This window comes from Agrobacterium sp. 22-223-1 (genome assembly GCF_053522385.1).
In genome coordinates this window covers 343,410-401,080 of the sequence record NZ_JBNWCN010000003.1, presented here as the reverse complement: position 1 = coordinate 401,080, position 57,671 = coordinate 343,410, and the positions used below count along the sequence as shown (strand labels likewise).

General features: G+C 59.0%; 48 protein-coding genes and 1 tRNA gene (2 of these 49 cut by a window edge). 29 read left to right on the top strand and 20 right to left on the bottom strand.

Translation table 11 applies throughout. The annotated features are described in order from the left end of the window. The 6 genes from ACQZ60_RS17180 to ACQZ60_RS17155 all read left to right on the top strand — a co-directional run. Nucleotides 1-446 carry the 3' portion of a MobA/MobL family protein gene (locus tag ACQZ60_RS17180; protein WP_448735723.1) on the top strand. Its footprint begins 361 nt before the window's first position, so only the last 446 of its 807 coding nucleotides appear in the window; its start codon lies beyond the left edge, outside the window; its stop codon occupies nt 444-446. Continuing rightward, nucleotides 443-925, top strand: coding sequence for a MobC family plasmid mobilization relaxosome protein (locus ACQZ60_RS17175; protein WP_448735722.1), 483 nt, complete (start codon nt 443-445; stop codon nt 923-925). Before ACQZ60_RS17180 ends, ACQZ60_RS17175 begins: the two co-directional genes overlap by 4 nt. Further along, a complete protein-coding gene (locus tag ACQZ60_RS17170; protein ID WP_448735721.1) occupies nt 919-2,544 on the top strand; it encodes a relaxase/mobilization nuclease domain-containing protein in 1,626 nt (541 codons plus the stop codon). Before ACQZ60_RS17175 ends, ACQZ60_RS17170 begins: the two co-directional genes overlap by 7 nt. Before the next feature lie 28 nt (nt 2,545-2,572). After that, nucleotides 2,573-4,426, top strand: a complete 1,854-nt coding sequence (locus ACQZ60_RS17165) for a type IV secretory system conjugative DNA transfer family protein (protein WP_448735720.1) — start codon at nt 2,573-2,575, stop codon at nt 4,424-4,426. Nucleotides 4,427-4,511: 85 nt separating this feature from the next. Then, nucleotides 4,512-4,602 (top strand) — tRNA-OTHER (locus ACQZ60_RS17160). An 18-nt stretch (nt 4,603-4,620) separates the two neighbouring features. Next, complete coding sequence (locus ACQZ60_RS17155) at nt 4,621-5,544, top strand: hypothetical protein (protein ID WP_448735719.1); 924 nt, start codon at nt 4,621-4,623, stop codon at nt 5,542-5,544. A gap of 300 nt (nt 5,545-5,844) precedes the next feature. Here the strand turns inward: ACQZ60_RS17155 and ACQZ60_RS17150 are convergent, their stop codons facing one another. Next, nucleotides 5,845-10,284, bottom strand: a complete 4,440-nt coding sequence (locus ACQZ60_RS17150) for a CHAT domain-containing protein (RefSeq protein ID WP_448735718.1) — start codon at nt 10,282-10,284, stop codon at nt 5,845-5,847. Nucleotides 10,285-10,319: 35 nt separating this feature from the next. Then, the gene (locus ACQZ60_RS17145; protein ID WP_448735717.1) at nt 10,320-11,111 is read right to left on the bottom strand and encodes a CHAP domain-containing protein; all 792 of its coding nucleotides are present in this window, start codon (nt 11,109-11,111) and stop codon (nt 10,320-10,322) included. A gap of 695 nt (nt 11,112-11,806) precedes the next feature. Between ACQZ60_RS17145 and ACQZ60_RS17140 the strand changes: the two genes are divergently transcribed. Next, a complete protein-coding gene (locus tag ACQZ60_RS17140) occupies nt 11,807-12,580 on the top strand; it encodes a hypothetical protein (RefSeq protein WP_448735716.1) in 774 nt (257 codons plus the stop codon). Between the two features lie 956 nt (nt 12,581-13,536). After that, nucleotides 13,537-14,121 (top strand): RES family NAD+ phosphorylase, encoded by a 585-nt coding sequence (locus ACQZ60_RS17135; protein ID WP_448735715.1) that lies wholly within the window; start codon nt 13,537-13,539, stop codon nt 14,119-14,121. A gap of 120 nt (nt 14,122-14,241) precedes the next feature. Here the strand turns inward: ACQZ60_RS17135 and ACQZ60_RS17130 are convergent, their stop codons facing one another. Further along, the gene (locus ACQZ60_RS17130) at nt 14,242-14,985 is read right to left on the bottom strand and encodes a hypothetical protein (RefSeq protein ID WP_448735769.1); all 744 of its coding nucleotides are present in this window, start codon (nt 14,983-14,985) and stop codon (nt 14,242-14,244) included. 330 nt (nt 14,986-15,315) lie between these two features. On the opposite strand from ACQZ60_RS17130, the gene ACQZ60_RS17125 reads away from it, so the two are divergent. Beyond that, entirely contained in the window at nt 15,316-16,137 is an 822-nt protein-coding gene (locus tag ACQZ60_RS17125; RefSeq protein ID WP_448735714.1) for an LON peptidase substrate-binding domain-containing protein, read from the top strand. A 340-nt stretch (nt 16,138-16,477) separates the two neighbouring features. Here ACQZ60_RS17125 and ACQZ60_RS17120 read toward each other — a convergent pair whose 3' ends face one another. From ACQZ60_RS17120 to ACQZ60_RS17110, 3 genes are all read right to left on the bottom strand, one after another. After that, entirely contained in the window at nt 16,478-17,140 is a 663-nt protein-coding gene (locus ACQZ60_RS17120; RefSeq protein WP_448735768.1) for a hypothetical protein, read from the bottom strand. 446 nt (nt 17,141-17,586) lie between these two features. After that, nucleotides 17,587-18,510, bottom strand: coding sequence for an SRPBCC family protein (locus ACQZ60_RS17115; RefSeq protein WP_448735713.1), 924 nt, complete (start codon nt 18,508-18,510; stop codon nt 17,587-17,589). Beyond that, nucleotides 18,507-18,848 (bottom strand): ArsR/SmtB family transcription factor, encoded by a 342-nt coding sequence (locus tag ACQZ60_RS17110; protein ID WP_374997124.1) that lies wholly within the window; start codon nt 18,846-18,848, stop codon nt 18,507-18,509. The genes ACQZ60_RS17115 and ACQZ60_RS17110 overlap by 4 nt, the downstream gene beginning before the upstream one ends. Before the next feature lie 286 nt (nt 18,849-19,134). On the opposite strand from ACQZ60_RS17110, the gene ACQZ60_RS17105 reads away from it, so the two are divergent. The 5 genes from ACQZ60_RS17105 to ACQZ60_RS17085 all read left to right on the top strand — a co-directional run bounded on the left by ACQZ60_RS17105 (nt 19,135) and on the right by ACQZ60_RS17085 (nt 23,746). Continuing rightward, nucleotides 19,135-19,353, top strand: coding sequence for a hypothetical protein (locus ACQZ60_RS17105; protein WP_448735712.1), 219 nt, complete (start codon nt 19,135-19,137; stop codon nt 19,351-19,353). A gap of 46 nt (nt 19,354-19,399) precedes the next feature. Then, nucleotides 19,400-19,804 (top strand): hypothetical protein, encoded by a 405-nt coding sequence (locus ACQZ60_RS17100; RefSeq protein WP_448735711.1) that lies wholly within the window; start codon nt 19,400-19,402, stop codon nt 19,802-19,804. 256 nt (nt 19,805-20,060) lie between these two features. Continuing rightward, the gene (locus ACQZ60_RS17095) at nt 20,061-20,954 is read left to right on the top strand and encodes a DMT family transporter (protein ID WP_448735710.1); all 894 of its coding nucleotides are present in this window, start codon (nt 20,061-20,063) and stop codon (nt 20,952-20,954) included. A gap of 148 nt (nt 20,955-21,102) precedes the next feature. Beyond that, entirely contained in the window at nt 21,103-23,118 is a 2,016-nt protein-coding gene (locus ACQZ60_RS17090; protein ID WP_448735709.1) for a hypothetical protein, read from the top strand. A gap of 139 nt (nt 23,119-23,257) precedes the next feature. Beyond that, complete coding sequence (locus tag ACQZ60_RS17085; RefSeq protein WP_448735708.1) at nt 23,258-23,746, top strand: cupin; 489 nt, start codon at nt 23,258-23,260, stop codon at nt 23,744-23,746. Nucleotides 23,747-23,780: 34 nt separating this feature from the next. Here the strand turns inward: ACQZ60_RS17085 and ACQZ60_RS17080 are convergent, their stop codons facing one another. Then, a complete protein-coding gene (locus ACQZ60_RS17080; protein ID WP_448735707.1) occupies nt 23,781-24,593 on the bottom strand; it encodes a nickel-binding protein in 813 nt (270 codons plus the stop codon). A gap of 195 nt (nt 24,594-24,788) precedes the next feature. Further along, on the bottom strand, nt 24,789-26,732 hold the full coding sequence (locus ACQZ60_RS17075; RefSeq protein ID WP_448735706.1) for an ABC transporter ATP-binding protein/permease: 1,944 nt from the start codon (nt 26,730-26,732) through the stop codon (nt 24,789-24,791). Between the two features lie 222 nt (nt 26,733-26,954). On the opposite strand from ACQZ60_RS17075, the gene ACQZ60_RS17070 reads away from it, so the two are divergent. From ACQZ60_RS17070 to ACQZ60_RS17050, 5 genes are all read left to right on the top strand, one after another. Continuing rightward, a complete protein-coding gene (locus ACQZ60_RS17070; protein ID WP_448735705.1) occupies nt 26,955-28,163 on the top strand; it encodes an MFS transporter in 1,209 nt (402 codons plus the stop codon). A gap of 176 nt (nt 28,164-28,339) precedes the next feature. Next, the gene (locus ACQZ60_RS17065; RefSeq protein ID WP_121490309.1) at nt 28,340-29,149 is read left to right on the top strand and encodes a cyclase family protein; all 810 of its coding nucleotides are present in this window, start codon (nt 28,340-28,342) and stop codon (nt 29,147-29,149) included. A gap of 136 nt (nt 29,150-29,285) precedes the next feature. Beyond that, nucleotides 29,286-29,723 carry a curlin gene (locus tag ACQZ60_RS17060; RefSeq protein WP_080853372.1) on the top strand — a complete coding sequence of 146 codons (438 nt, stop codon included), beginning with the start codon at nt 29,286-29,288 and terminating at the stop codon, nt 29,721-29,723. 62 nt (nt 29,724-29,785) lie between these two features. Beyond that, nucleotides 29,786-30,184, top strand: coding sequence for a curli-like amyloid fiber formation chaperone CsgH (gene csgH / locus ACQZ60_RS17055; protein ID WP_448735704.1), 399 nt, complete (start codon nt 29,786-29,788; stop codon nt 30,182-30,184). A gap of 167 nt (nt 30,185-30,351) precedes the next feature. After that, complete coding sequence (locus tag ACQZ60_RS17050; RefSeq protein WP_448735703.1) at nt 30,352-30,765, top strand: curlin; 414 nt, start codon at nt 30,352-30,354, stop codon at nt 30,763-30,765. Nucleotides 30,766-30,813: 48 nt separating this feature from the next. Here the strand turns inward: ACQZ60_RS17050 and ACQZ60_RS17045 are convergent, their stop codons facing one another. The 8 genes from ACQZ60_RS17045 to ACQZ60_RS17010 form a co-directional block, all read right to left on the bottom strand. Next, on the bottom strand, nt 30,814-31,809 hold the full coding sequence (locus ACQZ60_RS17045; RefSeq protein WP_448735702.1) for a hypothetical protein: 996 nt from the start codon (nt 31,807-31,809) through the stop codon (nt 30,814-30,816). 183 nt (nt 31,810-31,992) lie between these two features. Then, on the bottom strand, nt 31,993-32,862 hold the full coding sequence (locus ACQZ60_RS17040) for a D-psicose 3-epimerase (RefSeq protein ID WP_448735701.1): 870 nt from the start codon (nt 32,860-32,862) through the stop codon (nt 31,993-31,995). A 66-nt stretch (nt 32,863-32,928) separates the two neighbouring features. Beyond that, a complete protein-coding gene (locus ACQZ60_RS17035) occupies nt 32,929-33,594 on the bottom strand; it encodes a nucleoside triphosphate hydrolase (protein WP_448735700.1) in 666 nt (221 codons plus the stop codon). Nucleotides 33,595-33,620: 26 nt separating this feature from the next. Then, on the bottom strand, nt 33,621-34,469 hold the full coding sequence (locus ACQZ60_RS17030; protein WP_448735699.1) for a sugar phosphate isomerase/epimerase family protein: 849 nt from the start codon (nt 34,467-34,469) through the stop codon (nt 33,621-33,623). A gap of 1 nt (nt 34,470) precedes the next feature. Continuing rightward, nucleotides 34,471-35,466 (bottom strand): ABC transporter permease, encoded by a 996-nt coding sequence (locus ACQZ60_RS17025; RefSeq protein ID WP_338808911.1) that lies wholly within the window; start codon nt 35,464-35,466, stop codon nt 34,471-34,473. After that, complete coding sequence (locus ACQZ60_RS17020) at nt 35,463-36,479, bottom strand: ABC transporter permease (protein ID WP_448735698.1); 1,017 nt, start codon at nt 36,477-36,479, stop codon at nt 35,463-35,465. The genes ACQZ60_RS17025 and ACQZ60_RS17020 overlap by 4 nt, the downstream gene beginning before the upstream one ends. Then, nucleotides 36,472-37,962, bottom strand: coding sequence for a sugar ABC transporter ATP-binding protein (locus ACQZ60_RS17015; protein ID WP_448735697.1), 1,491 nt, complete (start codon nt 37,960-37,962; stop codon nt 36,472-36,474). Before ACQZ60_RS17015 ends, ACQZ60_RS17020 begins: the two co-directional genes overlap by 8 nt. A 117-nt stretch (nt 37,963-38,079) precedes the next feature. Further along, entirely contained in the window at nt 38,080-39,057 is a 978-nt protein-coding gene (locus ACQZ60_RS17010) for a substrate-binding domain-containing protein (protein WP_174025129.1), read from the bottom strand. A 238-nt stretch (nt 39,058-39,295) separates the two neighbouring features. Between ACQZ60_RS17010 and ACQZ60_RS17005 the strand changes: the two genes are divergently transcribed. The 5 genes from ACQZ60_RS17005 to ACQZ60_RS16985 all read left to right on the top strand — a co-directional run bounded on the left by ACQZ60_RS17005 (nt 39,296) and on the right by ACQZ60_RS16985 (nt 45,971). Beyond that, nucleotides 39,296-40,375, top strand: a complete 1,080-nt coding sequence (locus ACQZ60_RS17005; RefSeq protein WP_065657731.1) for a LacI family DNA-binding transcriptional regulator — start codon at nt 39,296-39,298, stop codon at nt 40,373-40,375. A gap of 81 nt (nt 40,376-40,456) precedes the next feature. Continuing rightward, the gene (locus ACQZ60_RS17000; protein ID WP_448735696.1) at nt 40,457-40,783 is read left to right on the top strand and encodes a tetratricopeptide repeat protein; all 327 of its coding nucleotides are present in this window, start codon (nt 40,457-40,459) and stop codon (nt 40,781-40,783) included. Nucleotides 40,784-40,937: 154 nt separating this feature from the next. Beyond that, the gene (locus ACQZ60_RS16995) at nt 40,938-42,821 is read left to right on the top strand and encodes a sigma-54-dependent Fis family transcriptional regulator (RefSeq protein ID WP_448735695.1); all 1,884 of its coding nucleotides are present in this window, start codon (nt 40,938-40,940) and stop codon (nt 42,819-42,821) included. A 160-nt stretch (nt 42,822-42,981) separates the two neighbouring features. Next, complete coding sequence (locus ACQZ60_RS16990; protein ID WP_448735694.1) at nt 42,982-44,055, top strand: 2,3-butanediol dehydrogenase; 1,074 nt, start codon at nt 42,982-42,984, stop codon at nt 44,053-44,055. A gap of 113 nt (nt 44,056-44,168) precedes the next feature. Continuing rightward, a complete protein-coding gene (locus ACQZ60_RS16985; RefSeq protein ID WP_448735693.1) occupies nt 44,169-45,971 on the top strand; it encodes an NAD(P)/FAD-dependent oxidoreductase in 1,803 nt (600 codons plus the stop codon). Nucleotides 45,972-46,028: 57 nt separating this feature from the next. On the opposite strand, the gene ACQZ60_RS16980 is transcribed toward ACQZ60_RS16985, so the two are convergent. Beyond that, on the bottom strand, nt 46,029-46,448 hold the full coding sequence (locus ACQZ60_RS16980; RefSeq protein ID WP_142845758.1) for a MarR family winged helix-turn-helix transcriptional regulator: 420 nt from the start codon (nt 46,446-46,448) through the stop codon (nt 46,029-46,031). A gap of 161 nt (nt 46,449-46,609) precedes the next feature. Here ACQZ60_RS16980 and ACQZ60_RS16975 point away from each other — a divergent pair, with 161 nt between their 5' ends. Next, a complete protein-coding gene (locus ACQZ60_RS16975) occupies nt 46,610-48,436 on the top strand; it encodes a chloride channel protein (protein WP_448735692.1) in 1,827 nt (608 codons plus the stop codon). Nucleotides 48,437-48,513: 77 nt separating this feature from the next. Here ACQZ60_RS16975 and catB read toward each other — a convergent pair whose 3' ends face one another. After that, nucleotides 48,514-49,149, bottom strand: coding sequence for a type B chloramphenicol O-acetyltransferase (gene catB, locus ACQZ60_RS16970; RefSeq protein ID WP_448735691.1), 636 nt, complete (start codon nt 49,147-49,149; stop codon nt 48,514-48,516). A gap of 331 nt (nt 49,150-49,480) precedes the next feature. Beyond that, on the bottom strand, nt 49,481-52,270 hold the full coding sequence (locus tag ACQZ60_RS16965; protein WP_448735690.1) for a bifunctional aconitate hydratase 2/2-methylisocitrate dehydratase: 2,790 nt from the start codon (nt 52,268-52,270) through the stop codon (nt 49,481-49,483). A 358-nt stretch (nt 52,271-52,628) separates the two neighbouring features. Here ACQZ60_RS16965 and ACQZ60_RS16960 point away from each other — a divergent pair, with 358 nt between their 5' ends. From ACQZ60_RS16960 to ACQZ60_RS16945, 4 genes are read left to right on the top strand one after another with little or no spacing between them, the layout of a single operon-like run. Next, nucleotides 52,629-53,126, top strand: a complete 498-nt coding sequence (locus ACQZ60_RS16960; RefSeq protein ID WP_003521650.1) for a Csu type fimbrial protein — start codon at nt 52,629-52,631, stop codon at nt 53,124-53,126. A gap of 21 nt (nt 53,127-53,147) precedes the next feature. Further along, entirely contained in the window at nt 53,148-53,867 is a 720-nt protein-coding gene (locus tag ACQZ60_RS16955; RefSeq protein WP_026363542.1) for a fimbrial biogenesis chaperone, read from the top strand. Beyond that, nucleotides 53,839-56,277, top strand: a complete 2,439-nt coding sequence (locus tag ACQZ60_RS16950) for a fimbria/pilus outer membrane usher protein (protein ID WP_448735689.1) — start codon at nt 53,839-53,841, stop codon at nt 56,275-56,277. The genes ACQZ60_RS16955 and ACQZ60_RS16950 overlap by 29 nt, the downstream gene beginning before the upstream one ends. Next, on the top strand, nt 56,274-57,224 hold the full coding sequence (locus tag ACQZ60_RS16945; RefSeq protein ID WP_448735688.1) for a Csu type fimbrial protein: 951 nt from the start codon (nt 56,274-56,276) through the stop codon (nt 57,222-57,224). Before ACQZ60_RS16950 ends, ACQZ60_RS16945 begins: the two co-directional genes overlap by 4 nt. On the opposite strand, the gene ACQZ60_RS16940 is transcribed toward ACQZ60_RS16945, so the two are convergent. After that, nucleotides 57,218-57,671, bottom strand: partial view of an ABC-F family ATP-binding cassette domain-containing protein gene (locus ACQZ60_RS16940; protein ID WP_448735687.1) — the end only. 1,154 nt of this gene lie beyond the right edge of the window; only the last 454 of its 1,608 coding nucleotides appear in the window; the start codon falls outside the window, past its right edge; it ends in the stop codon at nt 57,218-57,220. The two genes, ACQZ60_RS16945 and ACQZ60_RS16940, sit on opposite strands and share 7 nt — an antisense overlap.

Below are 57,671 nucleotides of genomic sequence, written 5' to 3'. Positions count from 1 at the left end.
GCGAAAAGACGGACAAAGTTGTCACCCTTTACCCTGACAAAGGCGGTCAAATTCGTCCGGAAAGGCGGTCAGATGTGTCCGGCAAAGGGGGACAAATATGTCCACCAAACCCAGAGAAAGAAAAAATAAATAGACCTAACCCGCGCGAGGACGCCCCGCTGCGCGTCGAGACGCGGCGAGCCGTCCCGCTCGTTTTCGTGGCTGAGACCAAGGCGGATCAGGTCGAGCAGTGGTACGCCTGGCTACGCCGTCACGGGCTTCCATCTATCGAAACCCTGGGCTTGCGAACCGTGAAAACCGGCAAGCCAGGTTATGCCTTGCCGGGATATTGGCCACCGGACGAGACGAGCCCAGGTGCGCTGGACTGGATCGCTTTCTTCAACCGCCGCCGTGACCACATTGCCACCGAAACTCCCCGACAAACCGACCTTCGGAGGGCGTCATGACGGACGGCGATTTGAAGGGAGCAAGGCGACCCCTGTCATACGGCGAGCCTTCTGACAGGGAGCCTTGTGAGGGGAGGCAGGCCTCCCCTTCAAACCCCACCAAGAGCACGCGGCGATCGCCCAAAGGCGAACTCAATGCCGTCGTGGTTTTCCGCTGCACCGCATCGGAAAAGCAGGCGCTGACCGCACGCGCGGCGCGGGCCGGTCTGCCCTTCGCCACGCTGATGCGGGAAGCGCTTGGCCTCACCGAGGCCCGCCGCCGCCGTGCGGTTCCGAAGGTGGACCCGGAACTGGTGCGCGCCGTTGCCCGGATCGGTGGCAACCTCAACCAGGTCGCCCGATGGCTGAATACGGCCCAGGCGCAGGGCCAGGTATCCGCCATCGACGCAATCACGGTTGCCGCGCGCCTGGTCGCCATCGAGCGGGCGCTATCGGAAACCCTTGAGCAATTCACGGCCAAGGATGACGCGCCGTGCTGATCAAGTTTTTCCGAAACGGCCAGGGCGGCGGATCGGGGCCGGTTGACTATCTGGTCGAGCGCGACGTCGTCGCTTACGACCAGAACCGCAATGCGATCCGCGATGAGCGCGGCGACGTCATGCTGTTTGCCCGCGAGCCTCTGCCGGAGGTGCTGCGTGGCGATGCAGACCGCATGCGCGCGCTGATCGACGCCTGCCCGCACCAGTGGACCTATCGCGCCGGCGTCATCGCCTTCACGGCGGAAGACGCGCCGAGCCCTGTCCAGCAACGGCATGTGATGGACGCCTTCGAGAGCCTTGCCTTTGCCGGCCTCGATGCCGACCAGCACGATATGCTTTGGGTCCGCCATACCCACGAGGGCCGCGTCGAGCTGCATTTTGTGACGCCGCGCATGGAGCTGGTGAGCGGGCGCAGCCTGAACATTGCGCCACCCGGCTACCAGAAGCACTACGACGCCTTGCGCGATGTTCTGAACAAGGAACACGGCTGGAACGACCCGATGGCGCCGGAGCGCGCCCGCGAGACCGTCAGCCTTATCGAAAGCGTCAGGCGCGGCGATGCCCGCGAGCTGATCCATGACTGGATCGTCCAGCGCATCGAGACCGGCGGCATCTGTGACCGCCCGAACATGACCGAGGCTTTGACGGCGGCGGGGTTCGACCTGCCGCGCACCGGAAAAAACTACATCACCGTGCGCGATCCGGAGACGGACGAGCGCTGGCGTCTGAAAGGAGACTTGTTCCGTGAAGACTGGACCCGAGAGAATACCCTTGAGCGAGCGCTTGAAAGATCGTCTGGCGAGCCCAGCCGTTCCGGAAGCCGGCTCGACGCCATCGCTCCCGATGAGCTTCGAGGCCGACTGGAGCGAAGCCTTGAAGCGCGCGCAAGCTACAATCGAGACCGATATCCGCAGCTTCACGGACGCGAACCGACAGCACTTGAGCGAGGCACTGACGACGACCGAGGCGGACGTGAACCGGCTTCGGTCGATGGTGCAGCCGTTCTTCCTGACCATGGGCGCGGTGGCCTTTCTGATCATCCTGTTGAGCTTCACCGCGAGCTGGTTTTGGGCGGGTCTGATGATCGACCGCGCTCAGAGCGCCAGCCTTTGGCAATTGGGCTTGCAGATCAACCAGACCGGCAGCGGCAAAGTCCTCACCTGGGACGTCAACCGCCTTCAACTGATCACCTGCCAGGCAGGGACCGACAAAACCCCATGCCTGAAGATCGCCCAGGGAGAATGACCAATGACGACACTCGCCAGACCACCGATGCCCGAGACCCTGTCGCCGCTGGAGCGCGAATTGCTGGGTTACGTCGAGACTTTGATGAACGCCTTGCAGAACGGGACCGCGCAATTCGAGGCGCTGGAAAAACGCTCGACCGACATGATCGAAAACCGGCAAGCGGCTTTGGAAGGATCGCTGAAATCGCTCATCGCGTCACAGGCTACCTTCATGAACGCCTGGCTCGCCTCCGGCACTCATTCCAGCGCCACGACCTCGACCGAGCTGACAGAAGCGTTCGCTCTGCTGGAGCAAGCCGAAGCGATGCTGGAGACGGTCGCGCCGCCGACGTGACAGCCCGACCGCCCGCGCCCGGTCGCGGCCGCAACTGATTTTCATTTCCGTCTGGAGTTTCGATCCATGAATTTGATCATTCAGCCCTACCGCTATGCCCTTTCCATTGCCATCGTGGCCGCCGGTTTCCTGCTGATGCAAACCGCACCGTTGTTCTGGCCACCGATCTACCAAAACGCGCGCGCCGCCATCCTGGTCATGTTTCTTGGGTTTGCGCTGCTGACCTTGGCGGGAGACACCCAGGGCCGCGTCCGCAGCGCGTCGGGCTTGGCTGTGGGGGCTACCCTCCTTGCCGCGTCTGCTCTCGCCCTTACCGACCCGACCATTGCGGCCGGCGTCCTGCTCGACAGCTTCAAGGCTTGGCGAAATGCCGGCTACTCCGGAATCGAGAGCATCCGAGGCATGGTTTCGACATGGGATCGCTTCACCGAGGCGCAAAAGCTTGGCGTGCAAACCAGCCTCGCCATCGGTCTGCCCGTGCCGCTGTTCCTCATTCTGCGGGCGATCATGATCGCCGCGCCGGCATCGTCCAGCCGGGTTTCCAAACAAGGCCCGTGGCGTGCCCGGTGGATGAACCGGAACGAGTTGCGCCAACTTCGTCACAACGACACCGGCTTGCCGCTCGGTCTCTCCGGCGGCGCAATGCTGCGCTACCGCCCCAATCCGAAGACCGGATGGCGCGCTGGCCACCATGTCGCCATCGCCGGCACCCGCGCCGGGAAAGGCGTGTCCGTCGTTATTCCCGCCATCATCGACCATGACGGCCCGGTCGCCGTTCTCGACATCAAGGGAGAAAACTTCGCCGTCACCCGCCGCTATCGCCAATCGCTCGGGCGTCAGGTCGTGGTTCTCAATCCCTTCAGCGTCATCGAGCCGTCGAAGGACAGCTTCAATCCGCTCGACTATATCCGGCAAGCGCACCTCGTCCGCGACATCGAAGTCATTGCCGAGGGGCTTGTTCGACCGGAAGGCGGAAACGGCGCGCACTTTGCCGAAATGGCGAAATCCATGATTGCCGCCGTGATCGAGGTCGTCATGACAAGGCGCACAGAAGCCGATCGCAACCTGATCACCGTCATGGACCTGCTGTTTTCCGCAGGCTTTGAAAAGACCCTGACGGAATGGGCTGGGGCGCCGGAAACCTTCGGCGCCCGCCCGGCCGCCGCCGCTGCCACCTTCCTTGCAGCCGGCGAGAACGAGCGCGGCGCAATCAAAACGACGATCAAGAAGGCTTTCGATTGGGCGCGTTCCGACGAATTGCGCGCCTTTCTCAGCACCTCGACATGCTCGCTCGAAAACCTGTTCGAGGGCCGCGCCGACCTCTTCATGGTGGTGCCGCTCGATCAGGTGGATGCCCAGGCCGTCTTTCTCCGGCTGCTGACGAACGTCATTCTCGGCATGGCCGTTCGCCTTGAAGGCGCGAAGAAGCCGAAAAGGAACGTGCTGCTGGTCTTGGACGAGTTTGTTCGTCTCGGCAGAATGGAAAAGCTGATCAACATCGCCAACGTCGCCGCCGGCTGCGGCATCGAGGCACTGTTCATTACCCAGGACAAGGGCCAGATCGAAAGCGTCTATGGCAAGGGCGACACGGCCAGCATTCTTGGCTCGTGCGTCACCACCCGCATTTTTGGCCTCGGCCGCGCCGAATTCGAAACCGCCAATTGGGCCGCGAACGCTCTTGGCGATCAGACCGTGCTGACCCGCACGAAGCAATCAGCCGCGAAGTTCGGCGAGAGCCGCAAGACGTCGATTGCGGAGCAGCGACAGAAGCTCATGACTGCCGACCAGATTTTGGAAATGAAGACGGGCAAGATGCTGCTGCTGACAGGTTCGAAGCCGCCGGCACTGGTTGACGCGATTGTGTCGCACCGGCATCCGGTATATCGGGCGAAGCTGGATCGGAACCCGATGGTCGCGTGACTGCAGGCGCAACTCCAACTGCTTCGACAAAATCGTTCGCAGCGCCGTGGTTGACAGTACGTCCGGAATTGGGCAATTCAAAATTGTGCTTGTAGCTCAAGTGGTAGAGCATCCGCCTTTATGAAGTCTTGGCTTTCTCAGAGCGGATGATGTGCGTTCGAAACGCGCCAAGCACGCAAGCATTTGGATCAAGAATGACGCTTTACATTTCCCGCAGCCGGTCAAGAACTGCATTCAAGGATCTTCTTGGCAACGCCAATCATCTGATCATCACCGCCCTCGTCGGTCTTGATGCTGTCGAACGCGGCATAGTAACCGAGGTGCCGGAGGATCTGCGCGCCGCATGGTCGCCAAAAAACGCCGAGGTCTCGGCAAAACGGAGCCGCCGTCTGCTGTTAGACATGGCGCTGATCAGGGCGATCGACGCTGTTGACGTATACCTGCGAGAAGCTGTTCGTAAACCTGCCCTGATCCAATCTTCCGAATTTCGGCGAGACTTGGATTCTGCGGGCTTGAGCATTTTTAAGAAACTACAGGCCGTTGAACGCCATTTACCAGATCTTGACAAGCTGCCGCTTGCGATCGTGTTCTTGATGGTGGCCTGGCGCAACCGTAGTGCTCATTCCGAAGCGGATCTCGATGCGCCGCAACAGCATCTCGACGTATTGCAAGATAAGGCTATCGAACTATCTGACCGATTTCGCGGGCTTGATGCGGAAATGCTGCTAGGCGGGTACGAGGCTGTACGGCCCACGACCTTCAAAGAGGTCGCGTCTTTGATCAATGCCGCTCATCATCTTGTGGCGGAACTGGATGCTCGACTGCTTGAGGTTATCGATGTCGAGCGGTTCTTGAAGGATGCCATATGGGCTTCTCTCGGCAGCAGCCGCCGACCGAACGAACTGATCGAACAAACGAGAATGCGTCGAGCCGTTAGCGTTTGGGGGAAAGACCCTGTGAATCGACCAAAAGCCGTTCTACGACTTCTAAATCAGTTAGGCCTTTCCCTATCCGCTCCACGGCCCCCCACAGGAGCAGTCGTGGCCGACACAATTCTGAAATTTCTGCATGACCAGACGCCGAAATCAATATTGGCTTGGTCGCAGCCGTCAGGTTAATCGACTTCTTAGCTACGGTTCAATCCAACGTGCTTTCCCCTGGTGCCCATCGGGAATCAAAATTAGTGGTCCGTCGTTTTTTGCCGCGCCCGCCAGTTTACCAATATCTTTTTTTCATCAATCGAGGGTCGCACAATTGGTGCTTGAGAGCAAGCGGCGACAGCCGGACCAACCTGAGGCTGGCGCCTCCTTGCTTTTTTCCACCAAGCGAGACGCAACCGTTGATGAAGACGTGCGGCTACGTATCTTTTGGCGAGCTCTCGAAGATATCGCCAACAAGACGCCCGTCATGAATGTTTATCACTTCCATTGGCCAAGCAGCACGAACGGCGCCCAATACACCGGGTGGGAGAATTGCTGTGCTGACGACCTGATGGGGATCGATCCGCTTTCAGAGCTCTGCGAATGATCTCCCAGAAGATCGAGTTGCGCTTGTCGAAGAGCCTCGCCACGAGGAAGCCCATCTCTTAGATAGGTGTAGAACTTTATCATAAGTACAGAAGTGGAAATATCCTTAACTGGCCATAGGGTCGCCACAACTGAGCGCACGCCCCGTCTTTCAAACATTGCTGCTAAGCTATCAAATTCTTGTCCGTTACCGAGTGCAGTTTGACAAGCCGACAATACAAGTAAGCGCACTCGTGCGAAATTAAATGTTCGATCTTCTATCCCTCGCTCCAACTCAGAAAGGGAAAGGACCGAGCCATCTCCCAATAATAAGCGGGAATTGGCTTGCGTATCACCCAGCGCGAAATGCGAGGCAATATGCACCACAGGGAATCCGCTGCTCAATGCAACGCGAAGACCGCGTCGATCAAACGCAGAATCGAGCCAGCGTTGACCATTAATTACTCCGAGCTTATCGTTCTTATCGTCGTCTTTGACAATAGAATCGATTTCGACCTGTACATTTTCAAGCGGGGAAAACCCTTCTCCCCCTCTTGAAGCTCCAAGTGCTTGAGCCCGCAAAGAAGAACCAAGCGTTCCAGGGGCAAGTAGTTGATCTGCGCTTTCCTCAGTAAGATTTGTGAAGCGATACCGTTCGACTAGATAGGTCTTGCCATCATGAAGCGCAGCGAAGGGAATATATCTCAGTTGCCTATCCATTGAGAGGACAACGTCAGAAATGTTGAGCAGTTTGAGGCTCGAGTCTACTTTCTTCCAAACTGCATCATAAACGAGTTTAGCACTGTCAGCTGGGTCACTTGACGTATCCTGAATTGCAGTGCGCATCTTTCCAATCAGACCGTTAAGCACGCTTTCATGCAAGGATAGCTCAATGTGCTCCGTTCCCATCCGAGTGGTGACCAAGAAATGTAACCTGTCCGTCAACACTACCGCAGATACTATCGCGACGTTATCAGTAAGGTCATTTAAAATTGCGCTACGCCGGTCTAGCTTTTCGTCTGAAAACGCTTCCTTTCTAGACTCAGAAACGGTTATCGCCTCCAAGTTCGCCATAGCGTTTCGCAATCGCTTGAAGCTGTCTCGCAATTCTTCGGCAGCACGCGCTAAATCCGCTTCACTTCGCGCTTTTTCAACCTGTTGATCTTGCGTAAGGTCAGAAATCGCATTTAGATTCTCAATTCTTTGCTGAAGGCGATACTGATCAATAACAGGCAGCCCTCGGACCTTCGTTGCGAAGGCTACCTGTCCGGGGTCAATGGGCATATGGTCAAATGCTTTTCCTTTGAAGAGCGGATTTCGACCGGTGAAAGCGTAAGCCTCATAGTCTTTGAGTTGCGCCAGAACCCATTCAGCCTCGTAGAAATGGCCTTGGCGAATAAACAACTCTGCCATATACCTATATTGATCACTCAATATATCCTTAAAGCATCCTTGAAGGGCCTCAGGCATTCCAAGCAATATAGACCTCGCGTCCTGTAGCTCATTTACCGCATTTTTCGCCAGAAATAACGCCGTTTCTTTCCGTCCGGTATCAAACAGAAGTGCACTAGCCTTTTGAAGCTGACAAGATTGCTCAAGGTGGTAAACTAAGCTTCCATTTATATGCCGCTGACTGTCGTTAATTTGCTGACCAATCGCGAGAGCTTTGAGAGCTGAATCAGCCGCAGCGTCCATCAATCCCAAGGCAATTTGGTCGGCGGCAAGCCGACGATACAATTCGATTAGCGATGGCGACAAGCCGCCTTGCTTCTCCTTCTGCTTTATCCGCTTCGCGACAAGGGCCATATCAAGCTCTGCTGCTTCCGGACTGATTGCATCTACTTGCGGCGAGATTTTCGTCGGATCCGCGACTATATCCTTAAGTAAGTTAACTTTACTTTGGAGGCGTGCAGCTGAAGCGCTGCCCTTCCTGCTCATTTCCGCTACCATGCGCTCAAGCTTCGCAACGTCCGCCGGCTTTGGTCTCTTGCCAATCTGCGCCTCCTGAAGCCACCGGTCTAAGAGATTGCTGATTGTATAGTCCCAACCCAGGACATCAAACCAGCCGGCATCATCGGCGGATTCGAGGATTGCAGTTGCCTCGTCGATAGCCCCATAGAACGCATAAACGGCGGCGAGGGCGACCGCGTACGGCGAGGCAGAGATGTCTCGGGACTTACGAACAAGAAACGAGAATGACGGCGTAATTGCTTCGTCACCATAACCTCCGAGTGCACCGAATGCTGCTATCTTTGAGGCAGTAACAGGATCAAATTCCAGTAACTGTTTAATGATGAGCTCTTCGCGCCGTTTCTCTGTAGCTTGATTTGACTTAGCTGTTAAGAAGAACCGCGCCTCCACGCTGCCCAAATGGACAGCGCGTTCCAAGTAGTGCATTGCCTCGTTCGGCAAATCCTGTAGCTCTGGATAGGAATACAACAAGCGACCCAGCCGGAACGCCGCGTCATAATTCTGGGAAGCGCTGATGCGATACCATTTTACCGCGAGACGCAGGTCGATCCGAGCCCAAGCGGCTCGGCCGCAGTTGAACATTGTTGCAAAGCAGTCCAAGATGACATGCTCGTGATCGCCTGCTATTTCGAGTGAAACTCTTTCGAAGCGAACGCTTAGGCGACCTTTTTGTCGGATGATGCCATGCAGCACATCTTGAGTTTCGTAGAAGGCAGTCAGCAAACGCTGCTGAGCGAAGCTGTCACCCTCTGAAGCCGCGCTCATGTACATTTCCAGAGACTGTTCGCCTTCGTGTGCGCGTACAGTATTCGTCCGGAATAGCTTCTCATGGTAGCGGGCCAGATATATTTTCGCCTCTGTACTACCCAGTCTCGCAGCGTCCTGCATTAGTGTTACAGCCAACAAATCATCTTGTTCCTTTATCGAACCATTCGCATACATCTCTCCAATTTTATATTTTGCTCTAGCATCCACCGCAGCGGCCTTCGTATACCATTTCAGGCTTTGGTCAGGGTCTTTTTTGACACCATCTGCGGATTCGTAGACCCGGCCGAGGTTATACGCAGCGTCCGCCAGCCCCTGTTCGGCGGCCTTCTCGAACCACTTCACTGCCTGCTCGTAGTTTTTGGTTATGCCGATACCTGCCTCAAGAGCCTCGCCTAAAGAGGCCTGAGCGAGGGCATACCCCTGTTCCGCGGCCAACCGATAGTAACGAACCGCTTCATGTTCGTTGACGGGCACACCTCGACCGTACATGAATGATGTCCCTAGAAGCCACTGGCCTGAAGCGCTTTCTCCTTTGGCGGCTTTCTTGTACCATCGAAAAGCTTCCACAGCGTCTTGGGGGACGCCAAACCCCCGCTCGTACATGCAACCCAAGCTTGTTTGCGCCTCTGCATATCCCTTCTCAGCTGATCTTCGGTACCATAAAACCGCTTGGACGAAGTTTTGCTCTGTTCCTTGTCCCAATTCAAGCGCCATACCTAAACGGTACTGGGCCTCGGCATCTCCCAATTCTGCGCCTTGGCGGAATAGTTCCACGGCTTTTTTTTCGTCGGAAGGGACGCCCAGCCCCGCTTGGTAAGCAATTCCCAGTCTAACAAATGCATTGCTATGACCTCCTTTCGCCGCCTCCGCGAAGTATCTCGCGGACTCTGTCGCGTCGTGCTTTTCGGCCAGTTTGTTTGCCAAGACATTTCCTAGGGAATACTGCGCCTCAGTGTCACCGCGTGAGGCAGCTAACCGATACCAATGTATGGCTTTGGCCTCATCCCTCTTCGTGCCGCGACCGTCCAAGTACATGTCCCCGAGGAGTCGCTGCGCCCTGCGATAGCCGCGTATCGCAGCTTCATGAAACCAATGGAAGGCGAGAGCGTCATCCTTCTCGACTCCGCGGCCGTTCAGGTACAAAAGGCCTAGGTTCGCCTGCGCTCCGTCGTGCCCCGCTTTTGCAGCTGAATTATAAAGTTGCGCTGCCCGAGCTGTGTCAACCGACACGCCATAGCCATACTCATACATCACGGCTAAGTAGCCATCCACGTCTCTGGAGCCATGGCCCTCATGCGACACTAGGAGCGTGAACGCCTCCGATGCCCTGTTGCTTTTTACAAGAGCTCGGGCGAGGTGCGCGTAGTTTTCTTGAACATCTGGGCGCTCAGCAATCTCGCGCTCACAAGCTTCCACCGCCGCGCCGCCGTCAACAGCTTCGAACGTAGGCCCGTCGTTCGTTGCTGACGGCCACGCTGCAAGTGTTCTACATAAATTGGGCTTGATGGTTTCTTCTGCCCCAGCCGCCTCTGTCGTTTGAAGCGTTATAAGGCTGAGCAAAAATAATAAAACCGGTTGCAAACGGAGATGCCGGCGCCTTTTCCTCCCGAACATCGCACAACTCCTTTGGATTGCGTAAATATTTAATTCTAAATACTATGCAAGCTGGCATCTGTTCTGAAAGAATGGAAGGATAAATCCTTTCCGGCGTATGGGAATAGCTTAACGTTAACTTCTCCTGTATTTTTTCGCTCGTATGTGCCGCCGGGGAGACGGGCTCTCAGCGGCATTTGGTTCCCGCCCAGTACATAAATTCCCTTTTCGTCCGCCCCAGCAAAAAAACCGACATGGCCGTTCGTTTGGTTTTTATGCTTAAATACGACTAAGTCCCCGATTGTTGGTGACTTCGTCTCGTTCGCCCAAGAACGAAAACTTGCAGAGGCCGCACTTTGCGTCGAGGGCAACAATTTTCCTTGGGGCGTTTTGCCCTGCCTTGACCTTTCAATGCACCAATTTATGAACGCGGCGCACCATGCCGTTTGATCGCCTTCCGGTTTTCGCAACAATGTTGCGTCGAAAAAGCTAACAATTATCGGATTGGCTCGGACAGGCCACTCGTCACAATAGCTGCTCGTGTCTGAACCAAAAACATCATCCATCTCACCGTTCTTCACGCTCAGAAAGTAATTTGCGACGTCGATTGGTCTGCAGTTCGTTGGGCTCAACGCTAAAATTTTGCGCGCCAAAGCGATCTCCGCCATATATGGCGCCTCGGTTCCTCGGTCTTGTAGCTCGTCAAGAGTAGGCACTCGACTAAGGGCATTTAGGTCGACCGGAGTGCCGCTGCCCAATGAGATGGGAACTGCGGATGCGATACCAGGCAATAACATCCCAGCAACCACCGCCGTGCCAGACGCGATGAGAAATTGTCGACGGTCCATTCTTCCCCCTTCAAGTCGCTAAGCTACTAAACTCAAGTTATCGCCCCTTCTTTTCCTAGCTAATTTAGAGGCATATCGATTTTTAATGCAACCGTTGTTTGCCATAGAGTATCCCTCCGCCGGATCTTTCAATTACCCACATCATCTGCGGCGTCTGCCGCAACTCGCACGGCCCCTAATTTGCAACTGTCGATTTTGAAATTTGCGTTTTGTGGTGGGGATTTAGCGCCGATGATCGCAGTGCTTTTGCGCAGCGGATCGTAGTTCTGGCTGCCGCAGGATACTGTAGCGTGGTTGCGGGGGCAGGATTTCATCTTAACTTGCGGTCGTCGCCGTTGCCCGGCGCGATGATGTAGCTTCTGGCTACCGCGGGCCGTGTCGGACTTTTTCGTAGCGCCGCGTAAGACTTGGACCCGATCTCGTTGTGCTCGACTTCGCTCGTATAATCTATCGGGCATGCATCATGCACGGCGAATCATGAGTAAAGCGTTCGTCCAGACATACCCGCGCACAGGTCTCATCAGCGCGCTACAGGCGCTCGATATTGTTAACTCGGACACGCTAGGAGGACAGCCGAACAAATTGGAGACTTGATGGCGATGCGGACGTTAGCTCTGAACCACCCCGATGTCGTACGAGTACGCGCCGAGGAACGGGAGGTACTGAAACGGAATTGGTGCGGCCGTGGACGGCAGATGTATATCGCCGCAAAGGGAATCGGTGAACTGCAAAGGATGCTTTGGCAGGAAAAGGCGGAGATCAAGCCAATTGGACGCTTCCCATTAGAGCGGGCATTCTCGCTGAGCCTTCACGGAGAGTTGGTGCCGCGCCAATGTTGGATATCCGTCGACGATAAATCCTATCGAACGATATATCATAGATATTTGAAGCAGTATCATGGTTTCCCGCGAGACGCTCGACTACCCACGGCAATTGCAGTTGATCATGTTCTGAATCGACAAAACGCCATACGCTCAAAGTTTCAAAATTACGTTCTGCTGACGATGGTTGACTGTGAAATCAACAGTTCTTTCGGCCGAATCTATGAACGGCACATTGAGATTAACGGTCGCGCCAAATCCCCGGTAAAAGAATTCGGCGGAGTAATCATCGACGACAGTGATTGGGAACCTGGTCCTGGCGGAGACGTAATCTCAATCAATTGGCCCCTGATGATCAAAGTGTTCGCGGAGCAAGCACCACCCGCCGAGATAAGCGATCGCTACATTCTCAGAGTTCTTAGAGGCTTCCATCAACAGGGAATGCTAAGCAAATCAGAGCTTAATGGCCAGTACGCGGCGATGGCGATCATCTTCCGGGCCGGAGTGCCAGGCTGGCCCCTTTACGACGCAGCAGGCCGCGTGCCGACCGAGACGCAGCAGATCGGAGGACGCATTCTCACCGCTGAATTATCAGTCAGGACATGGCTGGAGGCATATGCCGTGGAGCTTGGTGAATACACATTATAGCCGCCCTGGAAAGCCTGCCGCCAGTGCGCACGACAGGCCTAGTGGCACGATACTCGAACCTTCTTCACCATCGCCATTTCTAAGCGACGTCATACGCGAGCTTTCCAAGCTGTTTGAGCTTGGCGGAGTTTCGGCGGCTATAGCATACTATGGAGGGCGATCCGCTGAACGTGGCACACCGCGCCGGGTGATCAACCCGAACGTGCCGGGCGCTGGTTACCCCTACGGCATCCTTAGGGCTTCGGCTTGCTCGGGAGTTAGATCCGATCATCGGGCGGCGCGGATAGCCAAGGACCATCGTCTCGGACAATTGCAGGGAGATGACCCCAGCATGGTCGTTCCCAAGTGGCGCCAGCGCACGCACGTCGGGTGACAACAGGGTCGAATAGTGAATTTCGGCACGCCATGGGTTGCTGTGTGTTCTTTTTTTGTTCTAAACGATGTCGCTCAACCCTTTTCTCAATAACTTATCGTCGCTCGTTCACCTATTGCCATGGAACACCACTTCACACGCCAAGAGCTATATGACCGCGTTTGGTCCAAGCCTATGTCGCACCTGGTTGTCGAACTCGGGACGACTACGGGCAATCTCAGCGCTTTGCTGCGACGCGCCCATATTCCAAGGCCATCGTCCGGACCTTGGATGCGAAAGGAGTTCGGGAAGCCTGTCGAGCAACCGCCTTTGCCGCCACCACCAGCTGGATGTGTCGAGCCGCTGGTGCTGGATACCGAGAAGCCGAGCGTTAAGCGCAAACTGAAAAATGTCGAAACGCACCCAGATGCGGTTTCCGTGTCCGTGGATACACAACAGGTTCTCGCGCCACCTATTGAAGATCTGGTGCAAGTCGCGCTAAACCGAACTGTCGGTTCGAGGACTGGTCCGCCTGCTGCCCGCAACCTGCCACAAGCCGCCGGCGCTTCGCGGTCTGGTCGACAGCGACGAGGAACTGGAGGTTTTGACCGAGATCGAGGGGTTGACCAACGCCCGGTTGCTCGCCGAGCGCGGCAGCAATCCGCATCTCGATCCGCGAGAGCTTGCCTGGCGGCGGCGCAACCGTGATCTCAGGATCTACGGCGACACGCACGTCAATGCGGCCTTCACCTATACGCGGACAGGCGGCAACCGCTTCAACTCCGAAGATCGCGGTGCCTGGTATTGCGCCTGGGACGTGATGGTATCGGTCGCGCAGGTCGCATGGCACAGAACCCGCGAACTCCGTTTCACCGGCTCGTTCCATGACAGCGCCCGTTATGTTGAACTGATCTCCGACTTCATCGGAGAATTCGACGACCTGACCGATGAACCCGAACACGTCGCACTCAACCCGGACCCGGAGGTTGGCTATCTCGAGGGACAGGAACTGGCCGCCCGGCTGCGAAGAGATGGAAGCCGCGGCCTCACTTATCCCTCCGTCCGTGCGCCCGGCGGAAACTGTCTGGTTTGTTTCGATCCGGGGGCTGTCCAGAACGTCCGGCCCGGCGCGTCCTGGGATCTGATCTGGCAGGGCACGCCGGACTATTCGATCGTCGCCATCTCGTAGCAGCGACGAAGCACAGCAAAGGTTTCAAAGCTGATTGCGGGCGATCTTTGGGTGGCCCTGTATCCGTACACGCTTATTCCCTGCTTTTGACGGGGACAGTCTTTGCAACCGAAGCAGTGGCTATCTGACAGCTCCCCGGAGATAGAGATCCTCACCGCGTTTTTCTTGCGAGAAAACGAAATCATCTTTCCGCAAGAACCTGTCGAACCATTGCAACAGTTCATCCGCGGTTGCCGAATTGCGATAGGCATTCAGCTGAACGGCCAGTGGCGCATCGAACAAGATGTCAAAACTCGTACTGAACTGCGTTTCGCCCGAAACATCCACTTTGAATTTCCCGCCCCCGACATGGTGCGTGGTTATGTCAGCGCGTTTGAAGAATTCGTCGCTGTATGTCGCGACAAGTCCGGGAGCTTCCCACCAGTCCTCGTTGGTCAGGGCGTTGCGTGTTCCCTCGCCCCTGAATTCGACGTGGAGCCCGTCGAGAGAACGGTAGTCGCGGTTCTGAAAGCGCTTCAGCGGGATAGACAGCCACTGTGTGTCGAGGAAGGGGGTCAACCACTGGGCGAAATCATCCTCCGGGTCATTATGAGGATCGAAGAAAAACTTCGGGGAAGTCAGATTTAGATTCAGACCAATGGAATCGCCCAGAGTCTGGCCGGGGAAGGAACCGGATACCGCCCTGAGCACGATACCTTCTTCCGCTATTGGCAGATCAAGCGAAAAACCCTGATAAACAATTCTAAAATGTCCCATATTTTCTCCGGTTTTTCGAGCGTGCACAAGCACCGATGATGAAAGGCTGCGGGATATCAGTCGTCTTTGCAAGGCGGAGATCTCTCGGATGTAGCGGCGATCCGGCATCGTCACGGCTACTCGTCTATTGGCTTCGGCAAATGAAGTGGCTCGAATTAATATCACAGACAGGCAGCACCAAGATCATTGCAATGGCCGCTTCAAGGGCCAAAAAGGCGCGACGATTTCCACCTTCGGCCCTGAGTGGATTTCAGCCCAGCATTGACAGGCAACAGACCTTATGTGCACAATTAATGCTCGGTAGATACAGCCTGCTGCTTGCGCCCTTAGGGGGTATGGTGAATGTATCGAGCCACTCATGGCTCTCTTTGCCCGGACGAACGGGTCAGCAACGCAAGCCCCTGACGCTCTCCGTTCGTTTATGCAAAGGATCATGCTATGCGCGATTTCCGCGATGCCAAAGCAATGGCCAAAACTCTACGTGAAGCGCTTCATGCCAAGTCGTTCAGCCTCACCAACAGCGAGAGCCAGGAACTTGTCGCTCGAATTCTCGGCTATCGAGACTGGAACGTGTTGGCCGCAAGGATCCAGGCGATCCAACTTCCGGCGCCGTCGATTCAGTCTAACGCGCCTGATAATTTCGGGGAGCGAGTTCCCGTGGTCCCTATGAGGGACATGGTTTTGTTTCCGCATATGATCTCGCGGATCTTCGTGGCACGTGACAAAACGAGGCAAGCGGTGGAACACGCTATTATAGGCGATCGGCGCGTGGTCGTTGTTGCCCAGAGGCGCGGCACCGACGATCGGCCCGGCACCATCGACGACATCTATCAGACGGGCGTCATAGCAAGCGTGGTAGATCGCCAGACACAGGTTGATGGTGCTCTCAAAGTCACCGTTTGCGGGCTTCAACGAACAGGCATTGTCCGCCTTTCGGATGGAGAATTCCTGGCGGCTGAGGTCAAGCCGATCAAAGAGCAGGGGAACCATTCGCAGAAGGCTAGCGCTCTTTCGCGTGCGGTTCTCGATTCATACCAGACTTATGCTGAGGTCGATTTTTCCGCGCTTCCCCCGGGATCCAAAGCGCGCTTCAGCCTGCCCTCAATCGGCGATCCAAGCCTTTTAGCCGACACAGTCGCTCCTCTGCTGTCGGCAAGTATGGAAGAGAAGCAACAGCTCCTTGAAACCCATGACGTTGTGGCTCGTCTTGAAAGACTCATCAATTTGATGAGCGCAGGCCGCGCCAATGCTGTTCCATAAAATGTAACGTTTGCGGCTGTCGCAGGATATTGGAGGCCTGCGATAGCCGTGTTGTCTGGGTATGGCGCTTTGCGGGCGGGATAACCAAACCGACTACTTAGGGAGCCCGCGCGAGGTTTCAACGACATCGGCACACAAGAAACGTGACGTCGCGACGGCTACATTCAGTTGCGTGCGACAACGGCCTGTACAGCCGCAATGCAGGCGCACACCAGCCAAGGTCGGCGGTGGCGTTCGGCCGAGCTGGGCAAGCGCGAGTGCGCCTCAGTTTTCGACCTCGCGAGATGCGGCCGCTACCGGCGACGACGAATTCATCAGGATGACATGCGTTAAGGAGCCCTCAATCTGCCAGCATGTAATCGGCCACGCTGTAGCAATGGCTCGCCTGATAGGCGTTCCGCCCGCGGTTCATGTGCGTCAGGTTGAACGTCCGAATGGCGCGTACCATGCGGCGGCTCTCGAGGAGTTTGCGGATCGAGACAGAGCCGCACACATTGATGCCGAAAATGTCCGCACCACGCGGGAAGAAATAACTAACATCCTCCGGCATTGCGACGCTTTGCTCCAGAAAGGATTTATCCACCCGGCTCGGCGTTACTGAACGATCTATAGTGAAATCCGAAAGATGCACGATGAATCTGGCGCGGATATCGTCGCCTTGAGCATAGAGGGTGAAAAGCTCCATCCAGCTCGCATTGACCCGTACGAGCGGCTTGTCCGAACTCGACGGCAGACAGGAAACCGACCAGTAGTAGCGCTCCGTCTTGCGCAGCAAGGGAATGCAGTTTGGACCGTATAGCCCGAGAATCGCCAGCACTTCCCAAGCTTGCGGGCGACTAAGTAGCCTCTCAAATCGAGCGACATATTTGAAACGCTGTTCCAGGGACTCTGAGCGGTCGCCCGCGTCCGGCAAGTCGATCCTGCCCGCTATCCAATCGCGCTGCTGCTCAAGATCCAGGAATTGTCGCATACCGGTGGTCATGGGGTGAGAAGTCTTGCCCATGTCAGACATATTGCGAACGTCGTATACTCGTCATCGGCCGACTCCTGTGTTGCCGCTTGAACGGTTGCGATTCTAAACCATCGCGCCCAATGCGCCTCGGAATGATACGTCGCGGACGGAGGATTTGGAATGGCTGCGCGACCGCGAGGGAGAGGCCTCCCCGTTCGCTTCCCAAACAGCACCAGGGCCCAGCGATAAGGCACGCTTCGCAGAGGCAGAAAATAAATAAAGGCCGGGAGGCCGCAGTTACAACCACCTTCAAGAGCCTGAAGCTACATATCGTCCTTTAGAAATGTGGCGGGTGGTCATGACAGAGGGCCTACAGCACACGACTTTTCCGTGGTCCTGCTGAAGCTGTCACTCGACATCAAGAGCGATCAGGCTGCCGCGACGAACAAGAGGCCAAGACCGAGACATCTGCACATGGAGCTGACGGCACTGCGCATCTATAGCGCCTTGGCGAAGCGTTCGAGTTTGCCCAGCGTTTGCTGACCGAGCTCCACGGCGCCGAAACCCTTCGCTTGCTGGAACTCGGCTTCCGTGCTGAACATCATGCCCAGCGCAACTTTCGTCGCGCCATCCTGATCTTCGAAGGAAGCCCAGGCATCGGCATGTTTCGGCCCGTTTTCGCCCCACAGCAGCGTATAGGCGATCCTCTCTTCGGGCCGGACCTCAACGTACCGATGATGGTTCGGGAAGACCGTGCCGTCAGGGCCGATCATGTCAAAGACCCATTCACCGCCGGTCCGCAGGTCAATCCTCTTCGTGCGGCAGGAAAAGCCTTCAGGGCCCCACCATTGCGGCAGCGTCTTTTCGTTTATCCAGGCTTTCCAGACAATGTTTCGCGGCACCTTTATCGTTCGCTCCAGCACCATGGTTCGCCCGGCCACGCTGGCCAGATTGTCGAGACCGGCGCTGAAACCTTGCTGATAGCCATCCCGCATATCCTCGGCCAGTGAGGAAAGCTGCACCGTTACGATCAGGCGGCTACGCTCTTCCACGGCCTGAAAATCGGCAGTGACCAGCGCTGCCGACTGGGTTATGCCGCCGGATGAGACCACCTCGTAATTCACGCTGCGGCGGGTTGGCTGTAGCTCCAGCCAGCCGCATTCACAGCGAATATCCGGCTGGCCGGCGACCTTGCAGAGCGACACTTCGCGACCGCCCAGCCTGCTGTCCGCCTCCAGGAACTCCACGGTGACCGAGGGCGAGGGAGAGGCCCACACCGCCCGGGCGGCGGGTGAGAGCCAGACCTGCCAGAGAGCCGATAGCGGAACGGCAATTTCCCGTTCGAAGCTGAGCGTTGCAAAACAGTCTTGCGGTTGATGCGGTTCAGCGCGTGCGCTTTTTTGATCCGGTTTCGTTGTCATTCGGATTCCTCCTTCATGGCCTGCATTGCAAATGCCTCCAGCCGGTCAAGCCGGCTCTCCCATACGGCCCGCTGCTCATCGAGCCATGTGCTGACCGGCTCCAGCGCTTCCGGCACAATTGCGCAGGTGCGCACCCGCCCATCCTTGGACGTGACGATCAGCCCCGCCTCTTCCAGCACGGAAAGATGCCGCATGACCGTGGGCAGACGCAGCCCCGTGGGAGCGGACAGTTCCATGACCGGCGCCGGCCCGCCGCCGAGGCGCGCCAGAATCGCCCGCCGCGTGGGATCAGCCAGAGCCTGGAAGATCAGTGAAAGGTCCCGATGATGCTTAGTCATATTGCTAACTATCATGTTTCATCGCGATGAGGCAAGGAGAAACTTAGCAGATCGACTAAGTTTTCTCGACGGGCATGATCCCCTTGATAAAATGCGGATGCATCGACCAGCCGTTTCGTTTGGGCAACCGAGCCTTTCCCCTCCCCGCGGATGGCGTTCGGCAACGGCTGGCAGATGCAACTGCCGGGCCAGAAACGAGCCATCCAAAGTTGCAGAAAAAGATTGACTCTCGCAGTCACCTGAGTGAGCTTCGCCAAGAAAATGACGGGGAAAACATCAAATCATCATGTCACCAGAACGCTTTAATCAATGCCTGCGGGTGATCCGCTGGACGCCGATCAATATTGCGTCCGCCCTGCAATGCAAACTTTCATGGATTGAGGCGCTGGAAGCGGGCAACGAGGAGGTTCCCGCTGGCCTGGCGACATGGCTTGAGACGCTGGCGCAAGCCCATGAAGCGCTTCCGCCTCCAGCCACCTACAGAGGAAAACGGTCGACATTCTGATGCGACCGGCAGCTTTCAGCCTTCACCAACGATTGGATTATTCGAAATGAAATATGTCATAGCAGCTCTTGGCATGATCACCTTTTCAAGCCCCGTCCTCGCCGCATCCTGCGAAAAGAATTTCACGGTCTCAGGCGTACCGATGGTGACGGCCGTCTCTTACAAGTCCTGGCAGGAACTGCCGAAGGCGAAAGCGCCTGCCGTACTTCAAAAGCTGGCTCAGGCCGTGGCGGCGGAGGGTTTTTCCGGCATCCAGATCAACAAGGCGCTGTCTTCCATCGATGCGCACCAGGAGACCAGCGGCAGCGGCAGAATTCAGACGCTGCGGGTCGTGGCCCGGCAGAAAGGCGCCGCTGTGCGGATCGATGCTGTCTTCAACATTCAGGCAGGACAGATCGCGGACAAGAACGTCATCCGCGCGGGCATCTGCAATATCATCAATGGCGCGTGACGCGCGGTGAATGGACTGCCCGTTCGCAGACTTGATGCCGGTGTAAGCTGACATCGGGGGTGGGCGGCTGAACGGGTGCGGCGCATTTGTTGCCAGCGGATGCGACGGCTTGCCCGGCAGGGGCGGTGGGCCATATGCCGGTTCATGCCGTTGATGGTGATGCTTATGGTATGGCGGGCAAACCCGGAATCTGCGATGTGTGCAGCCAGGGATAGTGTCCGCGGCCGGAAGCAGGCGGCCAATCGACGGGGAAAACATGCCGATCTATGAACTGGCTGCCGTGGGTGCCGCGACCTGCTGGGCGATGACCGGGCTTCTTTCGTCCGGCCCGGCGGGGCGGCTTGGAGCGCTGGCCTTCAACAGGACGCGGCAGCTTTTTGTCGCCGCTCTGCTGGGGATCCATGTGTTCGCTTCGGGCAGCTGGCGGGAGCTTCAGCCGGAGGCGCTGTCTTCGCTTCTCCTTTCCGGCTTCATCGGTATTTTCGTTGGCGACACGCTTCTCTTCACCTGCCTCAACCGGCTGGGGCCGCGTCGCTCTGGAATCCTCTTTGCGCTGAATGCCCCGATCGCCGCGCTGCTGGGATGGGCGGTGCTTGGCGAGCAGCTTCCCGCCAGCGCCATGGCCGGCATAGGCCTCACGCTGAGCGGAGTGCTGCTGGCAATCCTCTTCGGCAAGCGCAAGGCGCAGCTGCACGAATGGGAAAGCGTGAAGGGGCCGCTTTGGCTCGGCGTGCTTTTCGGCCTTCTTGCCGCGCTCAGCCAGGCGGTCGGCTCGCTGATTGCAAGGCCCGTGATGGCGACCGGGGTCGATCCTCTTGCCGCCTCCATGCTGCGCGTCGGAGTGGCCGCTCTTTGTCTGACGGCGCTGACGATGCTGCCCATCGAGGCTGTCAAGCCGAGAGGCAGGCTGACCGGAAGCCTGTTCCTGCAGACGGCGCTCACGGGCATCATCGCCCTGGCTTTCGGCATGACGCTGCTTCTCTTTGCCCTTTCCGGCGGCAAGGTCGGCATTGTCTCGACACTCTCGGCAACGACGCCTGTCATCATCCTGCCGCTGCTGTGGCTGAAGACACGGGAGCTGCCGGCGCCCGGCGCATGGGCCGGCGCTGCACTTGTCGTGGCCGGCATGGCGCTGATGTTCTGGCGGTAGCTTCAGCCGGAAGGCGAAGGGCCGCGGCAACACCGCCTCCGCCTCGCGTTTTTTCACGCCTCGATTAAGCTGGTAACGACCACTTGCTAAGCAACTTTTGCGTGCTTAAAAGGCGGTCAATATCAGTTCGTTAAAGAGGATCAACTTCGTGGAACAGGAAAACATCCAGACCGGCAAGGGTCGGCGCAGGGCGCTTTGGGCGGCGGTTGCGATTATTGCCGTCGCCGCTGCGGGCGTCATCGGCGGCAAGACCTTCTACGAAGCGAAGGTGAAGGAGCTGGTTGCCCGCAGCGGTGCGACCGCCACGTCCATCGAGGTCGATTTTCTCGGGAAAATTCATGTTCGCGATCTGACGCTGGCGCTTGAAGACGGCAGGAATATCAAGATCGCGGCTATCGACGGACGTCCGAAACTTCCGTTTCTGGACGGCGCGATTGACATGAACACCATCGACATCGATGTGCCCACCGGAAAGATTTCGATGGCACAGGCGCGCATCGAGAACGCCGCCTTCGAAAAACCGGGACAGGCGGAAGGAAACGGCGGCTCCCTCGCCCGCCGCATCGAGCGCTTCGCGGCGACAAGCATCTCCACGCCGGAGGTGACGTTTACCCAGTCCGTCGCGACCACCGAGCAGAAGACCGTTTACAAGAACCTCGCTCTCTCCGAGATCGCGGGCGGCCGCATTGCCCGATACTCTATCGACAATGGCAGTTACGACATCAAGATGCAGCTTCCCGACAGCGACGGCGCGATGAAGGACAAGCATATGGTCGTGTCGACCGGCGCGATCGCCGGCCAGGACATCGACGTCGCTTATCTCGCCCGGCTCTATACGGAAAAGGCGGGCCCGGAAGACAAGGAAGCGAAGCCGCTCTACGGGCCGCTCTCCGTCAAGGCGGTTTCCTTCTCTGAAGGAGACGGTCATTTCAGCTGCGATGAAATCCGCAGCGATGGCTTTACCGCCCGCATGCCGTCCGAACCGCTGCTGGATACCCTGAAAGCGCTGACGACGACCCCAGACCCTGACGCGCTTTCACCGCAGGAACGCCAGGCGCTTTTCGCAAAGGCCGTCTCCATTCTCGACATGATCGGCAAGAGCAACATGCAGCTCATCGGCTTCAAGGTCGATGCGCCGGATGAAAAGGAAGGGGCGGCCGGCAAAAGGGTCAAGGCCGCCATCGACCGCATCGACATGCAGATGGACAGCCGCAAGCTCGACTTCGGCGTGATTGGCATGTCGATCGGAGATGGCGACGGCAAGATCGAAGTCGCGGAAGCAAGCCTCAAGGGCTTTGACTGGAGCTCGACGATCAAGGGAATTTCCGAGATCATCGCGCTCGACGAGACGCAGATGGAGACCTTTCAGTTCAATCGCCTGATACCGGAACTTGGCCGGGTGCGCGTCGGCGGCATCAACGTCGATATGGCCGCGCCGGAAAAGCCGGAGGAGGAGGCGGAAGAAGAAGCGGCCGGAACGCCGGCACGTATCAAATTCTCACTCAAGAATTTCGAGATGGGGCTGACCAAGCCCTTCAACGGCATTCCGACCGATATCGAGATCAGGCAGGACGAGCTGACGCTTCCGATCCCGGCGGACTCGACAGAGGAGGTTTTCGTTGAAGCCCGCAAACTGGGTCTCGAAACGCTGGCCTTCTCTTATGGCCTTGCCGCCGGCTGGGACGAACCGAACAGCAATCTGGTGATCCGCGACATCTCTCTCAGCAGCAAGGATTTCGGCAGCGTCAATTTTGCCGGTCTGGTAAGCGGCTTTACCGAAGAGTTCTTCTCTTTTGACGTCAATCGCGCGCAGGCGGCGCTCTTCGGGCTCGCCGGCCGCGAAGTGAAGCTCACGATCAAGGACGAAGGTTTGATGGCGAAGGCGATCAAGCTTTATGCCCTGCAGAACGACATGACGGAAGATCAGGTACGCGCCACCCTCACACTGGTGGCGAGCATGATGCTGCCGCAGGTGGCGGCTGAACAGCCCAAGCTGCAGAACGCCGTGGAAGCGCTCGTCCACTTCATCAGCAAACCCGGGACCCTGACGGTAACGGTCAAATCCACGGGCGCAAACGGCCTGGGCATTTTTGATCTGGTTGCCGCCTCCGACAATCCGATGGGGCTTATCGACAAGGTCGATATTCAGGCGACGGCCGAATAAATCCGGCCACTCCTCCGGCAGAGGTCTCAAGCCCGGTTTTTCGAGCTTGAGACCGCCGGAACTGGTATTCTCATGAGATTATGACCTGAATGTCCGAGACGTCCGCCTCTCCTGCGGGCAGAACATGAGGAGCATCAACATGAAAACCGAGCAACTCACTTTCGGCCCCGGCGGGCAGGTTCCCAACAATCAGACCTTTGCCGTCATTATTTATCGAAACGTTGGCCCGGACTCGGACTCCCCGGATTTCGAGGCTATGTTTTCCCGCAACAAATGGAGCGGCATCTGGCGCAATGGCGTGTTCGACTACCATCATTACCACAGCGGCGCGCATGAGGTTCTGGGCGTGGGGCGTGGCGAGGCGACGTTGCAGATCGGCGGGCCCGAGGGGCAAATTCTGGAGGTCACACAGGGTGATTGCCTGATCCTGCCCGCCGGAACCGGCCATATGAAGCTGAGTGCTTCTGCGGATTTTCAAGTGGTGGGTGCTTATCCGCCGGGGCAAAAGGCCGATATTCAGACTTCCGCGCCCAGCGATGAAATGCTCGAGCGGATTAGATCCCTGCCAAAACCTGCGACAGACCCTGTGCACGGAGCCTTCGGCGGCCTGACCGAGATATGGCGCTAAGGGGCGATCCATTCGGTCGCGACACAGGCCGTAGCTAATGCAGCCACTCGCAACTGTAAGCGAGGACCGGTTCGGCAAAGCCTTTCAGCCTATAACGATCGCCATGCACGAGGACATCGGCGCCGCCATATTCCTGGAAGGTCTTGTCCGAAATCAGGATCTGGTCGCTCCCGGCGGCTGCACAAAGCCTTGCCGCCAATTGCACGGTCGTGCCGAAGAAATCATTGCTGTCTTCGATAGGCTCCCCGCAATCCAGGCCGATACGGATGTGGATGGGCTCGCCCCTGTCGCTGTTGTAACGATGGAACTCGCGCTGGATATCGATGGCGCAATCCACCGCAAACGGCGTGGAGGAGAACACGGCCATTATACCATCGCCGGTATGCTTGACCTCCCGTCCCGAGTGCCGCCCCAGACAACCGCGCACGAGGGCATCGTGTGCCCGGATGAGTTCCGCCGCCATGCGATCGCCGAGGCGGGCCGTCATTTCGGTTGAACCGACAATGTCCGTGAAAAGGATCGCACGGTGGCCGGCGTCCATCTTTTTCGAGGCCGCCACAGGCGCCACCGGATCCTGTATTCGCCCGAGAAACGCTTCCACCGCCGACAGGGCGACTTCCACCACTTCGCTGGCGACGAAGCCGTGCGCTTCGCGATGCACGCACTGCGCGGTTTCCGCGTCCGGGGCATCCATAAGGCAAAACGCCGTGCCGCGCCTTTCATCGAACCAGTAGGTCAAAAACCTGACGCCGTACCGATCCTGAATGTTGAGATCTTTAAGATGTGCCGCGGCGATATCCGCCGCTGAAACGCCGGCAAGCTCGTGCCGGTCCATGAAGATAGGCATTGTTTCCTCCCCAAGAGTATATCGTTGCCCCCTCTGCCCCCCATTTTATGACTTCACCGAATTGTCGTCCATCGTTCTTACGGGTGACGCCGGACAAGACCCAAACACCGGAAAGGGCGATATTCGTTCGCGTTAGAATTTCGGGGCTGTGTGGACCTGCGAGCAATCACGACGGCTGGAGTGATTGACGGCCTTTCACCTGCGTTTGACCATGCGCCGTAGCAGGAAGCCGGGTCGGGTCTTACGGGGAATAAGGTGGATATCGCTGACCAGCTTTGCACCGCCTTCCCGGCGTTCCAAGGTGATCTTTCGGCTATGGAAGGCCTCCAGCTCGGCACGATGTGCCACGCTGATGATGGTGGCGTCGGGCAATTCATCGATCACCGTCTGCATCATCATGTCCTGGCTTCTTTCGTCGAGAGCCGCAGTCGCCTCGTCCATGACGATGATATCCGGGTCGTTCAGCAGCAGGCGGGCAAAGGTCAGCCGCTGTTTTTCACCGCCCGACAGCGTCTGGTCCCACGGCGCCTCCTCCTCCACCTTGTCTTTGAGATGGCCGAGACCAACCTTGTCGAGGGCCTCCCCTATCTCTTCGAAAGTCCAGCTCTCGGCCGCCTGCGGATAGCAGACCGCCCGGCGAAGGGTGCCGGAGGGAACATATGGCCGCTGCGGCAACATGAAAAGCCGGCTGCCGCCGCGAAAACTGACGCTGCCCCCGCCCCATGGCCAAAGGCCCGCGATTGCCCGAACGAGCGTGCTTTTGCCGGATCCGGATTCGCCTGCGACGAGCACCCTTTCTCCCCGCCCGATTTCCACATCGGTCTCCTTGACGACCGCCGTGCCGTCGCCGAGCGACACCGAAACATCCTTGAGGCTGAGCATCGTCTCGCCTTCCGTTTCACCGCGCACGATCCGGCCTAGCTTGTCGCTCTGTTCGGCTCGCTCGAGCCCGTCAAGCGACATCATCAGGGAGGCAACGCGGCGTGCGCAGGCATTCCAGTCCGCCAGCCGAGGATAATTGTCGACCAGCCAGCCGAAGGCGGATTGGACGATGGTGAAAGCGGATGCCGCCTGCATGACCTGGCCGAGAGACATGCTTCCATCGAGAAATTTGGGCGCGCAGAGAAGAAGCGGAACAACGGGCGCAATCAACATCGATCCATGCGACACGACGGTTGTGCGCATATATTGCTGCGCCATCTGCTTCCACTGCTGCCGGACATTGCGGAACCTCCTGTCGAGGTCGCTCCGTTCCTCCTCTTCGCCGCCAAGCAGGGCGATGCTCTCCCCGTTTTCCCGAACACGGGTGAGCGTGTAACGGAATTCCGCCTCGAGCTGGTTCTTGACCTCGGAGACCCGGACGAAGTTCCGGCCGATCAACGCGATGGAACTCGATGTGATGAGCGCATAGATCACCGCCGCAATCACGAGAAAGCCGGGTATCGTGACCGATACCCCACCGATCGGCAGCGTCAGCGCGCCGCCAATCGTCCACAGAACGACGATAAAGGTGGACGCCGATACGAAGGCGGCAATGACGCCCGCCACGAAATCCACGGGCGCTTCGGTGGCGATCCGCATATCTTCCGACAGCCTCGCCTCCGGATTCTGATGGTCGCCGTCGATCAGGTTGAGCTGATAGTAGCGGCCATTTGCGATCCATCGTGAGACCAGCACCTTGGTCAGCCACGACCGCCAGCGCCGCTGAATGCGCATTCTGACGTAAACCTGCGAGGTCACAATAAAAACGCTTCCGAGAACCAGCGGCGGGAATATTGAGGCGAGAAAGTAGACCGTCGACGCATCCCGTTTTTCAATCGCATCGAAAATCCCGCGATTCCAGACGTTGATGCCATATTGGAAACCGACATTGACGCCGATCATAACGAGAAGCCCGATGGAGAACGGCCAGGCAAGCCCATCCCCACGGCGGCTCCAGAAACCCCGCGCACTGATCAGGAAGCGCTTCAGAAGATATCGCTTGCGAGCCTCTTCGGCCTGCTGCGGCGTCAAACCCGAAGCGGGCTCTAACTCCTCCGGCGGAAGGGGATCATCGGGTGCGTCGTTGGCATGAACATTCTCTGCACCCTTTTGGCCGGTGCCATCGATCGGGTTCGGTTTTGCGTCAGCATCGGTCATGGATGCATAAACGGATGACGGTTTGAAAAGTTGCCGGCCCGAAACAGTTTCCGGTTGGCGGAACCGGCCCGGTCGATGCAAAGGCATCCTCGTCACGCGAATGGCGCGACGAACGTTGTGCGATGCACAAATTTTGGAGGAATAGGCATGAAATTCGGATTTCTAGATACATATCATCCGGGAAAAACCGTCTAAAACTCTCTCAACTCAAGGAGAGACGTCATGACGGACACGACATCACAGTTTGATGGGGTAGCGATTCCCCTGGAGACCACAGAAGAACCCGCATGGACGGCCGCGACCTGGTTCGCTGTTCTTTCCATGGCGGCCACCAGCTTTGCGCTGGTATCGGCCGAATTCCTGCCGGCGGGCCTGTTGACGCCCATGGCGCGCGATCTTGGCATCACCGAAGGGACAGCCGGGCAGGTCGTCACCGCCACCGCCTCCGTAGGCGCGGTGACGGCCCTGTTGAGCAATGTTCTGATCGGCAGACTGAACCGCAAGACCGTGCTTGTCGGTCTTAGCGCGCTGGCTATCGCCTCCAACGTTCTGGCATCGGTTGCCGCCGATTTCTGGCTATTGCTGTTGGGCCGGGCCGGGCTGGGTATTGCGCTCAGCGGTTTCTGGGCGCTGTCGGTTGCCGTTGTGGCGCGGCTTGTCGGCGCAAACTCGACCGGGCGCGGCATGGCTATCGTCACCCTCGGCGTTTCGCTTGCCACCATCGCGGCTCCTTCGATGGGCGCCCTGATCAGCGACTGGCTGGGATGGCGCATCGCCATGTCGATGACGGCGGGACTTGCCGTCATTGCCATGCTGTTGCAGGTACTCAGCCTGCCGTCGCTGCCGGCAAATACAAGCAACAGTCTTTCCGACGTTCTGCGGCTGACGCGGCGGCGTAGCATTCAACTGGGAATGCTTGCAATCCTGCTGCTCATGACGGGCCATTTCGCCGGCTCGGTCTATGTCCGGCCGTTCCTCGAACAGGTAACGCAGCTTGGCACCAAGCCGATTGCACTCGCCCTGCTCGGGTTTGGCGTCGCCTCCGTGATCGGCAATGTCGCGGGCGGCCGAATGGCCGACACCAGTATCCGCCTCGCACTCGTCGTCACCGCCGCGCTGATGGCATTTGCGACAATCGCCCTCGTTGTCTGGGGTGTTCATACCGGCGCCGCATTTGCTCTCGTCGCCCTTTGGGGCCTTGCCTTCGGCATGGCGCCCGTGGTGCTGCCGACCAATCTTTCGCGCGGCGCACCCGATGCTCTTGAGGCGGCAGGCAGCCTGATGGTCGTTTCCTTTCAGGTGGCTATCAGCATCGGTGCGGTTTTCGGCGGCTACATCGTCGACTCCTACGGTGCGACCGCTCCCTTGGCCCTGACCGCAATCCTGGCTGCATCCACGGTCGCTCTCGCCCTGCTGCAGCGTCCTGATTGATCCCTGCCTTTTCCGGGGCCGCAGGCGAGGCAACTCCCTGCGGCACTCGGATGCGCGGCGACTAGCCGAAACCGCCATCCGAACACGGGTCAAAAATCAGGGATTGTCCTGCCTTGCGTCACTCCACCTTTGCGCTACGCTTGGGAACAGGGATTTCTCAATGGAGGGACTGAGGCATGTGCAACAACTGTGTGATCGAGAACGTAAAACGGAACATGCTGTCACGACGCCTGCTGTTCAAGGGCGCCGTGGCCGGTTTAACGGCCATGACGGCTGGTAGCTTGGCGGCCCCGGTGCTGGCGCAGTCACCCCGGCAGGTCGTTGATCTCACCCATACCTATGATTCCACATTTCCCACATTCGATGGCAAACCGGGCATAGAATATGAGTGGGCAGCGGAGATCGCCAAGGACGGCTATCAGCTCCACAAGCTCACCATCTACGAACATACCGGCACCCATATCGATGCGCCTTTCCACTTCAGCGCGGATGGCGCGAGCGTCGACCAACTGGAGCCGCAGAAACTTGTCGCGCCGCTTGTCATCGTCGACATCACCGACCGCGCCAAAGACGATGCCAATTCCACCATTGAAGCCGAGGACATCGAACGCTGGATATCTGCGAATGGCGACATCCCGGCAGGTGCAATCGTGGCTCTGCGCTCCGGCTGGGCAACCAAAGTGAAGAGCCCCTCATTCCGCAATGACGACGCCGGAAAATTCGCCTTCCCCGGTTTCGGCAAATCGGCGACCGACCTTCTGCTCAAGCTCGACACCGTCGCGATTGGCGTCGACACGCTTTCGCTGGATCCGGGTAACTCCGCAGATTTCGCGGTTCACAATTCCTGGCTGCCGGCAGGGCGCTACGGCATCGAAGGGCTGAACAACCTCGAGGCTCTGCCGGTCAAGGGAGCGACCATAATCGTCGGCGCGCCGGCACACCGCGGCGGAACGGGTGGCCCGGCCCGGATTCTGGCCCTGGTCTGATACCGGCGCACAGCGCCGAAACGACAAGGCCGTCGAATGAACTACGACTGAATAATCTCTTCAGCTTCCGTTCCAACGGGACCGTCTAAAACAAAGACGTTCAACCGCGGTCCTATCCGCCTGAGGAGACACAGTCATGATCCGGAAGTCTTTTATTGCTAGTGCACTCGTTGCTCTCGTTGGCATCGCCGCCACGGCACCCGCCATGGCCAATGATGTGCGCATCGAACAATATGGCTGGTCCAACTCTGCCGGTGGCGCGCAGGAAGGTTATGGCAACCGGATCCGCACCTACCAGAACGGCGGTTACAACCGGATTGTCGGCCATCAGTACGGTCGGCAAAACCTTTCGGCCGTCGGTCAGGAGGGGCATGACAATTACGGCTCCACCTATCAGAACGGCAGCCGCAACGTGGCCGGTATCGGGCAATTCGGCTCCAACCACACCACCATCCTCACCCAGGACGGCAACGGCAACATCGCGGCCGGTGTTCAGGTAGGCCGTGGCTGCAGCGCCAATGTGAGCCAGGGCGGCAACGACAATGTCGCGGCCTTCGTGCAAGCCTGCCCTTAAGCAGTCGGCGATGAGGTGAAACGGGTCGAGATCGAAATATCAGATCATCAGGGAGACGAGCCATGCCCCATACCCTCAGACATCCGCGCCGTCTGGCGGCGATCCTTGCAACGGCCCTGCTTTCTTTCGGCGCCGTTGCAGCCATATCGACTGCAAAGGAACCGGCCGAAGGGCAGCGCTGCGAGATCGGGGCAACACCGCAGGCCGGCACGGTAAGGCTGGAGGCCGTCACGAAGGGTGACGCCGGTGGCCGCGGGACTTACTCCTTTCACGTCGAAAAATCCGGCGGCGGCGGGAGTTCCGTCATCAATCAGGGCGGCGACTTCGACGCGGCTGCCGGACGTTCGCAACTGCTGAGTTCTGTGACGCTCGATGCGAAGGGAGCCCGCTACAAGGCGGTGCTCGATCTCGTGATCGATGGCAGGAGCTTCAGTTGTACGAAGCAGATTGGCGGCGATTAGGCTGCCGTCGTGTCGTATATTTCGGCAGAAAGGGCGGCGGTTTCGGCGCCCTTTTCTTTTGATCGTGCCGAGCCGCTGAACGACATGTGAATGGGCAATTCCGGTCTGGTTCAGTTGCGAAATGCGAGAGTGGATCATCGGCAAGAGGCTGACAGATGGAGATAAGAATGACCAACAACCTATTGAAACTTCTTACCATTACTGCGCTTGTCGGCAGCCTCGCGCCAATCGGGTTTTCCGCACCCGCTCAGGCCGGCGGCCGGATTTCATTCGACCTCGCACCGGGCGATACAGCGGATGGAGATCTTCTTTCCACCGGGCTTCGCGCCTATTCGCTGTACCGTGGCCTGAAGGATGCCGATATCCGGCAGCTCGGCCGTGGCAACGCCGCCGGTATCGCCCAGAACGGCGGCGGCAATCTCGGCTTCATCCGGCAACGGGGCAACGGCCATGCCGCAACATTGGAGCAGAATGGCAACAACAATGCCTATGGCATTTTCCAGTATGGCCGCAACACGCAAACCAATGTGGTGCAGGATGGCGACAATGGCAGCGGCCTGACATTCAGCTATGGCTGGTGAGGCAATAACCGAACTGCCATGCCCACGGCACCTCGCCGCCGCGCGGGATCAATTCTGGAGAGCGGACAGAACCTTTCCGTCCCTGCCCTGCACGATATCGTGCGACGGCACCGGTGGAGTATCGGCAGCGGGCAGAGGCGGAATTATCAACCACGCGCCGGGATATTCCTTGCGAAGATGCCGGGGATTGTAGCGAATATTGGTTCCGGCGGCATGGTGAAGCGTCCCGAGCGTTGCGTCTTTCGACAGGACACCTCTTTTGATCTCGTGGAGTTTTCGCTCGCCATCAAGGGCAAGCGTTGCCTCGGAAAGATCGAAACTGTCGATGTGAACGGTCTGGTCCTTAGCCGTGTCGAGAACCCATCGATCGGAATCGACGAAACCATCGATATAGACATTTCCCGTGGAGGCACGCAGGGACGTGCCTTTCGGCAGGCTGATGCCGTCGACAACATTGCCGTCGGAAAGAGTGCAGTTGCTGAAAGCGGAGATGCCGCCATCGGGCGAGAGATCGAACTCCACCGGTTGCGTCGCGTCGCAGCGCCAGCCGCTCTGGGTGGTTACGCCGTTGCCGGTGATCCGCATGGTCTGCGGGGTAAAGCCCACCGTTTCGTAATTCTCGTTGGTTTTTATCGCGATATAACGGGCGATCTCGACAGCATCGATATCCGCCACCGGCAAGGGATGCGGAAACACGGCCCGTTCGAAGGCTTCCCTGTTATTGGCAATGGCCAGTTCGAGTTTCGTGCCCTTGGGCATATCGATCTGGCCAAGGCGCGCCGGCTCGAGCAGTTCCGGCCGATGGCTTGCCGCCCTCTCTTTGTCATAGGCTCGCATCTGCAGATAAAAATCACCGAACCGACAGAGGGTGAAAAGCGCGACGGCGGTTACCAGCCCATAGGGCAGGATCATCGGGCGCTTCCAGCGGCCTGCCACATATCGTACGAACAGCGAGAGCGTCCAGACGATCCATATGAGGGTCGTGATGAGCAAGAAGGCAAGAAGAAGCAGCGCTTCGACGGAGGGGAGTGCGACAGGGATCATGCAAACCAATGGTCCTGGGCGGATCGTTTTGATCCTGAAGAGACATCAGAGCTTTAGCCCACAAGCGGTTGTCTTTTCAACTCTGGGGATGGCGGGCGGAACAAGCCACCGATCTGCTGTGACATTTTGCGGTGTTAACCGGGCGACAGATAGCCGCCGCCCGATCAACGGACTTATGGGGCGTCAGCCGCCAAGCACGAAACGGGAGAATGCCAGGGCATTGCGGGCATCCTCATCCATTTTCGCGAGATCGGCGCCGCCGCTGAGATCGCGCCACACCTTGATGTCGGAGCCGATCGTGCCGCCGGTCTTGACGAACGGCTCCATGACGACCGCGCCGGTGTAATTGATATCGCGAAGGGCGAGGCCGATTTCGTGCCAGGGCATTCTGCCCTTGCCCGGTACGCGGCGATTGCTCTCGCCGGTATGGAAATGCCCCAGCAACGGGCCAGCCGTGCGTATGGCCTCGCCAAAGCTGTCTTCCTCGATATTCATGTGGAAGGTATCCAGCATGACTTTCACGTTGTTCTTGCCGACATCCTTAACGAAAGCGACGCCTTCGGCCGCCGTGTTGAGCACGTGGTTTTCGAAGCGGTTGAGGACTTCGATGCACAGGTTGATGCCGAGATCATTGGCGAAATCGGCAATGCCGTGAATGCCTTCGACACCGCGCGCATAATCGCCCGCCTTGTCGACCGGCTGCGAATAGTCGATCGGCCAATAGGAATGCAATGCCCCGCCGATGATGTGGATATCGAGCTTGGCGACATTGGACAGGGTACGTTCAAAGAACGCCTTGCCGGCTGCGCGAACCGCAGCATCCTCCGACGACAGGTTCCTGGTTTTCGAAGGGCCGATGCCGGCGGTGAGGATGATGCCGTTATCCTTCGCGCTCTGCCTGATGACGGCGAGTTCGGCGTCGCTGTATTCATTGATGTGGTGGGCGGCGACTTCGATGATATCGAACCCGAGCTTGGCGACCTTCTCGATATAGGGGCCGAACTTGGCGCTCCACTCATGTTCCCAGTAGGAGTAATAGATGCCGTGTTTCATGGGTGTCTCTTTCGCTTTTCTGTTTCGCTTGACTTTGGATAGGGAGGAGCAGCCCTTCAGGCAGGTTCAGGACGCGGAACTGCTTCCCGGATTTCCGATGCGAAGATCCGGCTCCGTGCTTGTCGATGTAATGAAGCGGCCGTTGGGGAGATCGTTTTCCTCCACCTTCCGGTTGATCTCGTCCTCGCCGAGACCGAAGCTCCGCCAGCGGTCCCGCAGCCGCGCACGCAGATCCTCCTCGTCGACATCAACGAAAATCGTGAGATCGAAGATCGGCTTGAGGCGATCCCATGGCGACTGGCCGGCGAGGAGATAATTGCCCTCGCAGACGATGATATCGACGGATTGCGGGATCAGGCGGCCGCCGGCGCGGGCGATTTCGATGGCGCGGTCAAAGACGGGGACGGCAACGACATCGTCTTCATTGGCCTTCAGGCGCTCAAGCATGTGGCGCAGGCCGTGAGCATCGAAGGTATCGATGGCACCCTTGAAGGGACGGCGTTTCATCTCTTCCAGAACGGCATCGTCATAATGAAAGCCATCCATCGGGAACAGCGCGGCGAACACGCCTTCGCCTGCGTTCAACGCATCGACCACGCATTCGGCGATGGTTGATTTTCCCGATCCGGGGGCACCGGCAATCGCAATCATCACACGCCGGCCCTTCGACCCTTCCAGTCGCTGGAGGGCAAGGCCCGCAATCTCGCGGGCATTATCGTCAATTTTACTCAAGGTGCTTGCCCCGATAATGAGTGCTTTTAGAAAATGCGGTACTGGTTTGCCTTGTCGCGCAGGAATGACAGTCCCCTGTCGAGAACCTCATCGGCGCTCGGCGCAACCGGCCGCCAGGTCGAAATCGCGCCCGCCATTTCCTTGGGCATCGCGGCGAAGCTTTCGAGCGTCAGCACACCCTTGAAGCCGATGGCTGCGAGCGCCGAAAACACCTCGTCCCAGGCAACATTGCCGCAACCCGGTGTGCCGCGGTCGCTTTCCGACATATGCATGTATTTCAGATGGTTGCGGGCGGCGATGATGCCATTGGCGATGCCCTTTTCCTCCATATTCATGTGGAAAGTATCGAGATGGATAAAGACGTTGTCGGCACCGATGCGCTCCACCAGCGCCACCGCCTGTTCGGCGGAATTGAGCAGATGGTTTTCGTAGCGGTTGACGGTTTCGATACCGAATTGCAGGCCGAGTGTTTTTGCGTGGTCGGCAGCGCTGGAGAGCGCCCTTGTCAGATTGTCATATTCGCCCTGTGTCGGCGGAAATCCGGTTCGCTCATTGGTGCCGCCATAGGTAACACCCGTCAGCGCTTCCGCGCCCATATCGGCGGCCTTGTCGAGCGCGGCATTCAGATGGTCGATTGCCGCATCGGGACGCGCGGACGCCCAGGCCGGCTCCGGCAGCACCAGCGAGCAGACGGCGCGCAAACCGTATTTCTCCAGCAGGGCGCGCGTGTGTTGTGCATCGACGGAGGGGATATCGGTAAGCGGAATCTCGATGAAATCCTGACCGTAATCCGCGGCAGCGGCGATGGACCGTCTGGCATTTTCGTGGTCCCAGTTCAGGGACCACATCATTGCGTGAACACCGAAGCCTTTCACGTCATACCTTCTTTCTGAGAGATGCGAAGTAGCTCGAAAACAGGCCGCGCGCCGCCATGACGACAATCATCAGCACGCCCCAGAGCGCCGTTGCCAGATGCTGGTTGGCCCCGAGAAGATTGAGGCCGGACGACAGCAGTTGCAGAACGATGAGCGCGACGAAGACCGGCAGCACCCGACCGAAACCGCCGAACGGATTGATGCCGCCGAGAAAGGCCGCCAGCACCGTGATCAGCAGGTAGGATTCCCCGTGGCCGACACGGACGGAGTTGAAACGGGCAAGCATGATGATGCCGGCAACCGCACACATCAGGCCCGAGAGCGTGTAGACGAGAACCTGAATCTTGCGCGTATTGAGGCCGGAATAACGCGCGGCTTCGATGTTCGAGCCGATCATCAACAGGCCGAAGCCGAGCTTGGTTCGCGTCAGCAGCACATGCCAGAGGCCGACGCAGACGGTGAAAATCAGAAGCGGGATCGGCAGACCGAGAAGTGTGCCGTGACCGAGCGGCGCCATATAGGTGGGGAAACCGGAAACGTCTCCGCCACGGGTGAGAAACTCGCCAAGGCCGCGCAGGAAAATCATCATCGACAGCGTCACCAGAATGGGGTGCGCACGGGTGTAGGCAATCGCCGCCCCCGTCATCGCGCCGGCAGCGCCGCCGGTGACAAGTGCGGCAAGGCAGGCGAACAGGAATGCGCTCGGCGGCGCATCCACCCCGCCATGGGCCTGCAGCACCCAGGCCGCGGCGAGACCCGACAGATTGGCGGCGAAGGTGACGGACAGATTGATGCCGCCCGTCAGCAGCGGCAGCAGCATCGCCAGTGTCAGCAGGCCAAGTTCCGGCAGCTGGAAGGCGACCGAACCGAATGTCGCGAGCGAGAGAAAGTTATCGGCAAAGGTTCCGAAAATGAGCATGACCGCGACGAAAGCAATCACCGGCCCAGCCATGTCGGCACCGAAAATCGCGTTGAATTTCCGAACGAGATTGTTCATCGCTGTGCGCTCCCCTTCTTTGCGGATGTCCGTAAGGCACTCGGCAAAAGCTTGTCGAAGCGGGTGGAAGAGAGCGTGATGGCGATGAGGATGATGGCACCGACGATCATCTTGAAGGCAAAGGGAGAAACGCCCATCAGGTTGAGGCCGTTCTGGGTGATCGACACCATCAGCACCCCGAGCACGCAGCCGATGACGGAGCCCTTGCCGCCGCCAAGCCGCGCACCGCCAAGCACGGTTGCGGCAAGAACATCCAGCTCGCGGCCATAAAGCGCGTTCGGCACCACCTCCTGCGCATAGTGCGCCTGCATGAGCCCGGCAATGCCCGCCATCAGACCGAGCCAGCCGAAGGAAATATAGTGCATGGCGCCGATGTTGATGCCGAAGCGGCGTGCGCCTTCCGGATTGTCACCGAATGCATAAAGTTTGCGGCCGACGGTGGTGCGGGAAATCATGAACCAGGTGGCAAAGCAGCAGAGGATCATGACCACGACGGGCAGTGTCAGCTCTACCCAGGAACCATCGGACATCTCGCGCTCGTAAAACACCACGCGCGTCGACAGCCATTCGGGCAGGTCGTAGATCGACACGCCCTTGGTGAAGAACATCAACAGCCCGAAGAAGATGTTGAAGGTGGAGATGGTCGCGACGATGGAAATGATGTTGAGCCGCCAGACGAGGAAGGCGTTGACGAAACCGAGACCAAGGCCAACCGCGCCGGCAATGATGAAACCTTCCGCCCAGTTGCCGCCACCCAGCGCATTGAGCGCCAGCACCGTGACATATTGAACGACGGAGGCGGCGACCGCGAAGGAGATGTCGATACCGCCCGAGATCAGCACCACGAGCAGGCCGACCGCGAAGATGATGTTGACCGCCGAGACATTCAGCACATCGAAGGCGTTGGAAATGGTGAGGAACCGGTCGGTGGCGAAGGACAGTCCCGTGCAGAGCAGCACCATGACCATAAGCAGCGTGAATTCGGTTGTATGTCCAAGGATGAGCCTACGCATAGATGGCGGACTCCAGTTCGGTCAGCGACAGGTGTCGCGGATCATAGGTGGCGTGGAACCGGCCTTCGACCATATGGATGACCCTGTCTGTATTGAAATAAACTTCCGGCGGCTCGTCGGAGATCACGATGATCGAAAGACCTTCTGCGGCGAGCTTGCGGACGATTTCGAAGATGCCGGCGCGGGCGCCGACATCGACCCCCACGGTCGGCGCATCGAGGATGAGGATTTTCGGCCCGATGGCCAGCCACTTGGCAATCGCCACGCGCTGCTGGTTGCCACCCGAGAGCGTGCGGATCGGATCTTCCGGCAGGCCGATCTTCACCCCGAGCGCCGAAATCCAGCGGGAAACGACATCGGCCTTTTTAGAGGGTGAGATGAGGCCGCCGCTCAGCAGCCGGTCGAGCGAAGCCATAACCAGATTGTCGGCAATGGACTGCGGCTGGTTGAGGCCAAGCGACAGCCGGTCTTCGGAAAGATAGGCGACGCCCGCCCGGATCGCATCTCGGTTGGAATGAAAATCCACCTTCTTGCCGTCAATCAGGATTTCACCCGATTGCGGCCGATGCATGCCGAACAGCGTCAAAGCCAGTTCCGTGCGGCCGGCTCCCAAGAGGCCGGTTATGCCAAGCGTTTCGCCCCGCCGCAGATCGAACGAAACATCCTCGAACTCGCCGGCCCGGCTCAGCCCGCGCACCGAGAGAACGGTGGGTTTGTCATCGTGATCGGCTGCAATGACGGCGCTATCGAAATTGCGGCCGGTCATCAGTTCGGTCACCCGTGACTGGGTCATGCCTTCGACGGGAAAGACACCGACAAGCGACCCGTCCCGCAAAACGGTTATGCGGTCTGAAATCTCAAGCACTTCCGCAAGGCGGTGCGAGACGAAGACGACCGCGACGCCGGAGGCCGACAGGTTGCGGACGATGTCGATCAGGTAATCCGTTTCCGACTGCGTGAGCGACGCGGTCGGTTCATCCATGAAAACGAGCCGCGCTTCCCCGACCAGCGCGCGGGCAATCGCCACGATCTGACGCTGGGCGATAGGCAGTTCCTTGAGCGGCTTATCAAGATCGATCTCGACGCCGAGCCGGGCCAGCGCCTTTTCGGCCGCCTGCTCGATGGCGCGCTTGTCGACCAGCCCGTATTTTCCATTCACCGCGTACTGGAAGCCGATATTCTCAGCCACCGTCATTTCATCGAAAAGCGCCAGATCCTGCCAGATCACCTGGATGCCAAGCGATTGCGCAAGCGTCGGGTTCATCGCGGTGATCTGCTTGCCGTCGAAATAAAGTTCGGCATCGCTTTCGGGCGTATAGACGCCTGTGATGACCTTGATCAGCGTGCTTTTACCGCAGCCGTTTTCGCCGGCAAGGCAATGCACTTCACCCGGATTGACCTCGAAAGAAACACCCTTCAGCGCGCGGACGCCGCCGAAGGTGACTTTGACATTTTTGAGGGCCAGGAGCGGTTCTGCGCTCATGATAACGTAAATCTCCTTCGCCGCGGCAGCATTGCAGACGTGGCGCTCGGCATGTTTTCCAGATGGGACGTCGCGCGAGTATCACACCTCGCGCGACGCCCTCGGCCTTGGGGAGGATCAGAGGCCCATGGAAACGAGCTTGTCGATGCTTTCCTTGTCGATCTTCAAAAGCTGGTCGACGACGATGGTGTTACCCTCGGGATTGATGGTGCCGAGACCTTCGATAGTGTCGCCGGCCTTGGGTGTCTCGCCCTTGGCGATACGATCCGCGAGGGTGATGAAGACTTCACCGGCTTGTTTCGGGTTCCACATGAAGCCGCCCGTCAGCGCGCCCGACTTGATGAGCTTGGCGCCCTGCCCCGGCGAGAACGGGCCGATGACGAAGACCTTGCCATCCTTGCGCCGCTCTTCGACGGCACGCCCGGCGCCGATCGGCCCCTGCGAACCGAAGGCGAGGAAACCGCTCAGGTCGGCATTGGCGGACATCAGGTCAAGCGCCGTCGAACGGCTCTTGTCGAGGTCCTCCGCCACGCCGTAGCGATCGCCGACGAGCTTCATGTCCGGATAATTGGCCTTGATATAAGCGATGGCGGCGTCAGCCCAGGCATTGTGGAGCGGAACCGTAAGCGAACCGACGAAGACGGCATAGGAGCCCTTGCCGCCCATCTTTTCAGCCAAGAGCTTGCCATGCGCTTCGCCGAAACCCTTGGCGGATGCCAGTTCGAAATCCCAGTCGGCGCCGAGCTGCTTGGGCGATTCATGGGTGATGACCTTGATACCGGCGGCCTGAGCCTTTTTCAGCACCGGCTCCAGCACCTTCGCATCATTGGGCACAACACCGATGAAATCGACCTTCTGGGCGATCAGGTCTTCGATGGCGCGGACCTGCAGGGCGGGATCGGCGCTGGTCGGGCCGACCATGAAACCGTCAACGCCGAGCTTCTTGCTCTGCTCCTTGATGCCGGCCTCCATGGCGTTGAACCACGGAATGCCGCCGATCTTGACGACGACGCCCACCTTCGGCCCTTCGGCAAAGGCGGTGGACGAGAGCAACGCGAGCGACAGGCCGACCGCTGCAGCAATAATTTTCTTCATGATGTTCCTCCTCAAAAAATCAGGCAAACGAAACCCGCCGCAGCCATTTTTCATCTGGCGCGTTCAAAATTTCTCATCTCGCTTATTCGAGACTCTCCCTTGCCACTCCCACAGCAACCATCTAGCACAATCGATATTGCCAAGTTGCACAATCGATGGTGCAATAACCATATCATGAAGCGCCCTTCCGTCAAGGGGATGTGTGCTCTAATAATTGGAATCAGTTGGGGAGATCGCAGTGACGGGTATAAGTTCCAAGAAAGCCACCATTTATGACTTGTCGATATTGTCGGGCGCATCAGCCTCGACAGTGAGCGCGGTGTTGAACGGATCGTGGCGCAAACGGCGGATTTCGGAGGAGACTGCCGATAAGATTCTCTCGCTCGCCAAGGCGCATCGCTACACCACCAACCTGCAGGCCCGCGGTCTGAGAAGTTCGAAATCCGGTCTCGTCGGGCTTCTGGTGCCCATTTATGACAACCGGTTCTTTTCATCCATGGCGCAGACATTCGAGGGGCAGGCACGCAAACGCGGCCTGTCGCCCATGGTGGTCTCCGGACGGCGCGATCCCGAAGAAGAACGCCGCACCGTGGAGACCCTGATCGCCTATTCCATCGATGCCCTCTTCATTGCAGGCGCGACCGATCCCGACGGCGTGCACCAGGTCTGCGCCCGCGCAGCACTGCCGCATGTCAATATCGACCTTCCCGGCAAATTCGTACCCTCGGTCATTTCCGATAACAGGCACGGTGCGGAGATACTGACATCGGCGATCCTTGCCCATGCGGAAAAAGGCGGGCCTCTCGGCCCTGACGACGTCATCCTGTTCGGCGGTCATGACGACCACGCCAGCCGCGAACGTATCGACGGCTTCCACGCCGCCAAGGCCGCTTATTTCGGGGCGGAGAGCGGAGACGATATCGAGATCACCGGCTATTCACCGCATATGACGGAGCTGGCATTCGAACGCTTCTTCGAGCGCAGGGGCCGCCTGCCCCGCTGTTTCTTCGTCAATTCATCGATAAATTTCGAAGGCCTGCTGCGTTTCATGGGGCGTCATGATGGCGAGGCCTTCGGCGACATCGTTGTCGGCTGCTTCGACTACGACCCTTTCGGGTCATTCCTTCCCTTCCCGGTCTATATGATTAAACCCGATATCGCGCAGATGCTTGAAAAGGGTTTCGAACTGCTGGAAGAGAACCGGACCGAGCCGGAAGTCACTATCATCGAACCGAAGCTCATTCCCCCGCGAACCGCTCTCGAAGGCCCGCTCGACGACATATGGGACCCGGTTGCATTGCGTCGCATGGCGAAGTGAACGCGCGAAATCCCGCTTGACCTCAACCGCGCTTGAGGTCGTACCGATCGCATGGTGCTTCACCATTGCAACGGGACAACGATGATCGAAAAACTCATGAGGATGCTGGAAGACGGACGTGACAGTCCGCTCCTGCGCTTTTCAATCGCAAAGACGCTCAAGGCGGCCGGGCAGTTCGAAGTTGCCGCGCTTCATCTCCAGGAGGCCATCCGGCAGGATCCCGACTATTCGGCGGTCTGGGCCGAACTCGGCGAATGTCGTTCACGGCTGGGAGATGACGACGGCGCCATTGCGGCGTGGGTGGAAGGCATCGCGGTGGCCGTCAGGCGCGGCGACATTCAGGCAAAGAGGCAGATGGAGGTCCGGCTGCGACGTTTGCGGTCACGCGCCCTGAAGGGCGGCAGTTGATGAGACGCGTATCACAGGCGCGACTAGGCTGCTTCGCTGCCAGCACAATCGAGCCAATGCGCTAAAAAATCACGGGGAGGTTAGCCAGATTTCATAAAACTGGCTATGATCGCCGGAAAAATCACGGGAGGCGGCTGTCGAGGGCCGGTGATTTATGGGTTTTTCGGATCACATCAAGGAAATCGAGCACGTCGGACAAGGCAGGAATACCGGTCGGGATGCGGTGGTGCTCGAATCCTGGCGGCGTTGTCTCGACACCTATCAGCTTGATCCGGCCAAGGCCCGCGAAGCCGTCATCGTTTCCGAAACATGCCTGCGCGAGCATCGCCAACGAGCTGAAGACCTCGTGCACATCGCCCGTTCCGGCCTGGAGCGGCTATACCGGCAGGTGGCCGAGCAAAACTACGTTCTGCTTCTTTCGGATCAGCAAGGGGTGACGGTCGAGTTTCTGGGCGATCCGTCATTCAACAACAATCTGCGCAAGGCCGGGCTTTACCTGGGCTCTGAATGGTCGGAGCCGCGTGCCGGTACCTGCGCCGTCGGCGCCTGCATCGCCACCGGCGAAGCATTGACGATCCATCAGACCGATCATTTTGATGTGACGCATACACCGCTTTCCTGCACCGCAGCACCGATCTACGATACCCACGGCGCGCTCACTGCCGTACTCGATATTTCACTCCTAAGTTCGCCTGTACTCAAGACCAGCCAGAACATGGCGCGCCATCTGGTTTCCTCGACCGTGCGACGGATCGAACTCGCAAATCTGATGGCCAGCAGCCGCCATGATCTTGTACTGCGCTTTGCGGGCGCGCCCGAATTTCTGGATGTCGACCCCGAAGCGGCCCTGTCCGTCGATGGCTCCGGCCGGATAACGGGCATGACGCATGCCGCCGCACGCCTTCTCGCCGCATCGCGCGGGCTTGACTGGCGCATGCCCGAGCGCCTCCTCGGAGAGCGCGTGGAGGAGTTTTTCGAGGCCGGCTTCGATGAACTCGCCTCCCTCACCCGATCAAGCCTGCCGCAGGAGAGGCGCATCGTCGTGAAGGACGGCATCGTGCTTTATGCGCACGCGATCGAACCGCAACAACACCGGTCGACCGTGCCGCTTTCCCGTCCAAAATCTCAGCCGGTCATGGAAGAGATCGGCGGCGATGGTCCGACGGTTCGAAACCTCAGGCGCAAGGTGGAAAAACTGGCGCCCGCAAAATTGCCGATCCTGCTGCAGGGACAGACCGGAACCGGCAAGGAACATCTCGCCCGCATCATTCATGACGTCAGCGGCGTTTCTGGCCGCTTCGTCGCCGTCAATTGCGCCGCCATTCCCGAGCAGCTGATCGAGAGCGAATTGTTCGGTTATCTGCCGGGAGCCTTCACGGGAGCGCTGGCGAAAGGGCGCAAGGGGCTGGTGGAAGAAGCGCAGGGCGGGACGCTTTTCCTCGACGAGATCGGCGACATGCCGTTTGCGGCACAAAGCCGGCTGCTGCGCGTATTGGCAGAAGGCGAGATCCTGCCCGTCGGAGGCTCCACCCCCCAGAAGGTGGATTTCAGGGTGATTTCCGCATCGCACCGCCCGTTGAGCGACATGGTACGGACAGGTGATTTCCGCGAAGATCTCTACTACCGCCTGAATGCGGCCGTGCTGACCTTGCCGGCGCTTTGCGAGCGCGACGACTTCCCTTGGCTCCTCGATAGGTTTCTGGAAAAACATGGGCTGCCGGGTCGTCCCCTGACGCTCTCCAACGCCGCCCGGATGTCGATCCTTGGCCATCGCTGGCCCGGCAATATCCGCGAGCTGGACAATGCGATAGCCTTTGCCGCCGCCCTTTGTGATGACGGGCTGATTACGGCGGAAGACCTTCCCGATCATCTTGTCTCCGCAACGTCAGCCCCCATGATCGACAGTCGCGGTGCCGATCTCGGCGCGCTTCTGGCCGCCTGCAACGGCAATGTGTCGGAGGCCGCGCGCCGGCTTGGCATCGACCGCACCACCATGCACCGGCGAATGCGACGCCTCGGCATCGGAAAGCCTCACTAGAAAAAGTGAGGCATGCGCCACGGCTGTCGCGCCACAGCTGTGGCGCTGTATAAAACCTTCACTCTGGTAAACCCCCGCAATTTCGGGCTTCCGGCACGGCAAACCGTGCTGGCACGGGCATTGCACCTTCTCCGGCATCAGGAGCCATCGAGGAGAAAACATGCGCGCGCTCAGATTTCATGCAGCCAGGGACCTGCGGATCGAAGACATACCCGAGCCGAAACGGCCGGGGCCGGGACAGGTTCTCGTCCGCAACCGGTTCGTCGGCATCTGCGGCACCGATCTGCATGAATATAGTTACGGTCCGATCTTCATCCCCACCGAACCGCACCCCTTTACCGGCGCCCATGGCCCGCAAATTCTCGGTCACGAATTCGGTGGTGTCGTGGAGGCCATCGGCGAAGGCGTCACCTCGGTCGGCGTCGGTGATCGCGTCTCGATCCAGCCGCTCGTCATGCCGCGATCCGGTGACTATTTCGCCGACCGTGGCCTCTTCCATCTGAGCACGCAGCTGGCGCTGGTCGGTCTCAGCTGGGACGGCGGCGGCATGGCGCAGGCAGCACTCGTCAATGAATATAACGTCCAGAAGATTCCCGAGGAGATGAGCGATGAAGAGGCCGCACTCGTCGAACCCTCAGCCGTTGCGGTCTATGCCTGCGATCGCGGTGGCGTCACTGCCGGCAACAGCGTTCTGGTTACAGGCGCCGGCCCGATCGGCATGCTCACGCTTCTCGCCGCCCGTGCGGCCGGCGCTGCCCAGCTCTTCGTGTCCGATCTCAATGATGCCCGCCTTGAGCTTGCCCGCAGCATCGTCCCTGACGTCATCGCCATCAACCCCAAGCGCGACAATGTCGGTGATGTCGTGCGCGCAGCAACGGAAGGCAAGGTCGGCTGCGATGTCGCCATTGAATGCGTAGGCAATGAACATGCGCTCAAGGCCTGCGTCGATGCGGTGCGCAAACAGGGCGTCGTCGTCCAGACCGGCCTGCATCCGCATGAAAACCCGATCGACTGGTTCCAGGTGACATTCCGCGACCTTGAGATCAAGGGCTCGTGGGCCTATCCGACCCATTATTGGCCCCGCGTCATCCGGCTCATCGCCTCCGGCCTGCTGCCGGCAACGAAGATCGTTACCAAACGCATCACGCTCGATACGGCCGTGTCGGAAGGTTTTGATGCCCTGCTCGACCCCGCCGGCACCCATCTGAAAATCCTGATCGATCTTTCGAAATAGGCCTTCCGCCTCCGCATGCCGGGAAGAGGAGCCCGGTATGCGGGAGCCGTTGGCTTTCGGGGCGGCGCTTTCGCCGCTTCACCATCAGACCAAGCACCATGGAGGAGATGAATATGCTTGATGTCAGTCCCGCCACCAAAATCGACACGGTTCTTTCCAAGCTCGGCAATGCGCTGGAAAATGGAGACATAGACGCCGCCGTCAACCTGTTTCAGGCCGATTGTTACTGGCGCGACCTCGTGACCTTCACCTGGAACCTGAAGACGCTGGAAGGCCGTGAGCAAATCCGCGACATGCTGACGAGCCAGCTTTCCGCCATCAAACCCTCGGGCTTGGTGCAGGATGTGAAGGAGCAAGCCTCGGAAGGCGATGGCGTCACCGAAGGCTGGTTCGAGTTCGAGACCGGTGTCGCCCGCGGTTACGGCCACATCCGCCTGAAGGACGGGCTGATCTGGACATTGCTCACCACCATGAGCGAACTGAAGGGCCATGAGGAACCAAAGGGTATCCGCCGTCCGATGGGCGCGGAGCACGGCCACGACCGCAACCGCCGGACCTGGAAGGAAAAACGCGAAGCCGAAGCCACCGAACTCGGCTATTCGGAGCAGCCCTATGTCGTCATCATCGGCGGCGGACAGGGCGGCATTGCACTCGGCGCGCGTCTTCGCCAGCTTGGTGTGCCGGCGATCATCATCGAGAAAAATGAGCGGCCCGGCGACAGCTGGCGCAAGCGCTACAAATCGCTCTGCCTGCATGACCCCGTCTGGTACGATCACCTGCCCTACATTCCCTTCCCGGAAAACTGGCCCGTCTTCACGCCGAAAGACAAGGTAGGTGATTGGCTGGAAATGTACACCAAGGTGATGGAGCTGAATTATTGGGGCTCCACCACGTGCAGGTCGGCACAATATGACGACGCGACGGGCGAGTGGACAGTGATTGTCGACCGGGCGGGCAAGGAGGTCGTACTGCGGCCGAAACAGCTGGTGCTGGCGACAGGAATGTCCGGCAAGGCGAATATCCCGAAACTCCCCGGACAGGATGTCTTCAAGGGCGAGCAGCAGCATTCCTCGCAGCATCCGGGTCCGGACGCCTATGCCGGCAGAAAGGTCGTGGTGATCGGCTCCAACAACTCGGCGCATGATATCTGCGCAGCGCTCTGGGAAGCAGGCGCCGATGTCACCATGCTGCAGCGGTCCTCCACCCATATCGTCAAATCGGACTCGCTAATGGATATCGGGCTCGGCGATCTCTATTCCGAGCGGGCAGTGGCAAACGGCATGACGACGCGCAAGGCCGACCTCATCTTCGCCTCCCTGCCCTACAGGATAATGCATGAGTTTCAGGTTCCCGTTTACGATCGCATTCGCGAACAGGATGCCGATTTTTATGCCGCGCTTGAGAAAGCCGGTTTCATGCTCGATTTCGGCGATGACGAATCCGGCCTGTTCATGAAATATCTGCGGCGTGGATCGGGTTATTACATCGATGTCGGGGCCTGTGACCTCGTGATCGACGGCTCGATCAAACTCAGATCCGGTGTCGACGTCTCGCATCTGACGGAGAATGCCGTGGTGCTGAAGGACGGCACGGAACTGCCTGCCGATCTGGTGGTCTATGCGACCGGCTATGGTTCGATGAATGGCTGGGCCGCCGATCTCATTTCGCGTGAAGTGGCGGACAAGGTGGGCAAATGCTGGGGCCTCGGTTCCGACACCACCAAGGATCCCGGCCCATGGGAAGGCGAGCAGCGCAACATGTGGAAGCCAACACAACAGCAGGCGCTGTGGTTCCACGGCGGCAATCTGCATCAATCGCGGCACTATTCGCAATATCTCTCGCTCCAGCTCAAGGCGAGACAGGTGGGCCTGAAAACGCCCGTTTACGGCCTTCAGAAGCCGCATCATCTGTCCTGATCAGAGCCCAGGGGCGCAGGCCAAGCTCGGCGCCCCGGGCGACATACATGTCTGCGTCTAAGTCTTTTCCACGTTTCCAAGCTCGCTCAATATGGCAATCAGCTGCGGCGCCGTTTCGCGGATTTCCTTGAGATGGATCGTGCTCAGATGCGCCATGACCTGCTCGGCCTTTTCCGTCAGCTGTAACGTCTGACGGCGGCGATCGGCAGGGTCTGGTTCGCGCGTGATGAGGCCGCCGCTTAACAGACGACCGGCGAGCTCGGTTGCCGAATGGGGCGCGATCAGCAGCCGTTCCGCAAGTAGCCCCACCGTCATGACCTCGCCCGCCGGCAAGCCCTTGATGGCCAGAAGCGCCTGATGCTGCTGCGGCGGCAGGCCCGCCGCCTGAGCGGCCGAGGTGCTGAAATCCATGAATTTCTTAAGCGTGTGGCGAAAGACGGCAAGCGCCTCATATTCCGATTGGGTCGGCAATGTCATATTTCGCAAGCCCTTATCCTGGTCGCCTCTCATTCTTCTTTAGCCCGACTATCCGCGAATGAAAATCGCCGGATATTTTGAGAGATTACAAATCCATTGATTTATATCGTATTGCGACATATTTATCGCGCCACTATTTTCGCGCACCCAAGGATAAGCCGTTGACCCAAGCCTCATCACCCTTCAGATCAAGTCAATTCGATAGCGGTTTTCCAAGGCGGCAAGCCGGTGATTTCACGACGGACAAACGCGTGCTGCTGCTGATCGCCATGGCTTGCATCGTCGGCTCGCTCGGGGCCTTTGCCGCATGGCTTCTGGTCAGCCTCATCCAGCTTGTTACCAACACTGTCTGGCTTGGCAGGCTCAGCACACACGAGGTCAGTTTCGCAGACATACATCCGTCCCTATGGGTGGTCGTGGCGCCGGTTCTCGGCGGTATCGTCATCGGGCTGATGGCCCGTTTCGGTTCGGAAAAAATCCGGGGACACGGCATTCCGGAAGCGATCGAGGCGATTCTTATCGGCGGCAGCCGTATGTCGCCTAAAGTGGCGCTCCTGAAGCCTCTCTCGTCTGCCATTTCGATCGGTAGCGGCGGGCCCTTCGGCGCGGAAGGCCCGATCATCATGACGGGCGGCGCGATCGGCTCTCTCTTTGCGCAATGTTTCCACATGAGCAGCGCGGAACGCAAAACCCTGCTTGTGGCAGGCGCCGCCGCCGGCATGACGGCGATCTTCGGTTCGCCGATCGCCGCTGTCATGCTCGCGGTCGAACTCCTGCTATTCGAGTGGAAGCCGAGAAGCTTCATACCGGTTGCAGTCGCTGCTGCGGTTTCGATTACCTGGCGGCCGTTCTATTTCGGCACCGGTCCGCTATTTCCTACGGATTTCGCTTATGACCTGCCATGGTGGGGGCTTGCACCCTGCGTCCTGATCGGCGTGCTCGCCGGCCTGCAGTCGGGATTGATGACTATATTGCTCTACAAGATCGAAGATCTTTTCGAAAAGCTCCCCATCCACTGGATGTGGTGGCCGGCGCTCGGCGGCCTCGCCGTCGGCCTCGGCGGCCTGATGGAGCCAAGAGCGCTCGGCGTCGGTTACGACATTATTGCCGACCTTCTCGACAACCATATTGCCGCTCAGGCCGTCCTCACCATTCTTCTGGTCAAGTCGGGAATCTGGCTCATCGCCCTGTCCTCGGGCACATCCGGCGGTGTGCTCGCGCCGCTTCTCATCCTCGGCGGATCGGCGGGTTATCTGACAGGGACATTCCTGCCCGGCGAGCCCGCCCTCTGGGCGTTGCTTGGCATGGCCGCCATGATGGGTGGGACAATGCGCGCACCGCTGACCGGGATCTTCTTCGCGATTGAGATCACTGGCGATCTCAGCACCGCGATCCCGCTCATGATCGCCACCGTGGCCGCCTATTCCGTCACCGTCCTTTTGATGCGGCGCTCGATCCTCACGGAAAAGATCGCCCGGCGCGGCCAGCACATCACGCGCGAATATGCGATCGATTCCTTTGAGCTCACCCGTGCGTCCGAGATCATGATCCGCAAGGTCGACACGCTGCCTGCCGGGATGACGGTATCGCAGGCGATTTCATTCTTCACCGGCTCGCAGGAAACGCACCGGACATATCCGGTGGTACAGCCCGAGGGAACGCTGGTGGGGCTTGTGTCGCGGGCAGACATTCTCTCCTGGCAACAGGAGCCGCATGGCGGCGAAGAAACATTGGCCGACAGGCTCGCTGACCGCGAAATCCCGGTTGCGCACGAAAACGACCCCGTTGGCTTGATCGCCGACCTAATGCTCAGCGCCGACACGGGCAGGATCACCATTGTAGACAAGTCCTCGAATAGTCTCGTCGGTCTCGTTACGCGCAAGGACCTGCTTCATCTGCGCCAGGCGCAGCAGAGGTCCGAGCAGGAACGGCAACCCTTCATAGGAACGGCAATGACAAATCGCCGCCAGCCTGCGACGACGCCCTGAAACAGGGCAGACCTTTCCGCTCGCCCGCATATCACCCGAAAGCGCCGGCCCGCCTCGATGAGACGGGCCGGGCATTTTTACGGCTGCGGCTTATCGGATCGCCAGAACCGATAAAGCTCGGCGACATTGCCGCTGGTTATAAGCGGCATTGCCGCTTTCAGCCGTGCCGCCGGCCAATCCCACCATTTCATCTCGAGCAGCAGGGCGATGCTGTCGTCATCGAACCGCTTGCGGATCGTTTTTGCGGGGTTGCCGCCGACGATGGCATAGGGTTCGACATTCTTCGTCACCAGCGCCCGCGTTCCGATAACCGCCCCATCGCCGACCGTGATGCCAGGCATGATGATCGCTTCCGAGCCTATCCAGACATCGTTGCCGATGACGGTATCGCCCGCCGGCAGATAACCGTTGCCGGCATTCTCGAATTCCGGCACCTCCGGCATGAAGAAGAACGGGAAGGTGCTGATCCACTCGTTGCGATGGCCCTGATTGCCGGCCATGATGAAGGCGGCGCCCGAACCGATCGAGCAGAAGCTTCCGATCACCAGCCTGTCCGCGCCTTCATCCGGCAGCAGATAACGGGCGCAATCCTCAAAACTGTGGCCGTGATAATAGCCGGAATAATAGCTGTATTTCCCGACCACGAGGTTCGGGTTCCTGACCTGCTTGTCAAGCGTGATGCCCCGGAACGGGCTTTCGAAGTAATTTTCCATTGGAGTAATCTCACTGCATATGTTCGCATTCGCTTGCCTTCAGACAAGCCGACGCCGAGCGCCAAGCCTGTCGGCTTTTCGCTCGATGCTCCTCGCGCTGCGGCGGGAGCTAGATGCAGGTGATACTCGATGCTTTTATCATTCAGTCTGGTTACCGCAAAAAGAGGCGAAGGCCAAGCCGAGACATGTCGCCAGTCTCCAATGGTCGGGTCGCAGCGCCGCCACCCATAAAAAACAGCGGGGATTTCTCCCCGCTGTCCACGTTCATTCGGCGTTTTCAGTGCATCGCCAGCGCGGAGCCTGTAGCCCAACCATGGCGATAATCACGATCTCAGTAATGCACCGACTGGGAATCGATCGGCGTCGTCTTCGGCGGAGCGAACTTCGTCAGGTCGATGCCCTCGACGGCGGAACGATACTCCTCGATGCTTGGCGTACGGCCGAGAATGGCGGACAGCACCACGACCGGGGTCGAGGCCAGAAGCGATTCACCTTTCTTTTCGGCACTGTCTTCAACGACACGGCCCTGGAAGAGACGCGTCGAGGTTGCCAGAACCGTGTCACCCTTCGCCGCCTTTTCCTGGTTGCCCATGCACAGGTTGCAGCCCGGGCGTTCCAGATAGAGGATGTTTTCGTATTCGGTCCGGTTCGTTGTCTTCGGATTGATATCATCGAATTCGAAGCCGGAATATTTCTGCAGGATTTCCCAATCCCCTTCCGCCTTCAGCTCGTCGATGATGTTGTAGGTCGGCGCGGCAACGACGAGCGGAGCCTTGAATTCGACCTTGCCTTCGGTCTTTTCGATGTTGCGCAGCATCTGCGCGACGATCTTCACGTCGCCCTTGTGCACCATGCACGAGCCCACGAAGCCGAGATCGACCTTCTTGGTAGCGCCATAATAGGAAACCGGACGGATCGTATCGTGCGTGTAGCGTCTCGAAACGTCGTTGTTGTTGACGTCTGGATCGGCGATCATCGGTTCGTTGATGACATCGAGATCGACGACGACTTCAGCGAAATATTTCGCATTCGCGTCAGGCTTCAATGCTGGAACTTCACCGGAACGGATTTCCGCAATGCGCTGATCCGCCTTTGCAATCAGGCCTTTAAGCGTCTGTGCGGCGTTGTCCATGCCCTTGTCGATCATGATCTGGATGCGCGACTTGGCGATCTCCAGCGACTCGATCAGCGTTTCGTCTTCGGAAATGCAGATCGACGCCTTGGCCTTCATCTCGGCCGTCCAGTCGGTGAAGGTGAAAGCCTGGTCGGCAAGCAGCGTTCCGAGATGGACTTCGATGATACGGCCCTGGAACACGTTGTCGCCGTGCTGCTGCAGCATCTGCGCCTGCGTTGCGTGCACGACATCGCGGAAGTCCATGTAGGGCTGCATCGTTCCCTTGAAGGTGACCTTGACCGACTGCGGGATCGGCATGGTCGCCTCGCCGGTGGCGAGCGCAAGCGCGACGGTTCCGGAGTCCGCACCGAAGGCGACGCCCTTGGACATGCGGGTGTGGCTGTCGCCGCCGATGATAATTGCCCGGTCATCAACGGTGATGTCGTTCAGCACCTTGTGGATCACGTCCGTCATGGAGTGATAGACGCCCTTCGGATCACGGCCGGTGATGACGCCGAAATTGTGCATGAAGGCCATGAGCTTCGGCGTGTTGGCCTGAGCCTTCTTGTCCCAGACGGACGCCGTGTGGCAGCCGGACTGATAGGCGCCGTCCACCAGCGGCGAAATGACGGTCGCCGCCATCGCTTCCAGTTCCTGCGCGGTCATCAGACCGGTCGTATCCTGCGAGCCGACGATGTTGACCTTGACGCGAACGTCGGAGCCGGCGTGCAACACCTTGCCAGGCGTCACGCCAACGGCGTTGCGGTTGAAAATCTTCTCGACGGCCGTGAGGCCCTGGCCTTCGATCGAAATTTCCTTGTTCGGTGCAAAGACAGGGGTCGCCTCGACGCCAAGCGTTTCAGCGGCAAAAGTCTGGAGCTTCTTGCCGAAGACGATGGCGTAAGAGCTGCCCGCCTTCATGAATTCCATCTTCTGGGGCGTGAAGGACGAAGCGAGGTCGACCAGCTCGGTGCCGTTTTCGTCCCGCAGCTTGCGATTCTTGGCGTCGATCTTGAGGACCGTGCCGGTCTCGACCGAATATTTCTGCTCAAGGATGGGGTTGCCGTCATTGTTGAGGATCGGTTTGCCGTCTTCGCCGAGCTTCTTCACCCAGTTCTTCAGGTTGATGCCGATGCCGCCCGTCACATCGACGGTGGTGGCGAAAATCGGCGAGATGCCGTTGGTGCCGGCGACGATGGGGGCGTAATTGACGAAGGGCACATAGGGGCTGGCCTGCTTGCCGGTCCACAGCGCCACGTTGTTGACGCCCGACATGCGCGACGAGCCGACGCCCATCGTGCCCTTTTCGGCGATCATCATCACCCGCTTGTCCGGATGCTGCTTCTGCAGCGCGACGATTTCCGCCTGCGCTTCCGGCGAGATCATACACTGGCCGTGCAGCTGGCGGTCCGAGCGCGAATGCGCCTGATTGCCGGGAGACAGGAGGTCGGTGGAAATATCGCCTTCGGCGGCGATGAAGGTGACGATCTTGATCTCGTCTTCGACATCCGGAAGCTTGGTGAAGAATTCGGCCTTGGCGTAGCTTTCCAGCACGGCCTTGGCGATGGCGTTGCCGGCCTTGTAGGCGTCGCGCAGGCGGAACATGTCGGCATCGTAAAGGAATACCTGGGTCTTCAGCACTTCGCCGGCCTCGGCGGCAATCGCAGCATCGTTGCCGAGCGCGATATCGAGCAGCACCTTGATCGACGGGCCGCCCTTCATGTGCGACAGCAGCTCCAGCGCGAAGGAAGGCGCGATCTCCGGCACGACGACTTCGCCGAGGATGATCTGCTTCAGGAAGGCCGCCTTGACGCCGGCGGCGCTCGTGGTGCCCGGCAGGGTGTTGTAGATGAAGAATTTCAGGGCATCAGCGCGGTGCTCGCTGCCCGCATCCTTGATGAGTTCGATAATCTCGGCCGTCAGTGCACCGTCATCGATCGGCTTGGGCGCGAGACCCTGTGGTTCTCTGCTTTTGATTTCAGCCAGGTAATCCAAGTAAAGGTTCATCGCAATCCCAACGTCATGATGTCTATGGGGCCGAACACAGCGTCACCGAACGGTACTGTTGATCGGCCCGGGTTTCTATCGATTTCGAGTACGCCAACCGGGGCCGGCTGACAAGATGTCGCATTTCAGTAAAAAACTCGTAGACGGGATTTAGCGTCGATCCTGTGCTTTGCAACCACGTCGCGACACTTTTGATTGTGGCGGCTGCTGCATTTCAGCCAGTGGTTTTTCAGGCATCCCCCATTAAGGATTTATTAACCAAATCGGTACGAGTATTAGATTATTCTAATTACCCGTTATTGGCGTAATTCCATGTTGCGCACCGAAAAACAGCAGCGCAGCAGCTTGGGGAGGCAGCATGAAGTTTGCAGCATCAGGCTATTTATTATCATTTGCGGCGCTGGTCCTTACACCGGCATCGGGCGTCGCGCAGGTCGCCACGACGAATTTCAACGTCCAGATCACCATTCAGGCGGCATGCCAGATCAATTCCGCCGGCAACCTCAATTTCGGCACCAACGGTGTGATCGGCAGCAATATCGATGCGACCAGCGACATTGTCGTGCAATGCACGGCCAGCACACCCTTCAGTCTGGGTCTCAGCGCCGGCGCCGGCTCGGGGGCGACGGTCGCCAACCGTCTGATGACATCGCCTGCGGGCGCGACCATTTCCTACTCGCTTTATACGACTGCGGCACATAGCACGGTGTGGGGGAACACCGTGGGAACGGACCGGCAAACGGGAACCGGAACCGGCGCGCCGCAGACTTTCACTGTCTATGGGCGCGTACCTGCCCAGACGACACCCGCGGTCGGCGTCTATACCGATACGGTGACGGCCACGCTCAACTACTGATCGCCACAGGGAGGATCGCGCATGCGTGTTTTTACCTTAGCGGCTGCGTTTTTTGCCGGTTTGAGTGTTTCACCTTCACAGTCTGCATCGCTACGGGTCGCACCCGTGCTTCTGGATCTTAAAGCGCCCACCGCGGCCTCCAGCCTCCGCATCTGGAACGATGCGAAAACCCCGATCAACGTTCAGGTCAGGATATTCCGCTGGACCCAGCAGAATGGGCAGGACGTCTATACGGCAGCGCAGGACGTCGTCGCCAGCCCGCCGATGACGCAGCTGAAGGGAGGCGCGGAAAACCTTATCCGCATCGTCCGGCTTTCCAAGGCGCCACTGCGGGCTGAGGAGAGTTACCGCGTCATTGTCGATGAGTTGCCGCCGGCGGGAAGACCGCAATCCGGCACGGTCAATCTGGTGGTGCGCCACTCCATACCCGTTTTCTTCTCACCCGCCTCCACAGGCGATGCGGAACCGGCCTGGAAGGTAACGCCGCAGGGCAATGGCTACCGGGTCTCGGTGTCCAATACGGGCGCAAAGCGGATAAGGATCGCCAACCTGATGCTTTCCGGTAGCAACGGGCAGGCGCTTGCCCGGCAGCAGGGGCTGGTGGGATATGTGCTTGGCGGATCCGCCGCAAGCTTTGTGGTTCCGGCAACGGGCGGCAAAAAAGGCGGCGGCACGCTGAAGATTTCGGCAGACAGCGAAGGCGGCCCCGTCAATGCGACGGCGCGCGTCTCGGGCGGCTGATCTTGCCGTTTTGACGATTGCCGCTCTGACGGTCATTTCATCGGGCAGTTTCTCCGTGGCGCAGGATATTCCCCCTGCGGCGCAACCGGCCTCTTTTGCCGCAAAAGAAGCGGGACAGTTGCAGCTCGAAGTCTACATCAACGATGTTTCGACAGAACTGATCGCCACATTTCGTCAAAACGACGCCGGATCGTTTCTCATCGAGCCGGAACAGCTCACCAATATCGGGATTTCCCCGGTTGAAAGCGCTGCCGGCGATGATGGCTGGATCGATATTTCCCGGCTGCCGGATGTGGTGGCGCGTTACGATGAAGGCACCCAGTCCATGCATTTCACCCTGCCGATGGCGGCGCGGGCAAACAGGGTGATCGACGCCTCCGGCAAGATTGCGCAGAAGCAAGACGAAGAGACCCGGGAAAAGGCCACGAGCGATTTTGGAGGTCTGGTGAATTACACGATCTATGGTTCCTCCGGCGGCAGCAAATGGTCGGATATCGCCGATTTCAACGGTGTCTCGGCCCTTTTGGAAAGCAGGGCCTTCGGTCCGCTCGGCGTGCTGTCCTCATCGCAGGTTTTGAGCACATCGCGCCTGTCGGAGTTCGATACCCAGCGCCTCGATACCACCTGGAGCTATTCGGACGAGGACACACTGACGAGCTATCGGGCCGGCGATCTTATCACCGGCGGGCTGAGCTGGACACGCCCGACGCGGCTGGGCGGCCTGCAGATACGCCGTAATTTCGACCTGCGGCCGGATATCGTCACCATGCCTATGCCGGAATTTGCCGGTTCCGCAGCCGTGCCCTCCACCGTCGACGTCTATGTCAACAATGTCCGCCGCCTGTCGCAGGATGTTCCCGAAGGGCCGTTCTCGATCACCAATCTCCCTGTCATCAGCGGCGCGGGCAATGCGAGGCTGGTGGTGCGGGATGCGCTGGGGCGCGAAACCGTGTCCGAAACGCCCTTTTATGCTTCACCGGATCTGCTGGCGCAGGGCCTCATCGATTTTTCGGCCGAGCTTGGCTTTGCCCGGCGCAATTACGGAATCTCGTCTTTCGATTACGATGACAAACCGCTGGGCTCAGCGACGCTGCGTTATGGCGTGTCGGACAGCCTGACGCTGGAAGGCCATGCGGAAGGCGGTGAGAATTTCTACAATATCGGCTTTGGCGGCGTCTTCACCCTTGGAGCGGAGGGATTGGCGGCGGTTTCCGGCGCATCGAGCCGCTTTGGCGCGGAAAGCGGTTATCAGCTTTCCGCAAGCGTCGAAGCGGAATTGCTGGGGGTAAAATTTCACGCACGGTCGCAAAGGACATTCGGCGATTATCATGATATGGCCTCCGTCTCCGCCGACCTGTCTGATATCCGCACGGTATCCGGGCTGTTGAGCGCGCGGCCGCCGCGTGCCCTCGACCAGATTTCCGTTTCCACCCAGCTCGGCTTCGATGAGACCAGCCTCAATTTCTCCTATACCGAACTCGAAACCTTCGATGAAAGACGATCCCGGCTGCTCGGCCTTTCCGCCACGCGGCCGTTCGGCGAGAACGGCAATATCTTCATCACCGCCTATAAGGACCTTGAGGACAACAAATCCTACGGCATCTTCGCGGGCCTCTCCTGGTCGTTCGGCGGCGGCGTCTCCGGCTCGGCCGGCATGTCGTCGGATGCGGATGGATATTCGCTGACGGCCGAGGTCGGAAAATCCGAAGAGCAGGCCGAGGGAAGTTATGGCTGGCGTCTGCGCGGCTCGACCGGCGGCAACGATATCGCCTCCGTTTCCGGCAGTTACCGCGGCAGCGCCGCACGCGTTTCGGCCGGCGTCGATCAATTTAACCGCACGACACAGGCCTATGCGCAGATCGAAGGATCGATAGCGCTCGCCGGCGGCGATGTCTTTGTCGGCAACCGGATCGATGACGCTTTCGCCGTGGTGGATGCGGGCGCGCCCGGCGTCGATATCCTTTTGGAAAACCGCCCCATCGGCCAGACCAACCGCCGCGGCAAGATATTGCTCCCGAACCTGCGCTCCTATGACGTCAACAACATCACGCTCGACCCGAGCAATCTTCCGGTCGACGCCCGCATCGACCGGACGAAACAGACCGTCAGGCCGACGCAACAGGCCGGCGCGGTGGTCAATTTCAAGGTGGAAACCGAGGGTCAGGTGGCGCTGGTGACGCTGAAAGACGAGAGCGGCGAATTCATCGAAACCGGATCGACCGGCAAAATCGACGGCAAGCGCGATTTCATCGTCGGTTATGACGGACAGGCCTATCTCGACAATATCAGCAAGACGCATCGGCTCCGCATCGTGCAGCCGACGAAGGGCGAATGCGAAGCCCAGATCACCGTGCCTTCTGCCGGCAATTCACGCGCAACTTTCGAAACCCTATGCAGGAGCATTCCATGAAGGTCCTGACCCGCACCGCCCTTGCCATCGCCGCTTTCCTCCCGGCTTCACCGGTACTGGCGCAAAGCTGCACCTTCAGCATGTCGGATATGAATTTCGGCTTCGTCAATCTTGCAAGCGGCAGCGCCGTGGACACGACGGCGACATTGTCAGTCACCTGCTCCAACCCCCTGTCGCTGGCGCTTTCCATCCGCATCTGCCCCAACATCAATGCCGGAAGCGGCGGGCAGTCGGGCGGCATCCGTCGCATGCTTCAGGGCAGCAACATCCTCAATTATCAGCTTTACCAGAACGCGGCGCGGACAACCTCATGGGGATCGGTCACGCAGCCCGCACTCGGCTCGCCTCCGCCAATCGATATGGCACTGCCGCTCCTTATCAACACCACGAGCCGTACGGTCTATGGCCGGATCAACGCCGGTCAGGCCTCGGCAGCGCGCGGCCTTTATCTTTCCAGCTTCGCCGGCGCGGAAACGAGCTTCACCTATACGACCTTTACCCTGCTTGCACCGAGCTGCTCTTCCGTGACCCAGAACCCCACGCAGGTGCCGTTCAACGTGTCGGCCGCAGTGGCGCCGACATGCATCATCTCGGCCCAGAACATCGATTTCGGCAGTCACGGCGTGCTGAACACGGCAGTCAATGCGACGGGAGCGATCAATCTGACCTGCACCACCAGTCTGAACTACAGTGTGGCGCTCAATGGTGGCCTGAGCAACAGCCCGCCAGCCGCGCGCCAGATGGTGCAGGCGGGCGGATCGATAACCTATGGTCTCTACCGCGACGTGAACCGCACGAATGTCTGGGGAAGTGCGGCGGGCGAAATAGCCACCGGCACCGGAACTGGCAGCCTGCAGACATTGACCGTCTATGGCCGCGTCCCGGCGCAGAACACGCCAGCGCCGGGAAACTACTCCGATACGGTCGTCGTGACGGTGAACTACTGAGCGCCCGAACGCATCTCTGACTTCCCAAGTTCCAGCCGCCTTTCGATGCCAATGGCGGCGAGAAACGCCTCGTCGTGGCTAACGACCAGCAAGGCGCCGTCATAGGCCTGAAGGCCAGCCTCCACGGCCGCGATGGAATCGATATCCAGATGGTTCGTCGGTTCATCGAGGATCAGCAATTGCGGAGGCTGCGGGCCTCCCAGAACACAGGCGAGACCGGCCCTGAGCATCTGCCCGCCCGAGAGTGTTGCAACGATCTGCAAGGCGGCATCGGCACGAAACATGAAGCGCGCAAGCGCGGAGCGGCAGGCATTCTCCCCGGCCTGCGGGTTAAGGCGAAGGAAGTTGTCGCGGATGGACAGGCTCGCGTCGAGCAGGCTGACCTGCTGGTCGAGAAACACGGCCTTCACCCCGATATGCACCGCGCCTTCGAATGGCGGCAATTCC

Coding starts and splice junctions, on each gene's coding strand:
- ACQZ60_RS17175 (WP_448735722.1), top strand. CDS start 443: ATGACGGACGGCGATTTGAAGGGAGCAAGGCGACCCCTGTCATACGGC.
- ACQZ60_RS17165 (WP_448735720.1), top strand. CDS start 2,573: ATGAATTTGATCATTCAGCCCTACCGCTATGCCCTTTCCATTGCCATC.
- ACQZ60_RS17155 (WP_448735719.1), top strand. CDS start 4,621: ATGACGCTTTACATTTCCCGCAGCCGGTCAAGAACTGCATTCAAGGAT.
- ACQZ60_RS17150 (WP_448735718.1), bottom strand. CDS start 10,284: ATGTTCGGGAGGAAAAGGCGCCGGCATCTCCGTTTGCAACCGGTTTTA.
- ACQZ60_RS17145 (WP_448735717.1), bottom strand. CDS start 11,111: ATGGACCGTCGACAATTTCTCATCGCGTCTGGCACGGCGGTGGTTGCT.
- ACQZ60_RS17140 (WP_448735716.1), top strand. CDS start 11,807: ATGTATATCGCCGCAAAGGGAATCGGTGAACTGCAAAGGATGCTTTGG.
- ACQZ60_RS17130 (WP_448735769.1), bottom strand. CDS start 14,985: ATGCCGGATCGCCGCTACATCCGAGAGATCTCCGCCTTGCAAAGACGA.
- ACQZ60_RS17125 (WP_448735714.1), top strand. CDS start 15,316: ATGCGCGATTTCCGCGATGCCAAAGCAATGGCCAAAACTCTACGTGAA.
- ACQZ60_RS17120 (WP_448735768.1), bottom strand. CDS start 17,140: ATGGGCAAGACTTCTCACCCCATGACCACCGGTATGCGACAATTCCTG.
- ACQZ60_RS17115 (WP_448735713.1), bottom strand. CDS start 18,510: ATGACAACGAAACCGGATCAAAAAAGCGCACGCGCTGAACCGCATCAA.
- ACQZ60_RS17110 (WP_374997124.1), bottom strand. CDS start 18,848: ATGACTAAGCATCATCGGGACCTTTCACTGATCTTCCAGGCTCTGGCT.
- ACQZ60_RS17105 (WP_448735712.1), top strand. CDS start 19,135: ATGTCACCAGAACGCTTTAATCAATGCCTGCGGGTGATCCGCTGGACG.
- ACQZ60_RS17100 (WP_448735711.1), top strand. CDS start 19,400: ATGAAATATGTCATAGCAGCTCTTGGCATGATCACCTTTTCAAGCCCC.
- ACQZ60_RS17095 (WP_448735710.1), top strand. CDS start 20,061: ATGCCGATCTATGAACTGGCTGCCGTGGGTGCCGCGACCTGCTGGGCG.
- ACQZ60_RS17085 (WP_448735708.1), top strand. CDS start 23,258: ATGAAAACCGAGCAACTCACTTTCGGCCCCGGCGGGCAGGTTCCCAAC.
- ACQZ60_RS17080 (WP_448735707.1), bottom strand. CDS start 24,593: ATGCCTATCTTCATGGACCGGCACGAGCTTGCCGGCGTTTCAGCGGCG.
- ACQZ60_RS17075 (WP_448735706.1), bottom strand. CDS start 26,732: ATGACCGATGCTGACGCAAAACCGAACCCGATCGATGGCACCGGCCAA.
- ACQZ60_RS17070 (WP_448735705.1), top strand. CDS start 26,955: ATGACGGACACGACATCACAGTTTGATGGGGTAGCGATTCCCCTGGAG.
- ACQZ60_RS17065 (WP_121490309.1), top strand. CDS start 28,340: ATGTGCAACAACTGTGTGATCGAGAACGTAAAACGGAACATGCTGTCA.
- ACQZ60_RS17060 (WP_080853372.1), top strand. CDS start 29,286: ATGATCCGGAAGTCTTTTATTGCTAGTGCACTCGTTGCTCTCGTTGGC.
- csgH (WP_448735704.1), top strand. CDS start 29,786: ATGCCCCATACCCTCAGACATCCGCGCCGTCTGGCGGCGATCCTTGCA.
- ACQZ60_RS17050 (WP_448735703.1), top strand. CDS start 30,352: ATGACCAACAACCTATTGAAACTTCTTACCATTACTGCGCTTGTCGGC.
- ACQZ60_RS17045 (WP_448735702.1), bottom strand. CDS start 31,809: ATGATCCCTGTCGCACTCCCCTCCGTCGAAGCGCTGCTTCTTCTTGCC.
- ACQZ60_RS17040 (WP_448735701.1), bottom strand. CDS start 32,862: ATGAAACACGGCATCTATTACTCCTACTGGGAACATGAGTGGAGCGCC.
- ACQZ60_RS17025 (WP_338808911.1), bottom strand. CDS start 35,466: ATGAACAATCTCGTTCGGAAATTCAACGCGATTTTCGGTGCCGACATG.
- ACQZ60_RS17020 (WP_448735698.1), bottom strand. CDS start 36,479: ATGCGTAGGCTCATCCTTGGACATACAACCGAATTCACGCTGCTTATG.
- ACQZ60_RS17015 (WP_448735697.1), bottom strand. CDS start 37,962: ATGAGCGCAGAACCGCTCCTGGCCCTCAAAAATGTCAAAGTCACCTTC.
- ACQZ60_RS17010 (WP_174025129.1), bottom strand. CDS start 39,057: ATGAAGAAAATTATTGCTGCAGCGGTCGGCCTGTCGCTCGCGTTGCTC.
- ACQZ60_RS17000 (WP_448735696.1), top strand. CDS start 40,457: ATGATCGAAAAACTCATGAGGATGCTGGAAGACGGACGTGACAGTCCG.
- ACQZ60_RS16995 (WP_448735695.1), top strand. CDS start 40,938: ATGGGTTTTTCGGATCACATCAAGGAAATCGAGCACGTCGGACAAGGC.
- ACQZ60_RS16990 (WP_448735694.1), top strand. CDS start 42,982: ATGCGCGCGCTCAGATTTCATGCAGCCAGGGACCTGCGGATCGAAGAC.
- ACQZ60_RS16985 (WP_448735693.1), top strand. CDS start 44,169: ATGCTTGATGTCAGTCCCGCCACCAAAATCGACACGGTTCTTTCCAAG.
- ACQZ60_RS16980 (WP_142845758.1), bottom strand. CDS start 46,448: ATGACATTGCCGACCCAATCGGAATATGAGGCGCTTGCCGTCTTTCGC.
- catB (WP_448735691.1), bottom strand. CDS start 49,149: ATGGAAAATTACTTCGAAAGCCCGTTCCGGGGCATCACGCTTGACAAG.
- ACQZ60_RS16965 (WP_448735690.1), bottom strand. CDS start 52,270: ATGAACCTTTACTTGGATTACCTGGCTGAAATCAAAAGCAGAGAACCA.
- ACQZ60_RS16960 (WP_003521650.1), top strand. CDS start 52,629: ATGAAGTTTGCAGCATCAGGCTATTTATTATCATTTGCGGCGCTGGTC.
- ACQZ60_RS16955 (WP_026363542.1), top strand. CDS start 53,148: ATGCGTGTTTTTACCTTAGCGGCTGCGTTTTTTGCCGGTTTGAGTGTT.
- ACQZ60_RS16950 (WP_448735689.1), top strand. CDS start 53,839: ATGCGACGGCGCGCGTCTCGGGCGGCTGATCTTGCCGTTTTGACGATT.
- ACQZ60_RS16945 (WP_448735688.1), top strand. CDS start 56,274: ATGAAGGTCCTGACCCGCACCGCCCTTGCCATCGCCGCTTTCCTCCCG.